The organism is Acidocella aquatica, assembly GCF_030160635.1.
In the GTDB taxonomy this organism is placed as follows: Bacteria; Pseudomonadota; Alphaproteobacteria; order Acetobacterales; family Acetobacteraceae; genus Acidocella; species Acidocella aquatica.
In genome coordinates, this window is sequence record NZ_BSOS01000007.1 from 1 (window position 1) to 56055 (window position 56055).

The window sequence follows — 56055 nt, forward strand, 5'->3', positions numbered from 1 at the left end:
CTTCCCCGGCCGAGGCCAGCGGTGGTATTCCAGCGCAGCCTTGCGTAAATCATCATCCATGACTTTCTCCCATTTCCCCCGCCTGCATACCCAGTTTCGGGCACCAGCCGAATATGTCAGACAGCGGGTCTGCCATAACCGTTCGGGGGTTGAGAAGAAAGATGGTGCGGTCGAGAAGACTCGAACTTCCAAGGGGTTTCCCCCACAAGCACCTCAAGCTTGCGCGTCTACCATTTCGCCACGACCGCATCGTACGAACACACCAAGCCATAGCCTGGCGCCCGGAGCCTATAGACCATGGATAAATTGACGGCAACAGTGCGGATTGAATCAGGCCTCACCCCCTATGAGACGGCCATTTCCCTCATGCGCGAGCGCATCGCTTCCATCCGCGAGGGCACCCAGGGTGAATTTTTATGGTTCGTGGAGCACCCGCCGCTCTACACGGCCGGCACGTCCGCTGCCGAGTCCGGCCTGAAAGACCCCTCCCGCTTCCCCACCTACAGCGCCGGGCGCGGCGGGCAATGGACGTATCACGGCCCCGGCCAGCGCGTGGTTTATGCCATGCTTGACCTGAACGAGCCGCATGGCAGCATCCCCGCGCGCGATATCCGCTGCTACGTGGCGGGGCTGGAGCGCTGGGTGATCGAGACTCTGAAGGATTTCGGCATCAAGGGCGAGACTCGCCAGGGCCGCGTCGGCATCTGGGTGGTCAATGGCGCCGTTGAGGAGAAAATCGGCGCCATCGGCGTGCGGGTGAGCCGCTGGGTGAGCTGGCATGGGCTGGCGCTCAACGTGAACCCGGATTTGTCACATTTCACCGGCATCATCCCCTGCGGGATCAGCGAACACGGGGTCACCAGCCTGGCGGCGCTGGGGGTGAACGTAACCATGGCGGAGGTGGACGCCGCCCTGCTCAAAAATTTCACGAAGGTATTCGGCGCATGAAAATCTCGGTCCTCGACCAATCCCCCACCCGCAGCGGCTTCAGCCCCGATGTCTCCATCCGCGAGACCCTGGAGCTGGCCAAGGCCTGCGAGGAATACGGCTATCACCGCTACTGGCTCTCCGAGCACCACAGCTCCGAGGCGGTGGCAGGCAGCGCGCCGGAAATCCTGATGGCCGCCATCGCCGCCACGACCTCGCGCATCAGGGTCGGCAGTGCCGGCATCATGCTGCCGCATTATTCGGCGTTCAAGGTGGCGGAGCAGTTCCGCGTGCTGGAGGCTATCGCGCCGGGGCGGATCGACATGGGGGTAGGCCGCGCGCCGGGCACCGACGGGCGCACCGCCATGGCCCTTAACCCCAACGTGGGCGGCATGGCGGAGAATTTTCCCGCCCAGGTGCGCGATCTTTACGCCTGGGCCTCCGGCGGGCCGCTGCCCGAATCCCATCCCTTCCGCAGCGTGCGCGCCGAACCCTCCGGCCCCTTCGCCCCGGAGCTGTGGATTCTGGGCAGCTCCAACTACGGCGCCCAGCTGGCGGCGCATTTCGGCCTGCCCTATTGCTACGCCTATTTCTTCACCGACGGCCAGGGCGCGCAGGAAGCCCTGGACATCTACCGGGAAAACTTCAAACCCTCCGAGCTTCTCTCCGCCCCGCACGCAGCCATCACCGTCTGGGCCTTCGCGGCGGACACGCAGGAAGCGGCGGATTATTTCTATCAGTCGCGCGCCGTCTTCAGCGTGTTGCGCGACCAGGGCCGGTTCACCGCCCAGCTCTCGCCGGAAGAGTCGGCGGCGTTTCCCTTCACCGATGAGCAGCGGGCCAGAGCCGCCCGGCGCAAGGAGCGGGCCTTCACCGGCACGGCGCCCGATGTCGCCGCCCGGCTGCGCGCGCTGGCGGCAGAAAGCGGCATCGCCGAGCTGGTCATCACCACCACCGCCTACGACCCGGCGGCGCGGCGGCGCTCCTATGAGTTGCTGGCGCGCGAGATGAAGATTTAGAATAAATTCGCATTGAGCCAAGAGCGCCACCCTGATCGAATCAATAACTCCCATAACTCTGCTGGGTGTTCGTTCCCACCATAACAAAACCTTGCAAATAGTTAACTAATAAGAATTCTCCTTGTATTTTCACTGATCCGTTTCGAGGTGTGACGTATTCGCTCATACGCCGAGCGCATGGAAACAGGAGTCAATTGCGATGCTGAAGTCTCTTCGTCTTTCGGCGACCCTCACGATATTGATCGGCATGGCTCCGCTTTTGAGCGCTTGCCACACTACGGCAGGTGTCGGTCAGGATATTTCACAAGGCGGTCATGCTTTGTCGAACAGCGCCAATGCGAATGCACCAACGTCGCCCTCGCCGTAATTTCTCGTCTTAAAATCGATCGTTTTTGTTTGGCACGGGTACGAAACCGAATGCAACACTGTGAAAGTGACTTTAAAAATGGATAAAGATCGCATCGAAGGCTCCCTGAAACAGGCTAAAGGAGCCGTGAAAGAAGTCGCCGGAAAAATTATTGGGGACGCCAAATTACAAGCGGACGGCAAGGCTGATAAGGCCACCGGCAAGCTGCAAAATGCCGTTGGCGGTTTAAAAGACCAGTTCAAAAAGTGATGTTTGGTTGAAGCGCGAACAAAACGGCGGGGTTTTATCCCGCTGTTTTTGTTGGGCCGCCGCCGCGCGGCATTGCCATACACTCAGGCTCTAAAGCCGGATGACATTACATTAAACTCACTCGCAAAGCGAGCGGATCTAATGTCATCGCACTCTAATACCGTGCGAGATACGCGGCCCCCGCCAGCATGGCCGCCGGAAAAACCGCGCCGGCCAGCCCCGGCACCGGGCCATGCAAGGCCAGCACCGCCAAAAACACCGCCCCCGCCGCCACCGCGATGGTGCGCGCGCTGCCGAACAGCGTCTTGAACAGCGCCTTCATGCCGCCACGCCTACCCGGCGCCGCAACAGCGCGATCAGCCCCAGCCCGCCCAGCAGATAAAACGCCGCCAGCGCCGGGAGCGCGCCATCGCCCAACGGCCATACGTAACCCAGCGCCTGCAACATCCAAAAACTGCCAAAAGCCAGCAGCGCGCCGCCGACGATGAACTTCAGCGCATTTTCCGGCACCCGCGCCAGCGGCTTGTGCAGCAGCGCCCCCACGGCAATAACCGTGAGCAACGCCGCAATGGCCGCGCCTGCCACCGGCAGCGCATGGTGCGACTGCACGCCAAGCGCCACCACAATCAACCAGACCTCCAAGCCTTCCAGCAAAGTCCCGTTGAAGGCGATCAGCCAGGCGGCGTGGTGGTCGCTCAGCCCCTTGTTGGCGCGCACGGCGTTGAATTGCGCCACCTCATCATGCAGCGGTTTCAGCCCCGCCCCGCGCGCGATGGCCTTGGCCAGCCAGCGCAGGCCGAACAGGATAAGAAACGCCGCGATAATCCCCTGCACCCAGGCGAAATCAGGTATATAGGCGAGCAGCGCCGTGCCGGTGAGCGTCATGCCCGCCAGCACCAGCAGCGCCGCCCCGGCGGCTGTGGCGGCGCTGGCCCAGCCGATGGAGAGCGCCACCGCCAGAACAATGGTGAACGCCTCCACCCATTCCACGCAGGCGCCCAGGTAGGTGGCCAGAATGATCCCCAAATGCGGCATATCTAATCCTTCATCGCGTCCAGCGCCGCCTGCAAGATGGCGGCGGCGGCGGCCTTGTCGATAATCTCGCCCCGGCGCGCGCGGCTCAACCCTGCCTCAATCATACGCTCATGCGCGTCCGCGGTGGTGAAACTCTCATCCACCAGCGCAACCGGCAGCCCGGTGGCGGCGCTCATGGCATGCGCCCAGTCGCGCGCCGCCTGCGCCCGTGGCCCCAGCTTCTGTTCGCCATCCAGCGGCAGGCCGACGATCAAGCCCCCCACCCCCTCGCGCGCCGCAATCGCCATCACCTCCGCCGCGTTCTGCTTCAGCTTGGCGCGCAGCAGCGTGCCGTAAGGGCTGGCGATCCGCCGCCCTACATCCGAGAGCGCCACGCCGATGCGCGCCGCACCAGGGTCCAGCCCCAGCAGCCTTGCGCCGGGGGGGATCTGAGCGAAAAATTCCGTGAGGTTGAAGAGCGCCATGCGCGCGGTTATGGTCCGGCCAGAGTTTAAACCCAAGGGATTATTGATGTCGCTCGATAGCGCAACGGTACGCCGGATTGCGAAACTGGCCAGAATTCGCGTCGATGACGCGGAAGTTGGCGTGTTGCAGACCGAATTGAACGCGATTCTGGGCTATGTGGACCAGTTGAACGAAGTCAACGTCGAGGGCGTGGCCCCGCTCTCGGGCGGCGCGCAAATGGCCATGCGCCTGCGCGAAGACCTCGTGACCGACGGCGAGCAAGCCGAAAACATCCTGGCCAATGCGCCCGACCGAGTCGGGCAGTTCTTCGCCGTACCGAAAGTTGTGGAATGAGCCTTCTTAATCTAACAATCGCGCAGGCCAGTGCCGCCCTGGCCGCGAAAAAATTCTCCGCCGTGGAGCTGACCGCCGCGCATAACGCCGCCATCGCGGCGCTGAACCCGCGCCTGAACGCCTACATCACCACAACCCCCGAGCTGGCCCTGGCCCAGGCCCAGGCGGCCGACGCGCGCATCGCCGCAGGCACCGCAACCCCCCTCACCGGCATTCCGCTGGCCATCAAAGACCTCTTCTGCACCGCCGGTGTGCGCACCACCGCGGCCAGCAAAATCCTGGAACCCTTCATCCCGCCCTATGAGAGCACGGTAACGCGCCAACTCCTGGAAGCCGGAACCATCTGCCTCGGCAAAGCGAATCTGGACGAATTCGCCATGGGTTCCTCCAACATCACCTCCGGCTACGGCCCGGTGGAAAACCCCTGGAAGCGCAACGGCTCGGATGCCAAGCTCGTCCCCGGCGGCTCCTCGGGCGGCTCGGCGGCGGCGGTTGCCGCGCGGCTCGCCCTGGGCGCCACCGGCACTGACACCGGCGGCTCCATCCGCCAGCCTGCTTCATTTACGGGGCTGGCAGGCATCAAACCCACCTATGGCCGCTGCTCGCGCTACGGCATCGTCGCCTTCGCCTCCTCGCTTGACCAGGCGGGGCCGATGGCCCGCACGGTGGAAGATTGCGCCATCCTGCTCGGCGCCATGGCCGGGTTCGATCCGCATGATTCCACCAGCGCCGAACGCGCGGTGCCCGATTTCACCGCCGCAACAGGCCGTGGCGTGAAGGGATTGCGCATCGGCATCCCCGCCGAATACCGCATGGACGGCATGAGCGGCGAGATTTCAGCGCTCTGGGAAAAAGGCGTTGCCTGGCTGCGCGAACAGGGCGCCGAAATCGTCGATATTTCCTTGCCCCACACCAAATACGGCCTCGCGGTGTATTACATCGTCGCCCCGGCGGAAGCGTCCTCCAACCTCGCGCGCTATGACGGCGTGCGCTTCGGCAAGCGGGTTGATGGCGAGGATTTGATCGACATGTACGAGCGCACCCGCGCCGCCGGTTTCGGACCTGAGGTGAAACGCCGGATCATGATCGGCACCTATGTGCTGAGCCATGGCTATTACGATGCCTATTATCTGAAGGCGCAGAAGGTCCGCAACCTGATCCTGCGTGACTTCAACAACGCCTTTGAGAAAGTGGACGCCATCCTCACCCCCACGGCGCCCTCCGCCGCCTTCGGCCTGGGCGAGAAAATGGATGATCCCGTCACGATGTATCTCAACGACGTGTTCACCGTGCCCGCCTCGCTCGCCGGTGTTCCCGCCATGAGCATCCCGGCGGGCCTGAGCGCCGAGGGCCTGCCCCTGGGCCTGCAGGTGATCGGCAAACATTTCGATGAAGAGACGGTCTTCGCGGTCTCGGCGGCGCTGGAGCGCGCGGCCGGATTCACCGCCTTGCCAAGCGTGAGGGCAGAATAATGGCTTACAGCCTCGAAGGAAAAACCGGAACCTGGGAAGTCGTGTGCGGGCTGGAAATCCACGCGCAGGTCATCTCGGAATCAAAACTCTTCTCCGGCGCCTCCGCCACCTACGGCGGCGCGCCCAACGCGCATGTCAGCTTCGTGGATGCGGGCTTCCCCGGCATGCTGCCGGTCATCAACCGTGAATGCGTGGCCCAGGCGGTGCGCACCGGGCTTGGCTTGAAGGCGCAGATCAACCTGGTCTCGCGCTTTGACCGCAAAAATTATTTCTACGCCGATCTGCCCAACGGCTACCAGATCAGCCAGTTCGACCACCCGATCGTGGGCACTGGCGATGTCGAGATCGAGCTGCAGGACGGCACGATCAAGCATATCGGCATCACCCGGCTGCATCTGGAGCAGGATGCCGGTAAATCGATGCACGACCAGCACGCCTCGAAATCAGTGATCGACCTCAACCGCGCCGGCGTGGCGCTGATGGAAATCGTCTCCGAGCCGGACATCCGCTCGCCCGAGGAAGCCGGCGCCTACCTGCGCAAAATCCGCCAGATATTGCGCTACCTCGGCACCTGCGACGGTAATATGGAAGAAGGCTCCATGCGCGCGGATGTGAATGTCTCCGTGCGCAAGGCGGGCGAGGACTTCCGCACCCGCTGCGAGATCAAGAACGTCAACTCCGTGCGCTTCGTGATGCACGCGGTGGAGGCCGAGGCGCTGCGCCAGATCGAGGTGTGGGAATCCGGCGGCGAGGTCCGCCAGGAAACCCGGCTCTACGACCCCGCGCGCGGCGAGACGCGCTCCATGCGCTCCAAGGAAGACGCGCATGACTACCGATACTTCCCCGAACCGGACCTGCTGCCCCTGGTGCTGGAGGAAGAATTCGTCGCCAGGCTGAAGGCAAAACTCCCCGAGCTGCCCGACGAGAAACGCCGCCGCTTCTGCGATGAATACGCCATTCCCTTCTACGACGCCGGTGTGCTGGTGGCCGAACAAGCCACGGCGGATTTCTACGAGAGCGTCGCCAAGGGCCGCGACGCCCGCCTCGTCGCCAACTGGATTTCCGGCGATTTTTTCGCGGCCATGAACCGCACCGGCCGCTCGATTGAAAACCCGCCGGTCTCGGGCGCGGCCCTGGGGGAGTTGATCGACCTGATCTCGGATAAAACCATCAACGGGCGCATCGCCAAGGATGTGTTCGAGGAGATGGTGGAAACCGGCGCCATGCCGGGCGCCATCGTCGAAGCAAAAGGTCTGCGCCAGGTGACAGACACCAGCGCGATCGACGCGGCGGTGACCCAGGTGTTGGCGGCGAACCCTGACAAGGTGGCGGAATATAAATCCGGCAAGGATAAATTATTCGGCTTCTTCGTCGGCCAGGTGATGAAGGCCATGCAGGGCAAGGGCAACCCGGCACTGGTCAACGAGGCGGTGAAGGCCCAGCTGGGCTAGAGTGCGATCGTTTGAGGTTCGCTCGCCTGAGCGAGCCGAAAGCGTGAATCGCCCTCAGAAAAATAGCTGGAGCCTGATCGCGCTTAAAGCGATCAGGCTCCAACCCCCGCGCCCCGGGCATGGCCCGGGGCCGCCACCGGCCTTGTCACCTAAATGTCAGCGCTTGGCACGGTGAGCCACGCGATATTGCCCCTTGATGTACCCGGCCCCGGCATCACTTGATGAGAATGACCATGGCTTACATCAACCGCATCGGCACCGCCCTACCACCGCATGACGTGCATGCGGCCTTTCTCCGTTTCATCCCGCCTGCCCTGCCCGAAGGCAAGACGCGCAGTGTGTTCGAGCGCATGGCCCAGCGCTCGGGCATCGCGCATCGCTACTCGGTTCTGGCGCAAGAGGGTATGGTGGAGGCCAGCGCCGCGCGCGATGGGTTCTACCGCCGTGGCGCCTACCCCAGCACAGCCGCGCGCATGCGGCTTTACGAACAATATGCGCCAGCCCTGGCCGAGCAGGCGGTGCACGCTCTCGGCCTGCAGGGCCAGGGGCAAAATATCACGCATCTTATCGTGGCCTCCTGCACCGGCTTTGTTGCCCCTGGGCTAGACCAGCTGCTCGCCGCCCGGCTGGGTCTGCGGCCCGATCTACAACGCGTGCTGATCGGTTTCATGGGCTGCTCCGCCGCCGTACCCGCCTTGCGCATCGCCCAGTCCACCGTGCTGGCCGACCCCGCGGCGCGCGTGCTTGTCGTCAACCTTGAGCTTTGCACTCTGCATCTACAGGAGACGGACGATCTCGAAATCGCCTTGTCCTTCATGCTCTTCGCCGATGGCTGCACGGCGGCTCTGGTCAGCGCCGATGAGCATGGCCTTGCCCTTGGTGATTTCCGCACGGCCCTTATCCCCAATACTGAGGATCACATCACCTGGCATATCGGCGATCAGGGCTTCATCATGCATCTCTCGAGCCGGGTACCCGCCAAAATCACCGAAGCCCTGCGCGGCAACACGGATTTCTTTTTGCGCGGCGAAGGCACCCAGGCCACCGATCTGTGGGCCGTGCACGGCGGCGGCCGCACGGTGCTTGATGCCGTACAGTTGGGCCTTGCGCTGGGAGAACAGGCGCTGGCGCCTTCGCGGGCCATACTGGCGGACCACGGCAACATGTCCTCCGCCACGATCATGTTCGTCCTCGCGGGTATGCTGAAATCCGCGCGCGCGGGCCAGCGCGGCCTCGCTATGGCGTTCGGCCCCGGCATGGCCGCTGAAACCTTCCGCTTCACCGTAAACTGATGGACCTTTCCAAGCGCGCCGGCCTCGCCGAGCTGATGGACGCCCCCGATCTCGACCCGCAAACATACCAGCGCTGCCTGCGAGACCTCGCCGCCGTCAACCGCGTCACCTTCACCCATCACCCCACCCTGCGCTGGCTCGTCCACGCAACGCTCCACCTGCCGCCCGGCGCGAAAATTTCGGTTCTCGATGTCGCCTACGGCCAGGGTGACCTGCTGCGCCTCATCGCGCGCTGGGCCGGCAAGCGCGGCTTGCAGGTGGAGCTGAGCGGGATCGACCTGAACCCGCGAAGCCAGCTCGCCGCCCGCGCCGCGACACCGCCCGGCACCAGCATCGACTATCGCACCGGCGACGTTTTTGCTTTCGCGCCAGCCGCGCCGTTTGACTATATCGTGACCTCGCAATTCACCCATCACCTGACAAACCCCGAAATCATCAGGCTGCTGCGCTGGCTCGAGGCAAACGCCGCAACCGGCTGGCATATCAACGACCTGCACCGTCACCCCTTCGCCTATCACGGCTTCCCGCTGCTCGCGCGCCTGCTGCGCTGGCACCCTATCGTGCGCCATGACGGCGCGGTCTCCATCGCGCGCGCCTTCATCCGGCGCGATTGGGAGGCTTTGCTCCAACAAGCGGGCATAAGCGCCAAAACCACCTGGCATTTTCCCTTCCGCTTCAGCGCCGCCCGGCTGAAATGAGCGTGAAATGAGCGCCATCGTCATCGCGGGCGGCGGTCTGGCCGGTGCCGCCACCGCCACATTACTCGCCCAGGCCGGACGCGAGGTGACCCTGATCGAGCGCGAATCCGCCCCCGCCCATAAAATCTGCGGCGAGTTTATGAGCACCGAGGCGCAGGTCTGTCTGCGCCAGCTCGGCCTTGACTGCGGCGCCCTTGGCGGCGCGCGGATCACCCATGTGCGGCTGATCCGGGGCAAGCGGAGCATCACCGCCAAACTGCCGTTCGAGGGCCTGGGCCTTACCCGCAAAACCCTGGATGAAACCCTCCTCAACCACGCCGCCCAGGCGGGCGTCTCGCTCCAGCGCGGCCATGCCATCCGGCGCATCTCCTTTAGCGGCGGCATCCAGGTGGAGATCGACCGCTCACCGCCGCTCACCCCGCGAACGCTCTTTCTCGCCACCGGCAAGCATGACACCCGCGGCGCCCCGCGCGCCGGGAGAGCCAGCCCCCTGATCGGCTTCAAGACCTATTTCCGCCTGAACCCCGCCCAGCACGCGGCTCTCGCCGGTCACGTCGAGCTCTATCTCTTTCCCGGCGGCTATGCCGGAATGCAGCTGGTTGAAAACGGCGAGGCCAATTTCTGCCTCCTCGTGGAGCCCGCCCTGTTCGCCCACTCCGGGGGCAAATTTCCGGCACTGCTGGAGCATCTACAAACCATCAGCCCACCGCTCGCGGCCCGGCTCGCCGGCGCGCAAACATTGTTGCCCACCCCGCTCACGATCGCCCGCGTGCCCTATGGCTTTGTTCACCGCCCGCATGCGCAAGACCCGGCCAACATGTTCCGCCTTGGCGACCAGGCGGCGGTCATCGCCTCTTTCACCGGCGACGGCATGGCCATCGCCTTGCACAGCGCCGCCCTCGCCGCGGGCCATTTTCTTCGTGGCGAGACCAGCCAAACCTACCACCGCCGCCTCGCCCGCGACGTCAGCGGCCAGATCCGCCGCGCCACGGCCCTGCACGCGGCATTATCGGCCCCGCTGCTCGGCCCCGCACTCTTCGCGGCGGCCAGAATTTTTCCTCAGGCGCTGGCCATCAGCGCCGCGTTCACGCGGGTCCCGGAATACGCACGCCTATAGCCTGATCGCTCTAAGTACGATCAGGCTATAGGCCATTTTTCTGAGGGCAATTCACGCTTTCGGCTCGCTCGGTTGAGCGAACCTCAAACGATCGCGCCCTAACTGGCTGACACCGGCATATTCATCTAAAGACCCACGCTCAAATAAACCCCAACCACACCGGCCACCGAGGACTTAATGATTCGCCTGGACAACATCAGCAAGCAGAACGGCAGCCGCCTGGTCTTTATCGAGGCCTCCGCGGCGCTGCAAAAGGGCGAGAAAATCGGCCTCGTCGGCCCCAACGGCGCCGGCAAGACCACGCTGTTCCGCATGATCACCGGGCAGGAGGAGCCCGACGAGGGCCTCATCCTGGTCGATCGCGGGGTGACTATCGGCTTTTTCAGCCAGGATGTCGGCGAAATGTCCGGCCGCAGCGCGGTGGCCGAAGTCATGGAGGGGGCGGGAGCGGTCAGCGAGGTTGCGGCCGAGCTGGCGAAACTCGAAGCCGCGATGGCCGACCCGGACCAGATGGACCAGCTTGACGCCATCATCGAGCGCTTCGGCGAGGTGCAGTCGCGCTTCGAGGAGCTGGGCGGCTACGCGCTGGAGGGCAAGGCGCGCGAGGTGCTGGACGGCCTGGGCTTCAGCCAGGAGATGATGGACGGCGATGTCGGCAAGCTCTCCGGCGGCTGGAAGATGCGCGTGGCGCTGGGCCGCATCCTGCTCATGCGCCCCGATGTCATGCTGCTGGACGAACCAAGCAACCATCTCGACCTTGAGAGCCTGATCTGGCTGGAGACCTTCCTCGGCGGCTATGACGGCGCCTTGCTGATGACCTCGCACGACCGCGAATTCATGAACCGCATCATCAACAAGGTGATCGAGATCGACGGCGGCAGCCTGACCAGCTTTTCCGGTGATTATGAATTCTACGCCCGCCAGAGTGCGCTCAACGAGAAACAGCAACAGGCGCAGTTCGAGCGGCAGCAGGCGATGCTGGCGAAGGAGGTCGCCTTCATCGAGCGCTTCAAGGCGCGCGCCTCGCATGCCGCCCAGGTGCAGAGCCGGGTGAAGAAGCTGGAAAAGATTGACCGCGTCGAGCCGCCCAAGCGCCGCCAGAGCGTATCGTTCGACTTCCGCCCCGCGCCGCGCTCGGGCGAGGATGTGGCGAATTTTCGCGGCGTGCATAAGCGCTACGGCAACAAGGTGATCTACGAAGGGCTGGACCTGCTGGTGCGGCGCAAGGAGCGCTGTTGCGTGCTGGGCGTGAATGGTGCGGGCAAATCCACCTTGTTGAAGCTGGTGGCGGGCACGGCCGAACCCGATGCAGGCTCGGTGACCCTGGGGGGCAGCGTGAAAATGGGCTATTTCGCCCAGCACGCCATGGACCTTCTGGACGGCGAAAGCACCGTGTTCGAAACGCTGGACGCGGCCTTCCCCCATGCCGGCCAGGGTGCCCTGCGCTCGCTCGCGGGCGCCTTCGGCTTCTCCGGCGATGAAGTCGAGAAACGCTGCCGCCTGCTCTCGGGCGGCGAAAAGGCCCGGCTGGTGATGGCGCTGATGCTCTACGACCCGCCGAATTTTCTGGTGCTGGACGAACCCACCAACCATCTCGACCTGGCCACCAAGGAAATGCTCATCACCGCCCTCGCGAATTATGAAGGCACCATGCTTTTCGTCTCGCATGACCGCCACTTCCTCGCAGCACTTTCCAACCGTGTCCTGGAACTCACCCCCGAGGGCATCCACCAATATGACGGCGGCTATAGCGAATACGTCGCGCGCACCGGCCACGAGGCACCGGGGCTGCACGCATAAGCCACCTATATCTAGCCATCACCCCTCCGGGCACATTTCAACCTTGGCCCGGTAATTGCTGACCTCTGCCGCATGATGGCGGTAGTCCCATGAAAATATTGGTGGCCGATTGCGATGGCAACCACGCCAGGGAGCTTTCTGCCCAGCTGAAGGCGCAGGATGATGCTTTTTCGATCATCCTCGCCGGCCCGGGCGAGAACCTGCTGGACGCCGTGCGCCGCGCCTGCCCGGATGTCGTCATCGTCGACATGGCCCGCCCGGACCGCGACGGGCTCGATTCAGTGCGCGCGCTGAACGCGCAGCAAATGGTGCCGGTGCTGATGTTCATTGACGATGACGACCCGCAGTTCATGGAGGAAGCCATCGCCGCCGGGGTCAGCTCCTACCATGTCGGCGGCGTCACCCTGCCCGCCATCAAGCCCATTTTGCGCACCGCCATGGCCGTGTTTCAGCGTATGCGCGGTCTGCAGAACCAGCTTGCCGAAGCGCAGGAGCAGATCGAGGCGCGCCAGACAATCGACGCCGCCAAGCGCCTGCTGATGGCCCAGGATAAAATGAGCGAGCCCGCCGCGCACCGCTTCCTGCAACGCCGCGCCATGGACCAGCAGAAAAAAATCACGGACATCGCGGCGGCACTGCTGCGCGGCCGCAAAACGGAGACATCATGATGGCTGAGACAATCCGGCTGGGACTGCTGCGGCTCTGCGATGCCGCGCCGGTGATTTTGGCGGACCATGAGGAGATGTTCGCGATCAACAGCGTGCGCGTCAGCCTCTCGGTCGAACCCTCATGGGCGAACATCGCCGATAAATTAAGCTACGGGCTGCTGGATGGCGCGGTCATGCTGCCGCCGCTCGCCATGGCCTGCGCGGCGGGCCTGCGCGGGCGAAAAACCGGGCTGGTGGTGCCGATGAACCTGAGCACCAACGGCAACGCGGTCACGCTCGCATCCCCCCTGCGCGATGATTTTTTAAGCAACGGCATCGCGGGGGTGATCTCCGGCAGGCGCGTGCGCCTCGCGGTGGTGCATGGTTTTTCCACGCATGACCTGCTGTTGCGCTACTGGCTGGCGGCGGCGGGCGTGAACCCTGAGCAGGATGTGGAAATCACCGTGCTGCCGCCAGCCGAAATGGTCAGCAGCCTGGCCGCGGGCGCGATCGACGGGTTTTGCGCGGGGGCGCCCTGGGGGCAGGTTGCGGCCCATGCCGGGCTTGGCTTCATGGCCGTGCAATCGCGCGATATCTGGCGGGACCACCCGGAAAAATGCCTGGCCCTGCGGGCGGATCTGGTGGCGCGCGACCCCGCCGGGGTTAATGCCATGCTCAAAACCCTGCGCAAGGCCGGTGCCCTCTGCGCCGCGGCCGATAAACGCGGCGCCCTGGCGGCTTTGCTGGCGCAACCTGAATACCTCAACCTGCCGGCCGCGTTGATCGCCACCGCCCTCAACCCGGAAACCGGCGGCCCGCTGTTCACCCAGCAATACCCTGACGCGGCCCCGGCCAGCTGGTTCGCGCAACAGATGCTGCGCTGGCAAAAGGCCCCGCCCGGCAGCCTGGACGGCGCCCTGAACCTATACAGGCCAGACCTGTTTCTGGCGGCCGGCGGCACAGCGCCAGCGGCAGCACGGGAAAACGTAACCACCACACCGGACACGGCAACGAAACAGGCGAACAACGCCTAATTTTTAGATAGTCTCGCTTCATTTATATGCACATATCAAAACACAAAAAATATTTGCCCTTTTTTATCCCCAAAAACCAAATTGGCACGCAAATTGCTACATTGCACCTAGGCGGCTGAGGCCGTTCGCGGAGCAATCAATGGCGATGGCTCATGCCAAACGGGGGCAACCCCAGTATCTTCTTCGCGGGCCAAGGGACGGTTCGCAGATGGCGGCGCTTGAAGCGTGCGTCGCGGAGTTGTCGTCATGTCCCTTCCGGTTGAAAAAAGCTTTCTGAAGTCCGGCCATTTTCCAACACTTTTCGCCGCGTTCACGTATTTTGATTTCAGTTTCATGTGCTGGGTGCTGCTGGGGCCGCTTGGCATCCAGATCTCCAAGGCCCTCGCGCTGGACCCCGCGCATAAGGGGCTGATGGTGGCAACCCCGGTATTGGCCGGTGCGTTTCTGCGCATTTTCAACGGCGTGCTGGTTGACCATTTCGGCGCCAAAAAATCCGCCATTTTCGCCCAGATCGTGGTCATCCTCGGTCTCGCAGCCGCCTGGCTCCTGGGTGTTCCAAGTTTCGCCGCCGTGTTGCTGCTTGGCGTGGTGCTGGGCATGGCCGGCGCCTCCTTCGCCATCGCGCTGCCGATGGCCTCGCGCTGGTATCCGCCGGAGCACCAGGGCAAGGCGCTGGGCCTGGCCGGTGCGGGCAATTTCGGCACCGTCATCGCCGCCCTCGCAGCCCCTGCGCTTGGCCTGCATTTCGGCTGGGTGAATGTCTTCGGCATGTCGGCGCTGCTGATGACCGCCGTGCTCGCGCTGTTCATCGTGCTGGCCAAGGATGCCCCGGTGCAGCCCCCCCGCCAGACGCTTGGCGGATACCTGAAAGTGCTGGCGATCGCCGATACGTGGTGGTTCATGCTCTTCTACGCTGTCACCTTCGGCGGCTTTGTCGGCCTTGCCTCCTCGCTCAGCATTTATTTCCACACGCAATACGGTCTGGCGCCGGTCCAGGCGGGCTATGCGGTGGCGGGCTGCGTGTTCACAGGCTCGATGTTCCGCCCCGCCGGCGGCTGGGTGGCCGACAAATTCGGCGGCATCACCGCGCTCTCCGTTCTCTACCTCGTTGCCGCCGCCATGCTGATGCTGGTGAGCATTGGCCTGCCGACCCTCACCATGGCGCTTGCCGCCTTCGTCGTGGCGATGCTGGCGCTGGGCCTGGGCAATGGCGCGGTGTTCCAGCTTGTGCCGGTACGTTTCGGCCGCGAAATCGGCGTGATGACCGGGCTGGTCGGCTGCGCGGGCGGCATCGGCGGCTTCTACCTAGCCTCCTCGCTTGGCTACTCCAAGCAATGGACCGGCTCCTACCAGGACGGCTTCCTCATCTTCGCCGGTCTCGCGCTGGTGGCCTTCATCGGCATCAACGCCGTGAAAAAAGAATGGCGCGCCAGCTTCTCGCGCGGCGTCGCGGAAATGGACCGGGTGAAAATCTAGGCCGTCCTGATCCTTTCAATCTCATTTCTCACATCAAGGAGTTGCGACGATGAACATGATGTCCGCCGCACGTAGAAAACTGGTTGTTATCGGCAACGGCATGGCCGGAATGCGCACCGTGGAGGAAATTCTGCACCGCGCGCCGGGGATGTTCGAGATCACGGTGTTCGGCGCCGAAGCGCAGCCGAATTATGACCGGATCATGCTCTCGCCCTTGCTGGCGGGCGATAAAAATTTCGAGCAGATCGTGCTGAACAGCCTGGAATGGTACGCCGAACATAATATCAGGCTGATCGCGGGCGAAGCCGTCACCACGATCGACCGCGCCCATCACACCGTCACCGGTGAACACGGCACGGTTGTGAAATATGATTATCTGCTGCTGGCAACAGGATCAAACCCATTCGTACTGCCGCTCCCCGGCGTTGAGCGCCCCGGCGTGATGACCTTCCGCTCGGTCTCCGATGTCGAAAAAATGCTCAGCATCGCCGCACCGGGCAAATCCGCCGTGGTTATCGGCGGCGGGCTGCTCGGGCTGGAGGCCGCGCATGGCCTGAACCTGCGCGGCATGGAGGTGAGCGTGGTGCATCTCATGCCCACGCTGATGGAACGCCAGTTGGACGCCTCGGCCGCGCATCTGCTGGAACGCGCGCTCACCGCCCGCGGCATGACGATCTACACCGGCGCGAACACAGAGTCTTTCGACGGCGAGGGTGAACATGGCGCCGTGCACTCCGTCACGCTGAAAGACGGCCGGCGCATCCCGGCTGATCTTGTGGTGATGGCCGTGGGCATCCGCCCGAACGCCAATCTGGCCAAAGCTTCCGGCATCGCCACCGACCGCGGCGTGCTGGTGGACGATGCGATGCGCACCTCCGACCCGGCGATTTTCGCCATCGGCGAATGCGTGGAACACAACAAACAATGCTACGGCCTGGTCGCGCCGATCTGGGACATGGCGAAGGTCGCCGCCGATCACATCTGCGGCGCCGCGCAAAGCGGCTTCATGCCCGTTGCCTCCGGCACGCGGCTGAAAGTCTCGGGGATCGAGATGTTCTCAGCCGGAGCCTTCATGGGCGACAAATCCACCGAGGATGTTATTTTGCGTGATGCCGCGCGCGGCATTTATAAACGCCTGGTGCTGCGCGATGACAGGCTGGTCGGCATCGTCTGTTTTGGCGATGCGCGCGATGCCGGATGGTATTTTCAGCTCCTCAAGGATGAAGCGCCGCTCGGCGATTTACGCGACACGATGATCTTCGGCCCCGTGATGGCCGCGGGCGACCCGCACGAGGCACTGGCGCAAATGCCGGACAACGCCGAAATATGCGGCTGCAACGGCGTGAAAAAATCCACCATCTGCAACGCCATTGCCGCGCATGAGCTGTGCACGGTGGAGGATGTGCGCGCGCGCACCAAAGCCTCCGCCTCCTGCGGCTCCTGCACCGGGCTGGTGGAAGGGCTGCTGAAACTCTCGCTGGGTGAAAACTACACGCCTGACGCCGTGAAGCCGATGTGCAAATGCACCAGCCACGGGCATGATGAAGTCCGCCGCCGCATCAAGGGCGGCGCGCTGAAAACCATTCCCGCCGTGATGCAGGCGCTGGAATGGACCACCCCCAACGGCTGCGCCTCCTGCCGCCCGGCGTTGAATTTTTATCTCCTCGCTGCCTGGCCCGGCGAATATGTGGATGATGCGCAGTCGCGCTTCGTGAACGAGCGCATGCATGCGAACATCCAGAAGGACGGCACATATTCGGTGATTCCACGCATGTGGGGCGGCACCACCACGGCGGGCGAGCTGCGCGCCATCGCCGATGTGGTGGATAAATTCAACATCCCGGCGGTGAAAGTGACCGGCGGCCAGCGCATTGACATGCTGGGCGTGAAAAAGGAAGACCTGTGCGCCGTCTGGCAGGATTTGAACGAGGCCGGGCTGGTCTCCGGCCATGCCTACGGTAAATCATTGCGCACGGTGAAAACCTGCGTCGGGTCTGAATGGTGCCGCTTCGGCGTGCAAGATTCCACCGCCATGGGCGTCGCGCTGGAGAAGGCCACCTGGGGCTCCTGGCATCCGCACAAGGTGAAACTCGCGGTCTCCGGCTGTCCGCGCAACTGCGCCGAGGCGACCATAAAAGACTTCGGCGTGGTCGCGACCGAAGCCGGGTGGGATCTGCATGTCGGCGGCAACGGCGGCATCAAGGTTCGCGCCACCGAGCTTTTGTGCAAGGTAACCACCGAGGAAGAGGTGATGGAATATGCCTGCGCCTTCCTGCAACTCTACCGTATGGAGGCGCGCTACCTGGAGCGCACCGCGCCGTGGATCGAGCGTGCCGGCCTCAAATATGTGCAGGAGAGAATCGTGGACAACGCCGAGCTGCGGCGCTCCCTGTTCGAGGATTTTCTCCACGCGCAAAAATTCGCGCAGACCGACCCCTGGGCGCAAGAAGCCACAAGCCCGGCACTGGGTAAAAAATTCAACGCAATGGCGGAGCTGGTATAATGGACGGGATGCGGATCGCACGCGACTTTGTGGATATCGGCGCGCTGGCGGAAATTCCCCGCCTGGGGGCAAGAACCGTGACAACCGGGATGGGCGACATCGCGATTTTCCGCACGGCGGATGACCGGGTGTTTGCGCTGCGCGACCAGTGCCCGCACAAGCAAGGCCCGTTGAGCCAGGGCATCGTGCATGGCGCCTCGGTCACCTGTCCGCTGCATAACTGGGTCATCTCCCTGGAATCAGGCCAGGCGCAAGGGCTTGATAAAGGCTGCGCGCCGCATTTCGCGGTGAAGGTGGAGGACGGCCGGGTGCTTTTGGCCCTGGGTGTGCCTGCATGAAAACCACATGCCCCTATTGCGGCGTGGGGTGCGGCGTTGAGGTGAACGCCGGCGTGGTCAGCGGCGACGCGGCGCACCCCGCCAATGCCGGGCGGCTCTGCATCAAAGGCTCCACCCTGGCGGCAACGCTGGATGACAGCAACCGCCTGCTGGTGCCAACCTCGGGCGGGCGGCAGGTGAGCTGGGATGAGGCGCTGGATGAAGCCGCGGCGAAATTTTCCGCCGTGATCGCGCAACATGGGCCCGATGCCGTCGCTTTTTACGGCTCCGGGCAGTTTCTCACCGAAGATTATTACGCTGCCAACAAGCTTATGAAAGGCTTCATCGGCAGCGCCAATATCGACACCAATTCGCGCCTGTGCATGGCCTCCACCGTCGCCGGACACATCCGCGCCTTTGGCGAAGACATTGTGCCCGGCTGCTATGATGACATCGAGGAGGCTGACCTGCTCGTCCTCGCCGGCTCCAACACCGCCTGGTGCCACCCGGTATTATTCGAACGCGCCCTGGCGGCCCGAGCCGCGCGCGGCACAAAAATCGTGGTCATCGACCCACGGCGCACGGCAACGGCGGCACTGGCGGATCTGCATCTGCCGATCCGCCCGGATGGCGATACCGCGCTGTTTCTGCGCCTGCTCACCGCGCTCAACCAGCAGGACAAAATTGACGCCTCCTATGTCCGCTGCCACACCAAAGGCTTCGCAAAAGCCCTGGCGGCGGCAGAGGAAAACCATATATCCGCCGCGTCGCTCGGCATCGCGGATGCCGACCTCGATACGTTCCTGCACTGGTTCTGCGAAACTCCGCGCACCGTCACATTATTCAGCCAGGGGGTTAACCAGTCCAGCAACGGCACTGACAAAGTCAACGCCATTCTCAACGTGCATCTCGCCTCCGGGCGCATCGGCAAACCGGGCATGGGCCCCTTCTCGCTCACCGGCCAGCCGAATGCCATGGGCGGGCGCGAGGTGGGCGGCCTGGCCAACCAGCTCGCGGCACATCTGCGTTTTGAGAACGCCGAGGACCGGGCGATGCTGCAATCCTTCTGGAACGCCCCGCGCCTGCCGAAAAAACCCGGGCTGAAGGCGCTGGACATGTTCGATGCCGTGCTGGCCGGGCGCGTCAAGGCCATATGGATCGCGGCGACCAACCCGGCGGAAAGCCTGCCCCGCTCGGCGCGGGTGCGCGCAGCGCTCGAGGCCTGCCCGTTTGTCGTCGCCGCCGACTGCTGGCCGACGGAGACCACGCGCCTGGCCAACATCGTCCTCCCCGCCGCCGGCTGGGGCGAGAAAGACGGCACCGTAACAAACTCCGAACGCACCATCTCCCGCCAGCGCCCCTTCCGCGCCGCTCCCGGCGAGGCAAAACCCGATTGGTGGATGTTCACACAACTGGCCCGGCGCATGGGCTTCGCGGCCCAGTTCGCCTACACCAAACCGGCGGATATTTTCCGCGAACATGCCGCCCTCTCGGGCTGCGGCAATGAGGGGGCGCGCCTGTTCGACATTTCAGGCCGCGCGAAATTGAGCGACGCCGCCTATGATGACATGGCTCCCTTCACCTGGGGCGGCAAACGCCTCTTCGCCCGCGGCGGCTTCTCCACACCCGACAGGCTGGCGCGTTTCCTCCCGGTGGCGCTGCCCGCCCCCCAAAAGCGCGATCAGGCGTTTCCCTTCATCCTCAACACCGGGCGCCTGCGCGACCAATGGCACACGATGACCCGCACCGGCTTCGTCCCCGCGCTGATGGAAAGCGCCGCCGAGCCAAGCTTCTCGCTTTCCCCCGAGGATGCCAAGGCCCAGAACATCACCCAGGGGGACCTGCTGCGCGTCACCACGCGCCACGGCAGCGCCGTGTTGCCTGCGGAAATCTCGCAAAATCAGCGCGCCGGTGAAATCTTTGCCGCCATGCACTGGACTGGCGCGCACAGCACCACCGGCACCATCAACCAGCTCATCGGCCCCGAGCACGACCCGATATCGGGCCAGCCCGCCTCCAAATTTGAGCCCGCCTCGGTGCAACGGCTGCAAACTGACTGGCACGCCATCGTCCAGACCCGCGCCCAGCCCCGCCCCGCCGGGCAGTTTTGTGCCGCGCGGGTGCCGCTCGCGGGTGGCATGCACCGTTTCGTTCTGGCCGGATGGAAGCCGCTGCAATTCGGCGCGGAACTCTCCGACTGGGCGGCGCGGCTCTGCGGCGCCGATGCCGATGCGGAGCGCATCGAGGTTATGGACGCCGGGCGCGGCATCTACCGCCTCGGTATCCTGCGCCGCAACACGCTGCTGGCCTGCCTGTTCATCGCCCCCCGGCGCGAGCTGCTGCCCGGCCCGGCAACCCTGGCCGAGCTGTTCAGCGTGACCAATTGGCAGGGGAGCCGGGCGGGCATCCTGATGGCCAATGCCAAGCCCGGCGGCGCGACCGGCCGCATGGTCTGCATCTGCCACCGCGTCAGCGAGCCTGACATCCGCGCCGCCATCCGGGATGGCAGCCTGCGCGATGTCGCGGCGATCGGCCGCGCCTGCAAGGCCGGCACCAATTGCGGCTCCTGCAAGGGCGAACTGGCCGCCATCCTGCAATCCACAACAGCCTTGGAGTTGGTGACATGACCCATGTGTTTCTGGTAGGCGCCGGCCCCGGCGACCCCGAACTGCTCACGCTCAAAGCCGCGCGCCTGCTGCGGGCGGCCAGTGTGGTCCTCTATGACAGCCTGGCCGACCCCAGGATCATCGCCATGGCGGGCCCGGCGGCGCGGCTGATCGATGTTGGCAAGCGCTGCGGCAAACACGCCGCATCACAGGCGCAAATCTGCCGCCTGCTGGTGGAGGAAGCCCGCGGCGGCCACAATGTGGTGCGCCTCAAGGGCGGCGACCCGATGGTGTTCGGCCGCGCGAGCGAGGAGATGGATGCCTTGCGCGCGCACGGCATCACCTTCGAGGTGGTGCCCGGCATCACCGCCGCCACCGCCGCCGCCGCCGCGCTCAACCTCTCCCTCACCCGGCGCGGCGTGGCCCGCTCGCTGCATTTTCTCACTGGCCACGGCGCGCAAGGCGGCCTGCCCGCGCATGATTTCGTCTCGCTGACAAAATCCGGCGGAACCCTCGTGGTCTACATGGGCGGCGAAACACTGCCCGGCCTGGCTGCCCATTTCATCGAGGCCGGGATGCCGCCGGACATGCCGGCCATCCTCATCGAAAACGCCAGCCTGGCTGATCAGCGCAGCGTACCCGCGACCATCGCCACCTTGCCCCGCCTCCATGCGGCGCAGGCGGCGGCGGGGCCGGTGCTGATTTTAATCGGTGAAGCCCTGCGCGATGCCAACGAGATTGCGGCCTTGGAAAGTCAGGCCGTTAGCGAGATGGAACGGACCATGGCGGACGCATCATGTGGATGATGAAATAACTTAATATCAATGAGTTATTGGCGGAAGAGGTGGGATTCGAACCCACGGTACGCTTTCACGCACGGCGGTTTTCAAGACCGCTGCCTTAAACCACTCGGCCACCCTTCCGGCTCGGCCCGCTTCCTGCTCTGTCTGCGCCAAATAATCAAGCCAGCCGCCAGCGCCTACCGGCTTCTGGTCTGGTAATAGCCAATGCGCCGGCTCAGCGCCGCCTGGCGTTCTTGCGCGCCCATATGTGCCGTCCCCTCCGGCAGGTGCGCCGCCAGCTCCGCCTGCTTCACCTTGCGCACCTCCGGTTTGGGGTAGCTGTCAGCATAGCTCCACCGCCACAGCAGCCCGCCCGCTTTCCACCCGCCGGTATCCAGCCAGTTCGCCACCCCCGGGTCGCTGCCACACACCACCAGCCGCGCCCGGCCGTCCACATCGGCGCGCACATTCGCCCCGTTCAACGAGCTTTGCCGGAACACGTAATCAATCCCGGAAAAATGCGCGTCATAAAGCTGCACACTCCAATACCGCACCTCGCGCGGCAGCTGCGTCTCCAAAATCAGTGCCTCATCGGGTGCCAGTTCAAACAGATGCATCAGCGTGCGCTGGTTGGTTACCGAGCCATAGCCGGACTGGTCATCAAAAATAAACCCCTCCGCCCCGCCGCGCGCCCGCACCCCGTTCAGATACCCCAGCACCAGCTCGTTCTGCCGCGCCGCGTAGCTGGCCAGCATCGCAATTTTATGCGCGCTTTCCTCCGCCCCCAACATCGCCGCACCCGGCCGCCGGTCCAGCCGCTCAATCGTGCATACCGGATCAGACTGCCCCGGCCCGCTGGTGCGGCTGCGATACAATAACGACTCCGTCTGCGGGTGCATTTCATACCAGGCCCCCGCATAGCCTTCCGGGCGCGCGGCACTCAGCATGAATTCATACCGCCCGTGCGCATCGGCCGCCACGGTGGTCAGGTCAATCTCCCCCAGCGTGCGCCCGTTAATCTGCCCCAGATGCGCCCCGCCCTTGCGCATGGTGATCAGCGCCACCGGCGCCGTGCCTTTCACCCCTGAAAATCTGTAACTCCCCCCGGCATCCATCGGCGCAAAGCGGTAAATATCGTCCGGGTTAGGCGACCCCCACGGAAAATAAAAAGAAATATGCGGCGCCCAGTCCGGTGCCTCCACACTCGTGCCAAACACCTCCCCATACGCCAGCGCCAGCAGCATCAGCACCTGCTTGTCATACGCCGCGCCAAGCGCCGGATCATCGTAGCCAAGCCGCGCCGCCGTGGCCCGCGCCTGCGCCAGATACGTAACAACCGGCGCAAACGCCGGATCGTTTTGGCTGTTTTCCATCCCTGCCACTTCCCCTCTCGCGCAATTTGACGCTGCGCGGGCACAAATGTAACCTAGATTACAATAATCAGGTTGGAAACCTCAAAATGATACCGCAGGCCAAACTCGACCTCGCCGAAATCATCCAATCGGCCACCGGCGGGCAGCCCGGCGTCTCGCCGGACATGCTGGAAGCCCTGCGCATCCTCACCGGATCCTGGAACCAGGACGGCCATCTGACCCCCGCCGGCGCCGCCGGAAAACGCGCCGGCCTCATCCGCGCCATCACCAACCGCCTGCGCCTGGAAGACACGCTGACCCGCCACCCGGAAATCATCCGTGAGCCCATCGCCGGCCCCATCGTCATCATCGGCCTGCCCCGCTCGGGCACCACCAAGCTGCACCGCATCATCGCCGCCGGCCCCGGCATGCAAAAGCTCCTACTCTGGCAATTGCTCAACCCAGTGCCTCTGCCCAACACCCCGCCCAACGGGCCGGACCCGCGCATCGCCCTGGCCGAGGCCTACACCCAGGCCCTGCGCGCCAACGCACCCGAACTCTACGCCGCCCACCCCATGGCAGCCAACGAGCCGGACGAAGACATTTTCGCCCTCGAGGTCACCGGCTACAACTACATCAACTGCTCCACCGTCCCAGCGCCTGCGTATAAAGCCTGGCTGGACCAGCAATCCTTTACGCCTGTCTATCGCTGGCTGAAACTCATCCTCCAGGTGCAACAATTTTTTGGCCACGGGCGAGGCCAGCCATGGGTGCTCAAGGCGCCGCAGCATATGGGGTTTTTACCTGAGCTGTTCAGCACCTTCCCCAACGCCACGATCGTTCATTGCCACCGCGACCCAAAAATCACCGTCGCCTCCTACATCGCCATGATCGCGGCGGCGCGGCGCGCCAGTTGCACCATCGCCAATGCCGCCGATGTCGGCCGCTACGCCCTCGAATTCTGGGGCGAACACACCCGCCGCTACCTCGCCGCCCGCGCCGTCCTCGCCACAAACCATAGCTTTGTGGACCTCGCCTACAATTCCATTGTCGCGGACAGCCTCGCCTGCGCCGAACGCATCCACGCCGCCGCCGGCCTTCCGCTCCCCGCCGCCAGCCGCGCCGCCATGCTCGCCTGGGAACAATCCAACACCCAGCACAAACATGGCAAACACAGCTACAACCTGGCTGACGCGGGCCTCACCCCGGATGACATCGCCCGCGCGTTCGCCCAATACACCAACCAGTTCGGAGGCTATTTCTAACCCCGCGGTATCAACCCGCTCGCCTCGGCAACCGCGCGGCTCCGCGCGATCGCCTCGCTCACCGCCAGCGCCGCCGCCAGCGCCCGCGCGCCCGCCTGCGCATCCACCAAAACCGGCGCCCCATCCAGCACCGAGGCAAAAAACGCCTCATGCTCGGCCAGCAGCGCGTCATGGTCCTGCCACCCCGCCTGCTCCACGCCAAACTCCTCGAACCCCGGCAGCTTCATCCCTATCCCGCGGCCCACCAAGGTCAGCTTGCGCGCCGCGAAATCCACCGTCAGATACCCCGTCTGCGAAAATATCCGCATCTTGCGCTCGGTCTTCAACGAAATCCGGCTCGCGGTGATCGTCGCCACCGCGCCGTTCTCAAAACGTATCCGCGCATTGGCGATATCATCATGCTCGCTGGCCACCGGGGCGCCAACGGCGTCCACGCTCGCCACCGGCGAATCGGTCAGCGCCAGAATCAAATCAAGGTCATGGATCATCAGGTCGAGAATCACCGAAACATCGGTCCCGCGCGGCTTGAACGGCGCAATGCGCACCGCCTCGATATAGAGCGGCTTGCCCATCCGCGCCGAGAGCGCCCCATGCGCCGCCGAGAACCGCTCCAGATGCCCCACCTGCAACACCAGCCCCGCCGCGCGCGCCAGTTCCGCCAGCTCAGCCGCCTGCTCCAGTGTCGCCGCAATCGGCTTCTCGACCAGCACATGCTTGCCCGCACGGAGTGCTTTTGCTGCAAGATCAAAGTGATACTCGGCAGGCGCGGCAATAATCACCGCCTGCGCCAGTTCCAGAATTTCATCCACGGTCTTCACCGGGCAGCCCGCTTCCCAGGCCACGGTCTTCGCCCGCTCCGGGTCGGCATCCGCCAGCCCCACGAGTTTGGCCCGCTTCGCGCCGGCCAGTTTCAACGCATGGTAGCGGCCAAAATGCCCCGCCCCGATCAGACCAACATTCAAGCGCTCACTCATGTAAAACGTGGTATCGCCCGCCGGGGTTGCGCGCAACCGGGAGCAACGTCATACCGCCTGCGATAAAAGGATTTTCGGATCACAAATGCTGTATTTTACCCGCGCCAAGACTTATGGAATCATGCTCCTCTGCGTGCTCGGCGTCTTGCTGGGCCTGCCCAACATCGGCCCCCGCCCTGCCTTCCTGCCCGGATTCGTGCCCTGGAGCCAGGTCCACCTGGGGCTGGACCTGCGCGGCGGCAGCTATCTGCTCCTCCAGATCGACTTCGCGGCGGTCGAAAAACAGGACCTCAACGGCCTGGTCGATCAAGTCCGCCAGACCATGCGCACCGCAGGCCTCGGCTACACCGGCCTGCATGCCGACATCCCCAATCATCAGGTCGTACTCCACCTGCTCAATGCCTCCGATGCCCCGGCCGTCACGGCGGCGTTGCGCAAGCTCGTCACCTACGCCCCCAATGCCAGCTCGCCCAATATTTCCATCGCCCAGGCGCCGGATGGCAGCATCAACATCTCCATCCCGCATCAGACCCTCATCGCCCGCGAGGCCCAGGCGGTTGATCAGTCCATCACCATCATCCAGCGCCGGATCGACGGCTCCGGCGTGCTCAACCCCACCATCGCCCGCCAGGGCACGGACCAGATCGTCGTCCAGCTTCCCGGCATCTCCGACCCCAGCCGCGTGAAAACCCTCATCGGCACCACCGCGCACATGACCTTCCAGATGGTCGACTCCAACGCGCAGCCCGGCCCCATCGCCCCCCTGGGCGACACCCAGCTCCCCATGGCCGACAACCCGCAACAAAGCATGGACGTGTTCTCCAACGTCGCTGTTGACGGCGCCGATCTCGACAACGCCCAGGCCTCCACCGACCCGCAAAGCGGCCAATGGGTGGTCAACTTCTCGCTCAACTCCGTCGGCGCGCGAGAGTTCGCAGATGTCACCACCGCCAACGTCGGCAAGCTCTTCGCCATCATCCTTGACGGCAAGATCATCGAGGCCCCGGTCATCCGCGAGCCCATCACCGGCGGCTCCGGCCAGATATCGGGCAATTTCACCGCGCAATCAGCCACCGACCTCGCCCTTTTGCTGCGCGCCGGCGCCCTGCCCGCCCCGCTCAACATCGTCGAGGAACAAAGCGTCGGCCCCGACCTCGGCGCTGACGCCATCCGCGCCGGGGCCCTCTCGCTCACCGCCGGCTTCATCTTCGTGCTCGCCTTCATGGCCGTGTTCTACGGCCTGTTCGGCTGGTTCGCGAACGCGGCGCTGGTGATGAACCTCGTCATCATGCTGGCCATCCTCTCCTTCATGGGCGCCACACTCACCCTCCCCGGCATGGCGGGCATTTTGCTCACGCTCGGCATGGCGGTGGACGCCAACGTACTCATCAACGAGCGCGTGCGCGAGGAGGTGAAAGCCGGCCGCAAACCCCTGGCCGCGCTGGAGGCCGGTTACAAACGCGCCTACGGCACCATCATTGACAGTAACGTGACCACATTGCTTGCCCACGTCACCCTGTTCATCTTCGGCTCGCCCCCGGTGCGCGGCTTCGCCGTCACCATCTGCGTTGGCATCGTCACCACCATGTTCACCGCCACCGTGCTGGTGCGCCTCATCACCTCGCGCTGGTACATCTCGCGCCGCCCCGCCTCGTTGCCCGTCTGAGGAACCGCAAAATGTTTATGAAACCCATGCTCCGCTTCGTTCCGGACGGCACCAAAATCCGATTCATGAACGGCCGCTTCGCCGGTCTCATCGTCTCGGCCGTGCTCAGCACCGCCTCGGCCATCCTCTTCTTCTACCCTGGCCTTAATCTGGGGCTGGATTTCAAGGGCGGCGTGGTCCTCCAGGTGGAAACCCCGCAAACCGCCAACTTCCCCGCCATCCGCGCCGCCCTGGCCCAGGCCGGGCTGGCTGACGCATCGCTGCAAAGCTTCGGCGCGGCGGGCACCGGCGTGCTCATCAGCCTGGAGAGCAAGGCCAGCGCCGCCGCCACCCAGACCTCCATCACCGAGGCGCAGACCGCCCTGGCCAGCGCTGCGCCGGGCGCCAAAATCCTCAGCACCCAGGCCATCGGCGCCTCCGTCTCGCAGCAGCTCTTCGCCCAGGGGCTGGAGGCGCTGGGCCTCAGCTTCGTGATGATCCTGGCCTACATCTGGTTCCGCTTCGAATGGCAATTCGCCGTCGGCGCGGTCACCACGCTCATCCTCGACACCACAAAAACCATCGGCTTCATGGTCATCACCCGCATTCCGTTTGACCTGGTGACAATCGCCGCCATCCTCACCATCATCGGCTACTCCACGAATGACAAAGTGGTGGTCTACGACCGGGTGCGTGAAAACCTGCGCAAATACAAAACCATGCCGCTGCGCAACCTCATCGACCAGTCAATCAACGAGACCCTGAACCGCACCCTGGGCACCTCCGGCACCGTGTTCCTCGCGGCCCTGCCATTGGCCCTGTTCGGCGGCTCCGCGCTCTCCGGCTTCGCGTGGATCATGCTGTTTGGCATCGTGGTGGGCACCTCGTCCTCCATCTTCATCGCCGCCCCCATCCTGCTCTTCCTCGGCGAACACCGCCTGCGCCGCAGCGGCAGCCTGCCCAAAACCAAATAACCCCCGCCGCCCCCCCCGCCAATCCCGTCATGCCAGCGCAAGCTGGCATCTTCCCGCCAACCCCGTCATGCCAGCGCAAGCTGGCATCTCCCCCAGCCAACCCCTTAATTACCCGGAACCAGCAAAAATTCGTTTGAATCAACTCGCATCGTTTCGTTAACTTTGCTACAAAGTTAATATTGCTCTAATTTTACTACGAATGCGATTTTTTAGACGATGCGTGACCTAACTCAAGACCAAGCCCTCATGGCGTCGATCCGCATCTTCTACCAGCCGATCATCCGGCTCGCCGATCTGCGCCCGGACTACGCCGAGGTCCTCGCCCGCACCACCGGCGCCGACGGCACAATGGGTGGCGCCGAAACCGTGGTCGAGGCCATGACCGGCGCCGAACGTTCCATGCGCCTCACCGCCTGCATCATGCAGCGCGCGCTCGATGAATACACCGAACACGGTTTCGCCGCGCAAAACCTGCGCATCGCCATCAACCTGCCGCTGGACGCGATGCTCCACCCCGATCTGGTCACCTGCATCGAGCTGATCCGCGCCAGCTCCGGCCTACCCACAAGCAACATCCGTTTCGAGCTGACAGAACGCCACCCGGTTCACGACCTCAAAGCCGCCTGCGCCGTCATCACCACTCTGCGCGCCGCCGGCTACGGCCTGGCCCTGGACGATATCACCCCGGACATGCCCTATCTCCCCGCCCTGCTCGACATGCCGATCCGCGCCATCAAGCTGGACCGCAGCGTTGTCATCAGCGATCACCCCGCCGACCAGGAATTCATCCGTGCCATGGCCGCCCAGGCCGCCGCCAAAGGTCAGGACATCATCGCCGAAGGCATCGAAACCCCCACTCTGCGCGACAGCCTGCGCGCCCGCGGCGTCACCCACGGCCAGGGCTACCTCTTCTCGCACCCGCTCCCCGCGGCCGGGTTAGGGCAATATCTCGCCGCGGGTAGAGCGTGATTGCCTCACGTCAATCACGCTCTACCTTATGTTTTACGATCAATTTCATTGGTTTAAAGCGCAGCCAGCCTGATCCCCACCTGCCGCGCCGCGATCTTGCGCCGTATCTCCGCCAACACCGGCCCGCCCAGGCACAACGGCGCGCACCCCTCCGCCTCGCGGCGCCGCTGCATCACCGCCGGCAAGGCCACCACATCATCCTCCGCATTATCAAAAATTCCGCGATGCCCCGTATCCAGATACGTCTCCACCGGCGCCGCTTCAGCAAAAATCACATCATGGCGCGCCAACTCCACGTGATAATAAATCACCCGCTCGACCGCATGGTCCTGGCGAATCGTCGTCCAGTTCAACAGCTCCTTCGCCGGCACCAGCACACCATCCAGAAACAGCGCATGGTCAGGTGAGACCACGAGCCGCCGCCCCGGCATGCCCTCGCCCAGCGCATCCGCCTCAATCACCACCGGACGCACCGTCTCAGGCCGCGCCTGCGCGGCAATCTCCACCTCCCGCCTGCCAATCCACACAATGGGCTGCTCCTCGCCGGCATGGGTAATCACCATATCCCCCACGTTCAGCGCCTCCACCGCCACCTCCCCACGCAAGGTCAAAATCCGCGTCCCGGCCGCGAAACACGGGTTGATCGCCACATTGGTGGTAAAAATCGCATCCACAAACGGCGTATTGCTGTTCGGGTTAACCCGCGTGCCAAAGCCGATATCCAAGGTCGCATGGTCCGCCGTTGCCGCCGTGCCAAACAGCGCGCCCGCCACCTCGCCGATCACCAGCTTCTGCGCCGCATCCAGCGTGAACGGGTTGGTGAACGGCAACCCGTCCACAGTCCCGCCCGGCAGCACCAGAATATGCCCGCCGCTTAGCGCCGCCTCGGTGATATCCCCCACCAGCGCATTGTAATCCGCATTCAGCGTGCCACCCACGAACAACGAGCCAAACAAATCCGCCACCGCCTGAATTGTAATCTGGTCACCCGCGATGCCAAAGCTGCCTGCTTGAAAATTCAAAATCCCGCCGCCGATATTCGCGCCGTAACCGCTGATCGTCCCGCCCGTTATCTGCGTGGTGATGTTGAACGCGCTGCCCTGCGCATTGTCAGTGAGGATCAGCACACCCCCCACCGTCCCGCCATTGTTCAGGAAATCGATGTTCGTGCCGTTGGTCAGCGGCGTGGTCAAGGTATAGGTGCCGCTCGAAGTAATGCTGACGTTCGTCATTCAATTTCCTGCCGTTACAACGCAGTATCCGGGAATGCGAGACAACCTACAATAAAAAACCCGCGCCGTCGCGCCCTAAACTTACCCTAGATTGTATTCCGTTCAGTTAATCAAACGATAAACCCGCCGCCCAGCACCCGCGACCCGTCATAAAACACCGCCGCCTGCCCTGGTGCCGCCAATGCCGGCTCATCGAGCCGCAGCATCGCCCCGTTCCCCTCCGGCAACACCCGCGCGGCATGCACAGAGTCTCGCGCCCGCATCTTCACCCCGGCCGAAACTCCGCCCTCGGGCACATCAATCAGCCAGTTCACATCGCGCAGCCGCACCTCAAGGCTCTCCACCCGGCGCGGCCCCACCACAATGCGCCGCGTCCCCGGCTCTATCTTCTTCACCACCATATGCGCCGCCGCGTTGCCCAGCCGCTTGGCTTGGCCCACGGTATAGCGCGCGATGCCCTGGTGCGTGCCCAGCACAACCCCATCCTCGCTCACAATCTCGCCCTCGCTCAGCGCGTCCGGGCGAAATTTCTCCACGATTCCAGCATAGGAGCCGGTGGGCACAAAGCAGATATCCTGGCTGTCAGCCTTCTCGGCCACCACCAGCCCCATCTCGGCCGCCACCGCGCGCACCTGCGCCTTGCTGGCATAATCGCCCAGCGGAAACCGGCAAAACTCCAGTTGCGCGCGCGTGGTCGCCGCCAGAAACCAGCTCTGGTCCCGGCTCTCGTCCACCGCCCTGTGCATCTGCGCCCCGGCCGGGCCTTCAAGCCTGCGCACATAATGCCCGGTCGCCATTGCCTCGCCGCCCAGATCGCGCGCCATCTCCAGCAGGTCGCCAAATTTCAGGTGCTGGTTGCACGCAATGCACGGCACCGGCGTCTGCCCGCTGGCATAGCTATCGGCAAACGCGGCCATCACGCTATCGCGAAACCGCGCCTCCGCATCCACCACATAATGCGCGATCCCCAGTGTATCGGCCACGCGCTTGGCGTCGCGAATATCCTGCCCCGCGCAGCACGCGCCTTTGCGCCCCACCGCCGCGCCATGGTCGTAGAGCTGCAACGTCACGCCGATCACCTCATGCCCGGCGCGCGCCATCAGCCCGGCCACCACCGAGCTGTCGACCCCGCCTGACATGGCGACCACGATTCTCATGCCCGTGCCTAACCCGCCGCGTTTCTGGTCGCCGAGGGCAATTTCACCACAAGTCCGTCCAGCGCCTCGGAGATCACAATCTGGCACCCCAGCCGTGAGGTCTTCTCCAGCCCGAACGCCAGGTCCAGCATGTCCTCCTCATCCTCGCTCGCCTTTTTAAGCTTCCCGGCCCAGGCAGGGTCCACGATCACATGGCAGGTCGAACAGGCCAGCGACCCCTCGCACGCGCCCTCAATATCCACGCCATGCTTATGCGCCACTTCCAGCACGGAAAGCCCCACAGGGGCTTCAACCTCACGCGCAATCCCATTGCGCTCAATAAAAGTCATTTTCGGCATCGCACAAACCTTCAGAAATTCCAGCGCCCTTCAAGCGCAACGCGCCTGACCATGCAAGGCACGCTTTGCCATGGCCTCATATGCGCCGCAGAACGCCGGCACCACCTGCGCCGCCACATTCCAAGGCAGCGAAACCCTGATCGCCTGCCCCGCCAACGCCCCCGCCCCCATTGCCCGCAACACGTGGCTTTCCGCCACCTTGCCCGATGAACACGCCGCCCCGGCGGAGACCGCGAACCCGGCCATATCCAGCGCGATCAACTGCGTCTGCGCCCGCGCCCCCGGCAGCGCCAGGCAGGTGGTGTTCACCAGCCGGTTCGCGCCCGCCCCCAGCGCCACCGCGCCAAGGCGCACGCAAAATGCTTCAATTTCATCGCGATAACCAGCGATCCGCGCCGCCTCATAGCCGCCACCCAGCGCTGCCGCCATCCCGGCTATGGCGGGCAGCGCAGGCGTCCCGCCGCGCCGCCCCAGCTCCTGCCCGCCGCCGCGCAGATCCGCCATAATCTCCCGCCCGGCGCTCACCACCAGCGCCCCGGCCCCCATCGGCCCGCCCATTTTATGGCCTGAGATGGCAATGCTCGCCGCCCCCATGCCCAGCCACTCCTCCCGGCAGCGCCCCGCCGCCTGCACCGCATCCACATGCAGCAACGCCCCATGCCGCGCGCAAAGCACCGCCACCGCCGCAATGTCGTGGCGCACGCCGGTCTCATTATTCGCCGCCATCAGGCAGACCAGCGCCCCCGGCTGCCCGGCCAGCAAGCCCTCCAGCGCTTCCATATCCACTGTGCCATCGGGCAAAACCGGTATCACCCCGGCCCCCGGCGCCGCCGCGCGCACACAATCATGCTCCGTTGCGCCATAGAACACCGCCCGGCCCGCCCCCAGCGCATGCACGGCCAGCGCATTCGCCTCAGTGGCGCCCGAGCAAAAAATCACATCCCCCGTCTTGGCGTTGAAACACCCCGCCACCGCCTCGCGGGCATCTTCCAGCACTTTGCGCGCCGCCCGCCCCGCGCCATGCACCGAGGCCGGATTGGCAAGCCCCATAGCCGCCACCGCCGCCGCCTTTGCTTCGGGCCGCAACGGCTCCGTCGCATTGGCATCCAGATACATCACCGGCTCAATTAATCCTGTCGCTCACCATGCCGGCGATACGGTGCTCCAGCTCCGTCAGCTCCCGGCGCAGCAGATCAACCTCATGCAGCAGCGGGTCCAGGCATGGATCACACGGCGTGCCATAGGCATCGAACCGCGGCTTGGCCCCCTCGCGGTCGACCGGCCGCGCCGGTATCCCCACCACGGTCGTTCCCGCAGGCACCGGCGCCACCACCACGGCGTTGGCGCCAATGCGCGCCCCCTCGCCGATCTCGATCGCGCCCAGCACCTTCGCCCCGGCGCCGATAATCACATTATTTCCTACCGTCGGATGCCGCTTGATATGCTCCGAGCTGGTGCCCCCCAGCGTTACCTGATGGTAAATATACACATCGTCACCCACCACCGCGGTCTCGCCGATCACCACGCCCATGCCATGGTCGATGATAAACCGCCGCCCCAGCTGCGCGCCGGGGTGGATCTCGATTCCGGTCAGAAACCGCCCGATATGCGAGAGAAACCGGCCGGTGGTGTAAAACCCGTGCCGCCAGAAAAAGCTCGAAACGCGATGTATCCCGGTTGCGTGCAATCCAGGATAGCAGAGCAAAACCTCAAGATTGGACCGCGCCGCCGGGTCACGCTCCCTGTAAGCCCGAACCGTCTCCGTTAAAAACATAAGGGCCATGCGAATTTCCGTGGATTATCTGACCATAAGCAGTCTATATTAGCAGACCTGAGGGGAAACCCAAACGGTAATCCGTCTGTTATGCCACCCAAAGCCTTGAGGAGCACTTAGGTATCCGGACCCCTGAGGTCAACATTCGGATGGATGAAGTACGGTCCGCAGCCGGGAAATATTCCCAGCGAAGTTGTGAAGTTACACGGTCATTATGAAAGACGAGTTAGAGAATGCCTGAAGTGATGTTTGCCGGGCCGGAAGGCCGCCTGGAAGGACGTTACCACCATGCCAAGGAACGCGGCGCCCCGCTGGCGCTCGTCCTGCACCCGCACCCGCTGCATGGCGGCACCATGAACAATCGTATCACCTACTCCATGTATCAGGTGTTCCAGCGCCTGGGCTTTTCGGTCATGCGCTTCAATTTCCGCGGCGTTGGCCGCAGCCAGAGCAAGTTTGACGGCGGCATGGGCGAGATCAACGACGCCGCCGCCGCGCTGGACTGGATGCAGGCGCTCAACCCCGGCCATGGAGGGCTGTGGATCTCCGGCTACTCCTTCGGCGCCTTCGTGGGCATGCAACTGCTCATGCGCCGCCCGGAAGTCTCCGGCTGGGTCTCCGTCGCCCCGCCCGCTGCCCATTATGACTTTGGCTTCCTCGCCCCCTGCCCGTGCAGCGGGTTGATGATCCACGGCGACTCCGACGAAATGGTGCCCGAAATCTCAGTGCGCAAACTGGTCGACAAGCTCAACCTGCAAAAAGGCGTCGCCATCGACTACCGCGTGTTCGAAGGCGCTGACCATGTGTTCGCCAACCACGCCGGCAAAATCGCCGAAGCCGTGGAAGGCTACGTCGCCCAATCCCTGGCCCGCAAACAAATGGCCCTGGCCGCCGACTAGCCCACCCCTGATGGCATGACGTTCATACCATGACGTCATGCCATCACGTCATGCCAGCGAAAGCTGGCATCTCCCCCGTTTCGTGCCCATCTTTGCCAATGCTCCCCGCGCAGCCCCTATCAGCGCGGCCGCAGCTTGCGCCCCCGCACCAGCTCGCTCACCACGCCATGCAGCGTGTTCAACTCCTGGCGGGTAATCTCCCCGCGGTTAAAAAAATGCCGCAGATTCCGTATCATCCCCGGCCGCTTCTGCTCATTCTTTAAAAACCCTGAATCATCGCACTCGCGGATCAGATGCGCCATGAAATGGTCGAGGTCCGCCTTCGTCGCTGGTACCGTCTCATTGGTCTGCAACTCGCGCATCGGCTGCTCATCCTGGCGCGCCAGCCACCATTCATAGCCAAACACCATCACCGCCTGCGCCAGATTGAGCGACATAAATCCCGGATTCAGGTCATAGCGGATCAAACTATCGGCGCAGGCAATATCATCATTATCCAGCCCCGCCCGCTCAGGGCCGAACAACACGCCACAGCGCAACCCCCGCTGCCCGATGGCCACAACCTCCGCCGCGCCGCCGCGCGCGGTGAGCACGGGCTTTATGATATGCCGCGGCCGCGGGCACGTCGCGAACACCCGGTGCAAATCCCCCACCGCCGCCGCCACGCTGTCAAAAACCACGGCTGAGTCCAATATCCGGTGCGCCCCCGCCCCCGTCCGCCAGGCGCGCTCCTGCGGCCAGCCGTCTCGCGGCGCCACAATGCGCAGATGAAACAACCCGCCATTGCCCATCGCGCGCGCCACCGAGCCGATATTCTCCGCCAGCTGCGGGCGCACCAGAATCACCACCGGCGACGGCTCAATCGGCTCCAGCTCCGCTCCGCCATCGCGCCCGGTCATTTGCGGCGCCAGACCGTGCCCTGCGGACCGTCCTCCAAAACAACCCCATCCGCCTCAAGCGCCTTGCGTATCTCATCCGCCCGCGCGAAATTTTTCGCCCCCCGTGCCGCCTTGCGCTCGGCGATCAGCGCCTCGATCTTCGCGGCATCGCCATCGCCCTGAAACCATGCCTCCGGCGCCACATTGAACAACCCCAGCACCTGCCCCGCCGCCAGCAACCACGCCGCCGCCGAAGCTTCCCCCGCCAACGCCGCGTCCGCCAGGCTGTGCAAGCCCGCAATCGCCCCCGGCGTATTCAAATCATCCAGCAGCGGCTGCAGCACGCAAGCCGGAATTTCGTCCGCCGCGCGCACACCTTCGTGCGCGGCAATCGCCCGGTAGAACCGGTCCAGCTCCCGCTTCGCCTCCACCAGCCCGGCCTGTGAGAAATCCAGCGTCGCCCGGTAATGTGTGCGCATCAACAAATACCGCACCGCCTCGCCAGGCGCACTCTGCAACACATCATGCAGCACCAGAAAATTCCCGAGCGACTTGCTCATCTTCTCGCCGTTCACCAGCAACATGCGGTTATGCACCCACACATTGGCAAAATGCGAACCCGGAAACGCGCAGCATGACTGCGCGATCTCGTTCTCATGATGCGGAAAAATCAAATCATCCCCGCCGCCGTGAATATCAAAATTCTCGCCCAGATGCTTCCAGGACATCGCGGAGCACTCAATATGCCACCCCGGCCGCCCGCGTCCCCAAGGGCTCGGCCAGCCCGGCAAATCGTCCGAGGAGGGCTTCCACAACACAAAATCCCCCGGATCACGCTTATAGGGCGCCACGTCCACCCGCGCCCCTGCGATCAAATCCTCCGGCGAGCGCCCCGAAAACTTGCCGTAATCAGCATCCGACGCCACGGCGAACAACACATGCCCCTGCGCTTCATACGCATGCCCGCTGGCAATTAAACGCTGGATGATCTCGATGATCTCGCCCAGATGCTCCGTCGCGCGCGGCTCGATATCGGGGGGGAGCGCATACAGCGCCCCCATGTCCTCATGATAATAGCGGATCGGCCCCTCGGTCACCTTTGCAATGCTCAAGCCCCGCTCACGCGCCCGGGTGTTTATCTTGTCGTCGATGTCGGTGATGTTCCTCACATACGTCACCTTCGGATACAGCCGCCGCAGCAGCCGGATCAGCACATCGAAAATCACCACATTGCGCGCGTTGCCAATATGCGCGCGGTCATACACCGTCGGCCCGCACAAATACGCCCGCACGTTGGCCGGGTCGATCGGCCTGAAGATTTCCTTGGTCCGGGTGCGGGTATTATGCAGCAAAAGTTCGGTCATACCCGCGCTCTTCGGCGAGTTTCCAACGCAAATCAAGCCGCATTGATCTTTTCTCTCCCCGCCCCCCAAATAGATGCATGAAACAGATTCTCTCCCATATTGACGCCACGCTCGAAACCTCGCTGCAACGCCTGTTTTCCCTGCTGCGCATCCCCAGCATCAGCGCCCAGCCGGCTCATGCGGCCGACTGCCGCAAGGCCGCCGAATGGGCGCGCGACACCCTGGCCGAAATGGGCTTTGCCGCCCGCCTCTCAGAAACCACCGGCCTGCCCGGCGTCATCGCCACCCACCATGAGGCAGGCCCCACCGCCCCGCATGTGCTCTTCTACGGCCATTACGACGTCCAACCCGCCGACCCGCTGAACCTCTGGCACTCCGACCCGTTCGACCCACAGCTGGTTGACGGCCCGCGCGGCAAGCGCATCGTCGCCCGCGGCGCGGTGGACGACAAAGGCCAGGTTGTCAGCTTCCTGGAGGCCTGCCGCGCGCATCTGACCATGACCGGAAAACTCCCGGTCCGCCTGACCGTCTTGCTCGAGGGCGAGGAGGAATGCGGCAGCCCCTCGCTGGCCGAGCTCCTCACCAAGGAGCGCGAGAACCTGAAGGCTGATTTCGTCCTGGTCGCCGACACCAATATGTGGGATTTCACCACCCCCGCCATCACCACCTCGCTGCGCGGCCTGGCGGCGGTGGAAGTCACCATCAAAGGCCCCTCGCGCGATCTGCATTCCGGCCTGTTCGGCGGCATCGCGCTCAACCCCATCAACGCTCTCACCCGCATCCTGGGCGATCTGCATGACGCCACCGGCCGCATCCAGATCCCCGGCTTTTACGACGGCATCGCCCCGGTGCCAGATACGCTGCTCGCCTCATGGACGCAGCTTGGCTTCAACCCGCGGGCATTCCTGGGCGAGGTCGGCCTGCACACACCCGCGGGCGAAGCTGACCAGCTCCCCCTCGCCCAACTCTGGGCGCGCCCCACCGCCGACATCAACGGCATTTCCGGCGGCTATCAGGGCGAGGGCACCAAAACCGTCATCCCCGCCCAGGCCACGGCCAAGCTCACCTTCCGCCTCGTCCCCGGCCAGAACCCGCAGCAGATCGTCAAAAATTTCGAGACTTTCATCACCTCGCGCCTGCCCCCCGACGCCAAAGCGGAATTCAAACACTTTGGCGCCGCACCGGGCTTCTCCATGGATCTGAATGCCCCCTTCATGCACGCCGCCCGTGAGGCTCTGGCCGCCGAGTTCGGCAAACCCGCCGCGCTGGTCGGCTGCGGCGCCTCAATCCCGGTGGTGGAAGCCTTCAAGACCCATCTTGGACTGGAAACCCTGCTCGCCGGTTTCGGCCTGGATGACGACTGCATCCATTCCCCGAACGAAAAATTCGAGCTGGCCTGCTTCCATCGCGGCACCCGCGCACACGCCCGCCTGCTCGCCGCCTTCGCAAGTTAGAGTCTGATCGCTTTAAGTGCGATCAGGCTCTGGCCATTTTTCTGAGGGCGATTCACGCTTTCGGCTCGCTCGCTTGAGCGAACCTCAAACGATCACGCTCTAATTAATTATAGCGAATGGCATCCTCAATGTGCGACACGCCGCCCGGATACACCAGCGCGACATCGAAACGGGTACAGGGCCGCTCCCAACCCTCATGTGTGGCCAGGGCTACACCGGCGGCCTCCAGCAGCCGCGCCTGCTGCCGGGGCGAAACGGCGTAAGCCGCCTGCGCCATGGTTCTGCGGGCCTTCACCTCGACGAACACCAGCACCTCCGCATTGGCCACCACAAGGTCGATTTCCCCAGCGCCGGTGCGCAGCCGTTGCGCCAGAATGCCAAACCCTTTGTTCTGCCAGTGCAGCGCCACCTCATCCTCGGCGACCCGGCCGAGGCTTTCAGCCGCGCGGCGTTTCATCAGGGAATTTGTTTGCCGCAATGAAGTTTGCTGATCCATTCCTTCACTACGCCATAAATTAGTTAATTTTTAACTAATTTCCCCTATCACGACTGCCGCCAGGCGCCGCGCGACTGCCCGGCGAATTCTTCCGCCACGGCCAGCCCCAGCGCCAGCAGCACCGGCCCCAGGAAAATACCCAGCGCACCAAAAGCAATCGCGCCACCGAGCACGCCGATCAGGGTCAGCGCATAGGGCAGCGATGCCCCCTTGGAGATCAGCCAGGGCCTGACAATTGAATCCGCCCCGCCCACGACGACAAAGCAATACGCCCCCAGCATAATCGCGATAACCGGATGGCCCTGGGCCAGAAGATACAGGCAGAGCGGCACATAAACGATCACCGCGCCAGCGGGGACGATGGAGACCAACCCGGCAAGACTGGCCAGCAGCAACCCCTGCGGGGCGTGCGCAACCTCAAAGCCGATGGCGTACAGAATACCCTGCATCGCCGCCGTGCCGAGAATGCCGAACACCACGCCGCGCACCGTGCCGGCAACCAGCGCGAACAGATGCTCCACCCGATTCTCATTGATGATGCGCACCAGCAGCAGCCGGATGCGCGCGATGATCTGCTCCCCGGCCAGGAAAAAGAAATACGCGATAAACAGCGCGACCACCGTACCGATCAGCCCGTGCGCGATCTCGCTCAACAGCCGGAAACCGGAATGCGCCACCGAGCCCAGAACCGGCTGCATCGAAGCCGCCGCGCCGCCCAGGTCATCGGCCGAGTTATTCCAGAAATCGGCCAGCAGCCCGCCCATCAGTGGGATTTTCGCCAAAAATGCCGGCGCCGGCGGCAGGCCGTTCAGGATTACATCCTGGACCCAACTGCGGCCGGCGCGCGCTTCCTTGGCGACGACGAGGGCCAGATGCACCAGGGGGATCAGCACGATCCCGGCCACCGTGAGGGTTATGAGAAACGCTGAGATGGAAGGCCGGACGTAACGGTTGAAACCAACATAAACCGGCCAAAGGCAGTAGACCAAAATGGCCGCCCAGAGCATGGCCGGCAGAAACGGCAGAAGAATCAGGAAACACCCCAGGCCCAGGGCGACCGCCAGCACGAGCAGCAGAATTCGTTCAGATTTCATGGCCGCGTTGATGCACGAAAATTCACCCCGCACCAAGCGCATGCCGTTATCACCCGGTCATAAAATTCTCATGGAAACTAGTATTTTTTGTATTTTTCGACAGTTCATGTATTAGTGACTCTCGTGTCATTTTCATTTCATCTCAAAATGAGACGACACGATCATGCCGCCGGACGGTAACGGATTGCTGGAACAAGGGGGACACTAAAATGCGTTTCAATGAAATCGGCCAGCAGTTGCGCGCTTACCGGATGGAATCCGGGTTAAAGGCGGAGGAAATTTCCGCCCGCCTGGGTGTCTCGCGGGCAGCGCTTTACCGCTACGAGAAGGGCGAGGTCATCAAGCTCGACACCGTGAACCGCCTCGCGGAGCTGCTGAAAATCTCGCCGCTGACCCTTTTGGGCATTGGTGTCGAGTATTACGCCAAGCCGGTCGGCTACATGGAGCGCATCCGCCAGATCGAGGAGACATCCGACCAGATTTTGCAGGTATTCGGCCCGGTTTGTTACCTGATCTCGTCCGACCAGTACGATTCGACCCTGGCGCAGATGTTCGAGGAGCAGGCCGAAATGCAGGGCGCCGATCGCGCCATTGCGCGCGCCGCCGCCGAACAGCTGTTGAGCGTGATGGTCGCGCGCAAGCGCATGTATGCGGCGCGCAAGCCCTCGATCATCGGGATTCTGCCCCCCGCCTCAATTGAAAAATTCCTCGCCGAGGGGGTCGCTGGCAACATGCAGGTGAGCGAACGGCTGCGCCAGGCCGCGCGCGAGACCGCCGCGCGCGAGATGGAGCAGGTAGCCAATCTGATGGAGAGCGAGCCGATCGGCCTGCAGCTTGGGCTGATGGCGAATGGCGAACCGAACGGGCCGTTCACGCTGCTGCGCTCGCGTGAGCGCGCGACACTCGCAATCAATCCCTTTCCGGCCGATGCGCCGCCGGGCCTGCAATCGGGCGTGGCGATGATCACCGGTGCTGAGGATGCCGTGGCCGCGCACCAGCGCGTGGCCGAGGTTGCCTGGCGTGAGGCTGTGAAGGGTGCGGCCGCCGCCGAGCGGGTGCGCGCCCTTATCGCCGCCGCGCGCGGCTGATGCCGCCGCTGGTCACGGCGGCCTGGCTGGCGGGCGCGCTGGGCAAGCCCGGCGTGCGGGTGCTGGATGCGACCTATTACCTGCCCAATGAGAACAAGGACGCACGCGCGCTGTTCCTGAGCGGGCATATTCCCGGCGCGCGGTTTTTTGACCTTGATGAAGTCTGCGACCATTCCACGCCGCTGCCGCACATGCTGCCGGCACCTGCCGCCTTCGCCGCCGCCATGGCGGGGTTGGGCGTAAGCAGCGCTGACCATGTGGTGGTCTACGATCAACGCGGGCTGTTTTCCGCCGCGCGGCTGTGGTGGATGCTGCGCGTGTTCGGGCATGACAATGTTGCGGTGCTCGATGGCGGGCTGCCCGGCTGGGTGGCTGCGGGCCACCCCGTGGAAACCGGCGAGCCGGCCGCCGCCGCGCCCAGCAATCTTGGCGCCGCCGCGCCGGGTAATTTTGGCGCCACCTACCGGGGCCACATGGTGCGCGGGCTGGATGACATGCGGCGCAACCTGGAAACCAACGAGGCCCTGGTGCTGGATGCCCGCCCCGCCGGGCGCTTTGATGCCTCGGTGCCCGAGCCGCGCCCCGGCATGCGCGGCGGGCATATTCCGGGCGCGAAGTCACTTCCCCTCGCCGCCTTGCTGGAGAACGGATACATGCCGCCGCCCCAGCGCCTGCGCGAGATTTTCGCCGCCGCCGGGGTGGGGCCTGGGCAGGCGGTCATCACCAGCTGCGGCTCGGGCATCACCGCCGCCGTTCTCACCCTGGGGCTGGTGGTTGCGGGCCTGCCGGAAGGCGCGCTTTATGATGGTTCGTGGTCTGAATGGGGCGCACGCGATGACACGCCGGTCGAGGTTTAAATGACGAAGAAAATTGAGACGGCGCTGGTGCATGACGGGCGCAATCCAACCCGCTCCTATGGCTTCGTGAACCCCAAGCTGGTGCGCGGCTCGACAGTGCTCTACCCCGACATGGCAACCAAGCTCGAGACCGGCCGCCATATTCTGGAGCCGGTGGATATTTACGGCCTGTGCGGCAATGAGACGCATTTTGCCCTGGAGAGCATGATCGCGCGGATCGAGGGTGGCACGCATTGCCAGGTCGTCGGCTCGGGGCTGGCCGCCATCACCGTGCCGCTGCTGGCTTATCTGAATGCCGGGGATCATATTTTGGTGCCCGATTCCGTATATGGCCCGACGCGCACCTTCTGCGAGCGCGTGCTGCGGCGCTACGGCGTCAGCACCAGCTATTACGACCCGATGGTTGACGAGGCGGCGGCGCGGGCCATGTTCCAGCCCAATACCCGCGTGCTGTTCACCGAAAGCCCGGGCAGCCACACTTTCGAGGTGCAGGATATTCCAATGCTGGCCCGCGTGGCGCACGCCGCAGGGGCCAAGGTGTTTCTCGACAACACCTGGGGCCTGCACCATTTCCAGCCGTTCACCCATGGGGTGGATGTCTCCATCCAGGCGCTGACTAAATATGCCGGCGGGCATTCGGATATCATCCTCGGCGCGGTGAGCGTGAACACCGATGAAGACTGGCACTGGCTGCGCCTGGGCGCGCTCGAGCTTGGCTCCTACGCCTCGCCCGATGATTGCTGGCTGGCGCTGCGCGGGTTGCGCACGCTGCATGTGCGCCTCAAGGCGCAGGAGGCGGCGGGCCTGCGCGTGGCGCACTGGTTCGCGGCCAGGCCCGAGGTGGCGCGCGTGCTGCACCCCGCCCTGCCCGGCTGCCCGGGGCATGCGTTTTTCAAACGCGATTTCTCCGGCGCCTGCGGGCTGTTCGGCGTGGTGTTCCAGCCCGCCTATTCCGCCGAAGCGGTGGTGGCGATGATCGACGGGTTAAAACTGTTCGGCATCGGCGCAAGCTGGGGCGGGTATGAGAGCCTGGTGCTGCCGACCACGGGGACCATCAAGCGGACCGAGGGAACCGGCAATTTCGAGGGCAAAATGGCGCGCTTCCAGATCGGCCTGGAGAACGTGGATGACCTGATCGAAGATTTGGAGCAGGGGCTGGCGGCGTTGCGGGCCGCATGAGCGGCTTTATTCCGCCGCTGCTCGGCGGGTTTCTGGGCACCATCGCGCTCGCGTTTCTTATAGGGCTGGAGCTGCATGCCTACCGGCGGCGCGGCGAAGGGCTGGCGGCGCCGGTGGCCCTGGGGTTTGGCACCACACGCACCATCACTTTGCTGGCGGCGTTTGGCTATGTGCTGTGGGTGGTGGCGCCGGTGGTGCCCTTCTGCGCCGGGCTGGTGGTGGCGGGCGGGCTGCTGATGCTCGAATACTGGAAGCGCGTGCAGGCGGGCGACCCGGCATTGCTGCCCACGGTGATCGCGCTGCTGGCCTATGCGCTGGGCCCCTTCGTGCTGGTGGCGCCGCTGGCGGTGGCCGCTGTGCTGGTGATCGTGATGTTGCTGGCGCTGGGCGAACAAACCGAGATTCGCAAGCTCTCCGATGCCTTCCCCGCCGAGGAAGGTGTGACGCTGGCGAAGTTCTTCATACTCGCCGGGCTGATATTGCCGCTGCTGCCGCAGGCGGTGATCCCCGGCCTGCCGGGCATTACCTATACCAAGGTGTGGACGGCGGTTCTGGTGATCTCGGGTATCTCCTACCTCGGGTATCTGGCGCATCGTTACATGTTCCCCCGCGCGGGCACGCTGCTCACCGGGCTGCTGGGGGGCATGTATTCCTCCACCGCCGCCACCGTGGTACTGGCACGCGCGGCCCAGGCCGAGCCCGCGCAGGCGGCACTGGCCCCGGCGGCCGTGTTGATCGCCACCGCGATGATGTATGTCCGCCTGATGGTGATAATCCTGCTGCTGGGCCATGCCGATGCCGCCCGCGCCCTGGCCCCGCCGTTTGCCGCACTGTTTGTGCTCTCGCTGGCGATCGCCGGGCTGCTGGCCCGCAGCGCCAAGAACACCCCGGCGCCCGAACACACCGTTATGAGCGCGAACCCGCTGGACCTGCCGGTGGCCTTTCTGTTTGCCCTGCTGTTCGTGGTGTTCGCCGCGGTGACTGATTTCGTGACGCGCAATTTTGGCGTGAACGGGCTGCATGTGCTCAGCTTCGCGGTCGGGTTCTCCGATATCGATCCGTTTATTTTCTCGCTGCTGGATGGAAAATTTCAGGTCAGCCGCGCCGCGATCGTCAGCGCGGTGCTGATCGCCAGCGGCAGCAACAATCTGTTGAAAGCGGGCTACGCGATCGGCTTCTCGCGCAGCAGAAAAATGCTGCCAGCGGCGGCCTGGCTGGCCGGGTCGATGGTTTTATCGCTGGCCTACACGGTGTTTTTGTAGCTCTGGCCATTTTTCTGAGGGCGATTCACGCTTTCGGCTCGCTCGGTCGAACGAACCTCAAACGATCGCGCTCTACACCTTCAGTGATTTCGCGATCAGCCCGATGTGCAGCAGATGCATGGCGATGAAGCTCAGCGAGAGGACCAGCACCGGCAACGGGCCCAGCCCGATGTTACCCAGCAAGGCCGCGGCTGGCAGCAGGACAAATACCGCCAAAATGGGGGTGAGTGAAAGCGCCAGAGCGCGCGGGGCGGTCCAGCCGGGGCTGCCGTCGAGCTGAATCTTCATCGGCAGGCGGTCAACATCACGAAAGCGCTGGTTGGCCAGCAGCGAAATGAAGGCCAGTAGCGCCAGGGTGGCCAGAACGGCGGAGAAGGATTGCAGCATGATCGCTCCGGCGCTTCAGGATGCCTCGCGGTTATAGGCGATGATGGATAGATAGCTGATCGGCTGCGTCAGCAGTTTCTCCGGCCCGTGCGGGGCGGCGGAGTCGAACAGCAGGGCATCTCCGGGGGTGAGATGATACGCCTGGTCGCCGTGGCGGTAGACCACCTCGCCGGTCAGCATATAGATGAACTCCGTGCCCTCGTGCTGAAAAGCCGTGTAGGATGCGGCATCCTTGTGCAGGGTGATGAGATAGGGCTCGACCATCAGCGTGCCGCCCAGCGCAGCGCCGAGCAGGCTGTATTGATGCCCCGCCTTGGTGCCGCGCCGCTCGATGACCACGCCGGTGCCGGCTTTGACAAACGAGCAGTCGCGCTTTTCCTCAAAGGAAGAGAAGAATGTGGTGATCGGCACGTTCAGCGCCGAGGCCAGCGCCTGCAACGTGGCGAGCGAGGGCGAAATCTGCCCGTTCTCGATTTTTGAGAGCATGCCCCCCGAAAGACCGGATGCCGTGGCAAGCTCGGCGACGGTGATGCCTATTCGCCGGCGCAACAGGCGCACCTGCACGCCAATGGCCTGCTCCAGGGTTTTCTCCGACACCGCGGCGGCGGCGGAGCCGGTGGCATAAGTCTCGGCAACCGCAGTTTCCGCGCCGAGCGCTTTTGCCTTGGAGGAGACCGATTCGGAGGGAGCTGCCTTGTGCTTCATGCCCGGGTCTTATGACGTGGAAGTTGAAATTGCCAGCATTCTTTACACTTCAGAGACAAGCGTCGCGCGCGACTCGATACGTTTTGCCGCGGTCAGAGTGTTTCGCAACAGGCAGGCGATGGTCATGGGCCCGACCCCGCCGGGAACGGGGGTGATAATACCCGCAACACCTGCCGCCTCGGCGAAGGCGACATCTCCAACCAGTTTGGTTTTGCCCGGCGCGGCGGCGGGGACGCGGTTGATGCCGACATCGATGACAGTGGCGCCAGGTTTGATCCAATCGCCTTTGATCATCTCAGGCCGGCCGACGGCGGCGATGAGAATATCCGCGCCACGGCAAAGTGTTGGCAGGTCGCGGGTTTTTGAATGCGCGATGGTGACTGTGCAGTTCTGTTGCAGCAAAAGCTGCGCAATGGGCTTGCCTACAAGGTTGGAGCGCCCGATGACCACGGCGTTCAGCCCGGTCATGCCGCCTAGCCGGTCGTGCAGCAGCAGGATGCAGCCGAGCGGCGTGCAGGGCACCAGCCCCGGCAGACCGTTCGCCAGCAGCCCGGCGTTGGTCACGGTCAGGCCATCAACATCCTTGGCGGGAGAAATGGCGGCGATGATCGCATCAGCGTCCAGATGCCTTGGCAGCGGCAGTTGCACGAGAATGCCATGCACGGCGGCATCGGCATTAAGGCTTTGCACCAGCGCTAGAAGCGTTGCCTGGGTGGTCTCCGCGGGCAGGCGGTGCTCGAACGAGCGCATGCCCACTTCCACCGTCTGACGGGCCTTGTTGGCGACATAGACCTTTGAGGCCGGATCATCGCCCACCAGCACCACGGCGAGGCCGGGTTGAAACGAAAGTGCCGCGACTTCGGCCGCAATGCTCGCCCGCAGCGAGGCCGCAAAAGCCTTGCCGTCGATAATATCAGCCAAAATCACGCCTCCTCATCACGCGCCGCGCTCATACTCCCGCAGCCGCGCCCGAGGCAAACCGGCGCTGGATCACCGGCCAGCCGGTAACATCAAGCCCGCTCAGTTGTGCGAACGCCCGCACGTCATCGCCCAGCAGCCCGGCGATGTAGTCCAGATCGGCGGCGTCCGGCTTAAAGGGCGGCGGCGTGAACGCAAGCGGCTGTTCGCGCTTTGGCCCGGTATCCACGAAGGGGCCGATGCCGAGAAAACCGGCGATTTTGCGCAATGTGCCAACATGGTCAAGCAGCAAATCCCGCGAGCGCAGAAACAACACCTGTTCACGCGGAAAATGGCGCAGCGCCCGCCGCACCTGCCCGGCGTAGCAGCCGCGCTCAATGTAGGTGTAGATCCGCTGTTCGCGCGCCAGCGGCGGCAGCTCCGCCAGCCGCGCGCGGCCCGCGCGAATCGCCTCGGAAAACGGCAACGTCTCAAAACCGCGCGCATATTCCATGCACCATTGCGACCATGCGCGCTCGAAGGGGTCACGAAACAGATAAATCAGCCGGGCTTGCGGGTTGTAGGCGTGGATGCGCGCGATGGCGGGCGGCCAGAAGCCGTAGATGGGCGTGATGTCAAACCGCAGCCGCGCGCCGTCACTGGCGGGGAAGAGAGCCTCCAGCGCCGCATAATCGGGCGCGGCCCAATCGCGGGATTCATCGTCGAAGAAATGCAGTTCCTTCTGCACGGGGGCTGAGAGTTCAGGATGTTCGCAGAGGTGGGCATACAGGCTGGTGGTGCCGCCCTTCTGCACGCCGCAGCCAAAGATCGAGACCTTGCCCGGCAAAAATCAGCCGTCGCGGTTGGCGGCGGGCGCCCAGAGGACATCTCCGGCACCCTGACCGTTCTCCACGCGCGAGAGCACGAACAGCAGGTCCGACAGGCGGTTGAGATAGACCAGCACCAGCCGGTTCACGGCCTCATGCGGGCTGGCGAGCAGGTGAACCGTGGCGCGCTCGGCGCGGCGGACCACGGTGCGGGCCTGATGCAAAAACGCCGCCGCGGGCGTGCCGCCGGGCAGGATGAAGGAGTTGAGCGGCGCCAGATCGGCGTTCAGCCGGTCCATCTGGGCTTCCAGCCAGTCCACCTGCGCCTGGGTGATGCGCAGCGGCGGATATTTAGGAGCCTCCTCGATCGGCACGCACAGATCGGCGCCGAGGTCGAACAGATCGTTCTGGATGCGCGCGAGCAGCGTATCGCTCGCCGGGGTGGCGTGCAGCCGGGCGAGGCCGAGCACGGCGTTGGCCTCGTCCACCTCGCCATAAGCGGTGACGCGCAGTGATGATTTGGCCACGCGGGTGCCGTCGCCGAGCGAGGTCTCCCCAGTGTCGCCGCCGCGGGTGTAGATTTTATCGAGTTTGACCATGGCGCCATTCAGCCACGGCCGGGCGGGCCGCGCAACCCGCGTTACGCAACCGGGCTGCCGCGCCGGGGGGCGGCCTCGGCGTGGCGCGCCGGGCGGTAGCAAGGTTGCGGATTGGCCGTGCTCAGCCGGTCCCAGTTGCGCAGGATCAGGTCAATTTTGCTGAATACCACGGCGAGGTCAGCGAATTCGCGTTGCAGCCGCGCCGCCTGGGCCAGGCCACGGTGCGAGGGCTCGCCCGAGAGCAGCCGCGCCCCGGCGGAAACCCGCAACGCGCCCTGCGGCTCCGCGCAGCCGGGCTGCGGCAGCGGCACCGGCTGGCCGATATGGCAGATGCGCGCGGCGATTTTTTGCGCCGCCGGGAACAAGGGGGAAAGGTCGGTGTTCAGCCAGAGATACACATTGCGCGCCTCGGCCGGGGTGAGGCAGCGGCCCGGCGCGTGCGGGGCGCGCAGGGAGAAGGTGAAAATACTGGGCAGAGGCTCCCACGGCTCGGCCTGCGGGCCACGGCAGATTTCCGGGGCGCCGAGCAGGCTGAGCGCGGGCTGGGCGGCCACCGCCGCCTGAACGATCTGGCCAAAGCCCTCCAGAATTTCGGCGCGGCGCGCCGGGGGCACGCGCAGCAGCGCCTGCATCTCAGCCAGGGCCGCGTGCCAGCGCAGGGCAAGCCCATAATTGCCGACCGGGGGCAGGTTGGCGGCGGCGGGGGCGCGCGGGGGGAAGTCGTCACGGCCGAAATAGGCGTCCAGCCCGGCGGGGAGGCGCGCGCTGGCCAGCCGCGCGGCAATGGCCGCTGGCAGCAAGGCGGCGCCGGCGAAGGGAGGGCCTGTGAAGAATTTGGAGCCGGTGATGAGCACCACCGCGCCCAGCGCCAGATAGGCACGCACCGAGGCGGGCGAGAGCCGGGCCTGGCAGGCGTCCACCACAATGTCGAACGCATCGCCATACAGCGCGCGCATCCGCGCCAAAAACGCGGGGCGCGGGGCGAGCAGCCCGGTTTTGGAGAGGTCCAGCACATGCAGGATCACCCGTTGCCCCTGCGCCATGGCGGTTGCCATCACCGCGGCCGTCTCGGCCTCCACCGTCTCCGCCGCGCGCAGGGCGCCGTCAGCCTCGCGCAGGGGGATGTTGGCCAGCGCCGTATCCGCGCGGAAACCGGTGACGGGGGATTGGAAGGTGACATCGTGCCCCAGGGCGGTATCCACCGCGAAATGCAGCCCGCGCGCGGCCATCGGCACCCCGCGCCCGGTTTCCTCCGGCGCGATGAGGATGTTGAGAATCGGCTGCTCAGCGCCCGCCAGATGGGTCAGCGCCAGGGCGAGCAACTCGGTGTCGGTGCCCGAGGCGGCGAGGATGATCTGCTCGGCCGGGTTAAGCCCGAAGACCTGTGAGATGCCGCGGCGCACCGTGCCCAGCGATTGGCGCACCGCGTTGCGGCTGGCGGTGCCGCGCAAGAGCGCCAGGGTGGCGCGCAGGCGGGCGCGGTCAGCCGCGGTGTAGCCGCGCTCGGAGGAGGAGGAGGCGGTGGAAGAGGCGAAGGTGATCGCCCAGGGGCGCGGCCGGTGGCTGCAGCCGTAGCCGTTGAGGGCGCTGCGCGGGTCGCGCGCCAGGCGGATGTCGCCGCCGGTCTCCATCAGCCCCTCGGCGGTGCCAAGCAGCGGCCAGACGCGGCGGATGAGGGCGATCTGCGCCTCGGTGGCAGGGAAATGCGCGGCCAGCACCTCAGCGCCGGGGGCCACATCGCCCGCCATGGGCTGCACCCAGGCGGGCAGCGCGGCGCGCTCGGCGGGAGCCAGCGCCTCGGCCTCGGCCATAATGAACTGAGCAGCGGCGCGGGCGGCGGCGAGCGAGGCCAGGACCGGGGCGATGCCGCGCGCGGTGAACCAGGCACACTCCAGCGCATGGCGCAGATAAAAGCCTGAAAGCCCGGGGTGTTCAGCGGCCTGCGGCGGCAGCGGGATGTTAATTCCCTTGAAAACGTTAAATTCCGGTTGCTGGCGGATCACCCCTGCAAGAAGATCACGCTCAATTTCCAAAAACGCCGCAGCTTGCATTTTCTCACCCGCTCCTGAACAGAGAGGGATTTAGCGTAAAGGCGGCGGAAAAGCCAATTTCATCCTCCAGCCCCCATTTTCAGGCCGGAATCGAGGGATATCCTCTCCGCGCAACGGGCTGGAATGCCCAAAAGAACGCTTAACATTTGCCCCCGTCCCCTCTAAGTCACGGCCAACGATTTCACTAGGAGCAGTATATTGGCGACGATGTATTCCGAGACGGTGCTCACCGTCCGGCACTGGACTGACACGCTCTTCAGCTTCACCGCGACGCGTGACCCCGGCTTTCGCTTCATCAGCGGGCAGTTCACCATGATCGGCCTGAAGATAAACGGCCGCCCGCTGCTGCGCGCCTACTCGATGTGCAACGCCAACCATGAGGAACAGCTTGAATTCTTCTCGATCAAGGTGGCCGACGGCCCGTTGACCTCGCATTTGCAGAAACTCGCCGTCGGCGATGAGGTTCTGGTGGGCGGCAAGCCGACCGGCACGCTGATCCAGGACAATCTGCGCCCCGGCAAAACCCTCTATCTGCTGGGCACCGGCACCGGGCTGGCGCCGTTCGTCAGCATCATCAAAGACCCCGACACCTATGAGCGCTATGAACATGTGGTGCTGGTGCATGGCTGCCGCACCATTCCCGAACTCGGCTACGGCGAGCTGATCGTCAACAATCTGCGCGAACATGAGTTCTTCGGCGAGCTGGTGGCGGACAAGCTGCTCTATTACCCAACCGTGACGCGCGAGCCATTCCGCAACATGGGGCGCATCACCACGCTGCTGGAAACCGGCAAGCTGGAAGCCGACCTCGGCCTGCCGCGCCTGAACAAGGAGACCGACCGCGTGATGCTGTGCGGCAGCCCGCATATGCTGAACGACCTGCACCAGTTCCTGCTGGGCCAGGGCTTCCACGAGGGCAGCCACCACGGCGCGGGCGAATTCGTCATCGAAAAGGCGTTCGTGGAGAAATAGCGCGTCGAGAAATAACGCCAAATGGGCCTGGCTACCGCAAGCCAGGCCCGCGCGCTACACTGCCCCCTGCCTATGCAATGAACACACGCGAAAGGGGCCGGGCATGCGGGTTTTGCTGGTTGAGGACGACCAGATGATCGGCGCCGCGGTCTCGCAGGCCCTGCGGGACGCAGCCTACGCGGTTGACTGGGTGCGCGATGGCGACACCGCCCTGAGCAGCCTGCAAAGCCAGGAATACGGCGTGGTGCTGCTCGATCTGGGCCTGCCCGGCAAGGACGGAACGCAGGTGTTGCGTTCAATCCGCGCGCGGCACAACCCGGTTCCCATTCTCATCGTGACCGCGCGCGACGCCGTGGAAGAGCGTGTCGGCGGCCTTGATGACGGCGCCGACGACTATGTGCTGAAACCATTCGAGATGGCCGAGCTGCTGGCGCGCATGCGCGCGGTCATAAGGCGCAAGGGCGGCGCCGGCGGGCCATTGCTCTCCAACGGCAATTTGGCGCTGAACCCGGCGACACGCGAAATCACCCATGAGGGCATCGCCACGCGCCTCTCCGGCCGCGAATTCGCCCTCATGGAAGCCCTTTTGCTCCGCCCCGGCGCGATCCTCTCGCGCGGCGCGCTGGAGGACCGGCTATATGGCTGGGGCGAGGAGGTGGAGAGCAACGCGGTGGAGTTCCTGATCCACGCGCTGCGCAAAAAGCTGGGCCGCGACGCGATCAAGAACATAAGAGGCGTGGGATGGATGGTCTCCCGGGAAAAATGACGCACTCGCTGCAATTTAGGCTTTCGGCCTCGCTGTCGCTGCTGATTGTTGTGGTCGGGCTCGTCTCTGGTGTCCTCTCCTTCGTTCTGGCGTTTCAGGACGCCATCGAACTGCAGGACGATCAATTGCGCGAGGTCGCGGCGCTGATCTTCCGGCAAAACCTGTCCCAGGCGCTTGTGGCGTCAAACCAGGGGGTGGCGGATATCGACCCCGAAGCGCGGATTATCGTGGAATTGCTGCAAAAATCCGCCCCGCCCGGGGCAAAAGGCCCGCTCGCCGGCCTGCCCGCTGATCTGCCGGACGGGATGCAGACGGCCATTGAGCAGGGCGTTGACTGGCGGGTCTATGTCAGGACATTGGCGTCAGGCACGCGCATCGCCGTCGCGCAGCAAACCGTTGTGCGCGACGAGATCGCCATGGGCAGCGCCATGCGCGGCATCATCCCGTTTCTGGCGCTGATCCCCATCCTCGTGTTCACGCTGGTGGTGCTGATCCAGAAGATGCTGAAGCCGCTCAAAAAGCTCGCGGTGGAGCTGGACCAGCGGGGCGAGGACGATTTGCGGCAAATCCCCGATACGCCGATGCCCTCGGAAATCCGCCCGTTTGCGGTGGCGATAAACCGCCTGCTGGGCCGCGTCGCGCAATCGGTCGCGGTGCAACGCCGCTTCGTGGCGGATGCCGCGCATGAGCTGCGCTCCCCGCTCACCGCTTTATCGCTGCAGGCGGAACAACTGGAGGCAACGGAGCTACCGCCGCCGGCCCGGGAGCGGCTGGCGGCACTTCGCGGCGGCATCATGCGCGCGCGCAACCTGCTGGAGCAGTTGCTCAGCTTCGCCCGCGTGCAGGAGGTCGCCATGACCGCGCCGCAGCCGGTGGCGTTGCTGCCGGTGTTCACCGAGGTTCTGGAAGAGCTGATGCCGCTCGCCGAAACCAAGGCGCTTGACCTCGGCGTTAGCGATGTGCCCGGCAGCCGCGTGCTGGCCGCCAGGCCCGAGTTGAAGACATTGTTCAAAAATCTCGTGGAAAATGCGATTCAACATTCCCCCGTGAACGGGCGGATCGACATTCTGGTCCGCCGGGACCAAGCCCGGACGGTGGTGCGCATTGATGATGAGGGGCCGGGGATCGCGCCGGAATATCATGAGCGGGTATTCGATCCATTCTACCGGGTGCCGGGGAATCAGGCGCTGGGCTCTGGCCTGGGTTTATCCATCGTGAAAACAATCATCAACCGCATCGGCGCGGAGATCACGCTGGCTTATGCCGATCCTGAAACGAAATCCGGCCTGCGCGTCGAGGTGTCTTTCCCGGCGTGAACGGCCCTGCCCCCTTCCTACGGCTGCTTTTTCAGGAACGCGGCGAAGGCTCGCAGGGTGGCGGGGGAAATATGGTGTTCCAACCCCTCGGCATCCTGCTCCGCCGCTTCCGGCGGCACACCGATGGCGGTGAGAACAGCGACCACGAGGCGGTGGCGCGCGCGCGATTTGTTGGCCAGGGTTTCACCTGCGGGCGTGAGGAAGACGCCGCGATAGGGGAGCGAGGTGGCCAGGCCCTCGCGCTTGAGGCGGCCGATGGTTTTAACGACAGTGGCATGGCTGACACCGAGGCGGCGCGCGATGTCAGTCGCGCGGGCCTCGCCGGTGGCGGTGAGCAAATCGTCGATCAGCTCCACATAATCCTCGAGCAAGGCATAGCTCTGCGCCGCGCGGGCCTTGCTGAAACGGCGCGCCTGGGTGGGCTCTGCGGGCATGGGCGGCGGGGTGGAAGATTTCAGCAAGGCGGGCGGTCTCCAGATGGCGCATTGAAGGATGACACGTTGCAGGCAAGCTTGCAAAAAGTGTAGCCAAGGCTACATATTGGAGCAAGATGAACACCAAGACCGAAGCAACCGATCTTTCGCTCTCGGATGTGCATGGCAGCGTGCGCGCGCCCGTTGGCGCGGGTAAATGGCGGCGGTTCATGGCCGCGTTCGGGCCGGGGTATATCATCGCGGTGGGGTATATGGACCCCGGCAACTGGGCGACCGACCTCGCCGCCGGGTCGGCCTATGGCTACGCGCTGCTGGCGGTGGTGCTGCTGGCGAGCGTGATGGCGATGGTGTTGCAGGCGCTGGCGGCGTGGCTGGGGCTGGCGACGGGGCGCGATCTGGCGCAGTTGACGCGCGCGGCCGTTAACCCGTTCTGGGGCGTGGTGATGTGGGTGGCGGCGCAGAGCGCGATCATCGCCTGCGATGTGGCGGAGGTGATCGGCGGGGCCATCGCGCTCAACCTGCTGTTTCATATTCCGCTGCTGCTGGGCGCGGTTTTGACCATCGGCGATGCGTTTGTGGTGCTGATGCTGCTGCGCTCGGGGATGCGGCTGCTGGAGGCGGCGGTGATCGGGCTATGTACGGTGATCGCGGTGGCGCTGTTTACGGAAATTTTATTGGCGCATGCGGCGCTGACGCCCATTCTGGCGGGGCTGGCGCCGCATATGGCGCTGCTGAGCAATCCGGGGATGCTCTATATCGGCGTGGGGATCATCGGCGCCACGGTGATGCCGCATAATTTATATCTGCATTCGGCGCTGGTGCAGACGCGCCATGTGCATGAGGGCGAAAAGGCGCGGCGCAGCGCGATTTTTTGGGCACTGGTGGATAGCTGCGCGGCCCTGGTGTTCGCGTTTCTGGTGAACGCGGCGATTTTGGTGATGGCCGGCAGCGTGTTCCACGCGCATGGGGAAACCAATGTGCAGGATTTGGGGCGGGCGTTCGCGCTGCTCTCGCCGATTTTGGGCAACCGGGCGGCGGCGATTATTTTCGCGGTCGCGCTGCTGGGTTCGGGGATTAACGCCACGGTGACCGGCACGCTGGCCGGGCAAGTGGTGATGGAAGGGTTTTTGCGCATGCGCATGCCCGTGGCGGTGCGCCGGTTGCTCACGCGCGGGCTGGCAGTGGTGCCCGTGGTTGGGGTGCTGGTGCTGGCCGGGCCGGCGGCGGTGAACCGTCTGCTGGTGCTGAGTCAGGTTATTCTCTCATTGCAGCTGCCGTTTGCGATGCTGCCGCTGATGTTTTTCGCGGTGCGGCTAAAAGTGCTCCGCCCGCCGGTATGGCTGCGCGGGGCGGGATGGGTGGTGACCGGGCTGATCCTGCTGTTCAACTTTGCGTTGCTATGGAGCCTCATTTAAGGGCAGCATGCCCCCTTGCGCCGGTTGCCGCGGCGCACAATTTGGATATAGTCGAAACAGCCGGTGCCGCGCGCCACGCAGGTACCGGTAAACTTTATGCTTTTAGGATAACCCGACTCAATCATCGTCCGCAGGACGACAAAAACAAAGGATAACCGACGTGGCCAACGATAAGTCTCAGAACGTACAGGACGTGTTCCTCAATCATGTCCGCAAGAGCAAGACACCCGTAACGGTGTTTCTTGTGAATGGCGTTAAATTACAGGGTGTTATCACCTGGTTTGATAATTTCTCCGTGCTGCTGCGCCGCGATGGGCATACCCAGCTTGTGTATAAGCACGCGATCAGCACCGTGATGCCGGGTGCGCCGATCATGCTCTTTGACGCCTCCAAGGCCGAGGGCGCGGCGCCGCCGGTTGATACCACGGGAACGCTGAAGCTGAACCGCGCGGCCGAACCGCAGTACGACCCGGACATGGACAACTGACCTCGCGCGAAGATGGCGGGACACCCGCCCGGCAGATGAAAGAGACGGCGCCGCCTCCCAAACGGGCGGCCATACTCCTCCCCTGGGATAAATCCGTTGCCCGGTTGAGCGCGGCCTCGCGCTCGGCGGAGGCGCGTCTGGCCGAGGCCGTGGGGCTGGCGGCGAGCATCGGCCTCGTGGTGGTGCATGAACATGTGTTCGTCACCCGCAGCGTTACGCCCGCAACCTTGTTCGGCAAGGGGCAGGTGGAAATGGCCCGCGCCGCCTTGGCGGAGGCGCAGGTTGACGTGGCGGTGGTGGATGCCAGCCTGACCCCGGTGCAGCAGCGCAACCTGGAGACCGCCTGGGGCGTGAAGGTGATCGACCGGACGGGGCTGATCCTGGATATTTTTGGCGCCCGGGCGCGCACCCGTGAGGGCGCGTTGCAGGTGGAGCTGGCGCATCTGGAGTATCAGCGCTCGCGGCTGGTGCGTTCGTGGACCCATCTGGAGCGCCAGCGCGGCGGCTTTGGGTTTTTAGGCGGGCCGGGGGAGACGCAGATCGAGGCGGACCGGCGCTTGATCGGCGATAGGATCACGCGGCTGCGGCTGGAGCTTGAGGATGTGCGCCGCACGCGCGGGCTGCACCGGGGGGCGCGCAAGAAGGTGCCCTACCCTGTGGTCGCGCTGGTGGGCTATACCAATGCCGGAAAATCAACGCTTTTTAATGCGCTGACCGGAGCTGAGGTGATGGCGGAGGACCAGCTTTTCGCCACGCTCGACCCAACGATGCGCGGGGTTGCGCTGCCCTCCGGCCGGCAGATCATTCTCTCCGATACCGTGGGCTTCATCTCCGACCTGCCGACCGAGCTGGTGGCGGCGTTCCGCGCCACGCTGGAGGAGGTGGCGGAAGCCGATGTGTTGCTGCATGTGCGCGACGTGGCGCACCCCGACGCGGCGGCGCAGGCGGCGGATGTGCGCGCGGTGCTCAACCGCATGGCCAAGGATGGCACGCTGGATGAGAATTGGCAGGACCGCACGCTGGAAGTTCTGAACAAGGCGGATCTGCTGGGTGGCGTGGAGCGTGTGATCCAGGGCGAGGGCATCGCGGTCTCGGCCCTCACCGGCGAAGGGCTGGAGCGCCTGCGCGCTGAGATCGACGCGCGGCTGGCGGCACGGATGGAGGTGCTGGTGGCGGAAATTCCGGTTGCCGACGGCGCGAAAATTGCCTGGCTGTATCGCAACGGCGAGGTGCTGGCGCGTGAGGACGGCGAGGAAATGGTGAAGCTGCGTGTGCGCATGACCGCCACCGGCAAAGCGCGGTTCGAGCGGCTGTGATCGAGGAGGTGATCCGCCTGCTGCGCGAGGTGTCGCGCACTG

General features: G+C 64.4%; 56 protein-coding genes and 2 tRNA genes (1 of these 58 only partly in view). 35 read left to right on the top strand and 23 right to left on the bottom strand.

Annotated elements, in window-relative coordinates; translation table 11 throughout:
* Nucleotides 1–162: 162 nt before the first annotated feature.
* Nucleotides 163–248: transfer RNA gene (locus tag QQJ84_RS02080), tRNA-Leu, on the bottom strand.
* Between the two features lie 49 nt (nt 249–297).
* Between QQJ84_RS02080 and lipB the strand changes: the two genes are divergently transcribed.
* From lipB to QQJ84_RS02100, 4 genes are all read left to right on the top strand, one after another.
* Entirely contained in the window at nt 298–948 is a 651-nt protein-coding gene (lipB, locus tag QQJ84_RS02085) for a lipoyl(octanoyl) transferase LipB (protein ID WP_284256271.1), read from the top strand.
* Nucleotides 945–1946, top strand: a complete 1002-nt coding sequence (locus tag QQJ84_RS02090; RefSeq protein ID WP_284256272.1) for an LLM class flavin-dependent oxidoreductase — start codon at nt 945–947, stop codon at nt 1944–1946. Before lipB ends, QQJ84_RS02090 begins: the two co-directional genes overlap by 4 nt.
* 247 nt (nt 1947–2193) lie before the next feature.
* The gene (locus QQJ84_RS02095; RefSeq protein ID WP_284256597.1) at nt 2194–2313 is read left to right on the top strand and encodes an entericidin A/B family lipoprotein; all 120 of its coding nucleotides are present in this window, start codon (nt 2194–2196) and stop codon (nt 2311–2313) included.
* Nucleotides 2314–2391: 78 nt separating this feature from the next.
* Nucleotides 2392–2562, top strand: a complete 171-nt coding sequence (locus QQJ84_RS02100) for a CsbD family protein (protein ID WP_284256273.1) — start codon at nt 2392–2394, stop codon at nt 2560–2562.
* A 154-nt stretch (nt 2563–2716) separates the two neighbouring features.
* Here the strand turns inward: QQJ84_RS02100 and QQJ84_RS02105 are convergent, their stop codons facing one another.
* Genes QQJ84_RS02105 through ruvX form a run of 3 tightly spaced genes read right to left on the bottom strand, consistent with a single transcriptional unit; the run spans nt 2717 to nt 4061 of the window.
* A complete protein-coding gene (locus QQJ84_RS02105) occupies nt 2717–2884 on the bottom strand; it encodes a hypothetical protein (protein WP_284256274.1) in 168 nt (55 codons plus the stop codon).
* Nucleotides 2881–3597: a hypothetical protein gene (locus tag QQJ84_RS02110; protein ID WP_284256275.1), complete on the bottom strand. Its 717-nt coding sequence runs from the start codon at nt 3595–3597 to the stop codon at nt 2881–2883. Before QQJ84_RS02110 ends, QQJ84_RS02105 begins: the two co-directional genes overlap by 4 nt.
* Nucleotides 3598–3599: 2 nt before the next feature.
* Nucleotides 3600–4061: a Holliday junction resolvase RuvX gene (gene ruvX, locus QQJ84_RS02115; RefSeq protein WP_284256276.1), complete on the bottom strand. Its 462-nt coding sequence runs from the start codon at nt 4059–4061 to the stop codon at nt 3600–3602.
* A 46-nt stretch (nt 4062–4107) separates the two neighbouring features.
* Between ruvX and gatC the strand changes: the two genes are divergently transcribed.
* From gatC to cobA, 14 genes are all read left to right on the top strand, one after another.
* Entirely contained in the window at nt 4108–4395 is a 288-nt protein-coding gene (gene gatC / locus QQJ84_RS02120) for an Asp-tRNA(Asn)/Glu-tRNA(Gln) amidotransferase subunit GatC (RefSeq protein WP_284256277.1), read from the top strand.
* Entirely contained in the window at nt 4392–5867 is a 1476-nt protein-coding gene (gene gatA, locus QQJ84_RS02125) for an Asp-tRNA(Asn)/Glu-tRNA(Gln) amidotransferase subunit GatA (protein ID WP_284256278.1), read from the top strand. Before gatC ends, gatA begins: the two co-directional genes overlap by 4 nt.
* A complete protein-coding gene (gene gatB / locus QQJ84_RS02130) occupies nt 5867–7318 on the top strand; it encodes an Asp-tRNA(Asn)/Glu-tRNA(Gln) amidotransferase subunit GatB (RefSeq protein WP_284256279.1) in 1452 nt (483 codons plus the stop codon). Before gatA ends, gatB begins: the two co-directional genes overlap by 1 nt.
* Before the next feature lie 233 nt (nt 7319–7551).
* Nucleotides 7552–8610 carry a type III polyketide synthase gene (locus QQJ84_RS02135; protein WP_284256280.1) on the top strand — a complete coding sequence of 353 codons (1059 nt, stop codon included), beginning with the start codon at nt 7552–7554 and terminating at the stop codon, nt 8608–8610.
* Nucleotides 8610–9308 (top strand): methyltransferase domain-containing protein, encoded by a 699-nt coding sequence (locus QQJ84_RS02140; protein ID WP_284256281.1) that lies wholly within the window; start codon nt 8610–8612, stop codon nt 9306–9308. The genes QQJ84_RS02135 and QQJ84_RS02140 overlap by 1 nt, the downstream gene beginning before the upstream one ends.
* 7 nt (nt 9309–9315) lie before the next feature.
* A complete protein-coding gene (locus QQJ84_RS02145; protein WP_284256282.1) occupies nt 9316–10425 on the top strand; it encodes an NAD(P)/FAD-dependent oxidoreductase in 1110 nt (369 codons plus the stop codon).
* 177 nt (nt 10426–10602) lie between these two features.
* Nucleotides 10603–12225 (top strand): ABC-F family ATP-binding cassette domain-containing protein, encoded by a 1623-nt coding sequence (locus QQJ84_RS02150; protein ID WP_284256283.1) that lies wholly within the window; start codon nt 10603–10605, stop codon nt 12223–12225.
* An 89-nt stretch (nt 12226–12314) separates the two neighbouring features.
* Entirely contained in the window at nt 12315–12893 is a 579-nt protein-coding gene (locus QQJ84_RS02155) for an ANTAR domain-containing response regulator (RefSeq protein WP_284256284.1), read from the top strand.
* The gene (locus QQJ84_RS02160) at nt 12890–13906 is read left to right on the top strand and encodes a CmpA/NrtA family ABC transporter substrate-binding protein (protein ID WP_284256285.1); all 1017 of its coding nucleotides are present in this window, start codon (nt 12890–12892) and stop codon (nt 13904–13906) included. The genes QQJ84_RS02155 and QQJ84_RS02160 overlap by 4 nt, the downstream gene beginning before the upstream one ends.
* Nucleotides 13907–14152: 246 nt before the next feature.
* On the top strand, nt 14153–15382 hold the full coding sequence (locus QQJ84_RS02165; RefSeq protein ID WP_284256286.1) for a nitrate/nitrite transporter: 1230 nt from the start codon (nt 14153–14155) through the stop codon (nt 15380–15382).
* A 49-nt stretch (nt 15383–15431) separates the two neighbouring features.
* A complete protein-coding gene (gene nirB / locus QQJ84_RS02170) occupies nt 15432–17885 on the top strand; it encodes a nitrite reductase large subunit NirB (protein ID WP_284256287.1) in 2454 nt (817 codons plus the stop codon).
* Nucleotides 17885–18223: a nitrite reductase small subunit NirD gene (nirD, locus tag QQJ84_RS02175; protein ID WP_284256288.1), complete on the top strand. Its 339-nt coding sequence runs from the start codon at nt 17885–17887 to the stop codon at nt 18221–18223. Before nirB ends, nirD begins: the two co-directional genes overlap by 1 nt.
* Nucleotides 18220–20829, top strand: coding sequence for a nitrate reductase (locus tag QQJ84_RS02180; protein WP_284256289.1), 2610 nt, complete (start codon nt 18220–18222; stop codon nt 20827–20829). The genes nirD and QQJ84_RS02180 overlap by 4 nt, the downstream gene beginning before the upstream one ends.
* A complete protein-coding gene (cobA, locus tag QQJ84_RS02185; RefSeq protein WP_284256290.1) occupies nt 20826–21614 on the top strand; it encodes a uroporphyrinogen-III C-methyltransferase in 789 nt (262 codons plus the stop codon). The genes QQJ84_RS02180 and cobA overlap by 4 nt, the downstream gene beginning before the upstream one ends.
* Nucleotides 21615–21641: 27 nt before the next feature.
* Here cobA and QQJ84_RS02190 read toward each other — a convergent pair.
* Nucleotides 21642–21731, bottom strand: a tRNA-Ser gene (locus tag QQJ84_RS02190).
* Between the two features lie 56 nt (nt 21732–21787).
* Nucleotides 21788–22963 (bottom strand): DUF1214 domain-containing protein, encoded by a 1176-nt coding sequence (locus QQJ84_RS02195; RefSeq protein ID WP_284256291.1) that lies wholly within the window; start codon nt 22961–22963, stop codon nt 21788–21790.
* Between the two features lie 86 nt (nt 22964–23049).
* Between QQJ84_RS02195 and QQJ84_RS02200 the strand changes: the two genes are divergently transcribed.
* Nucleotides 23050–24207, top strand: a complete 1158-nt coding sequence (locus tag QQJ84_RS02200) for a sulfotransferase family protein (RefSeq protein ID WP_284256292.1) — start codon at nt 23050–23052, stop codon at nt 24205–24207.
* Here the strand turns inward: QQJ84_RS02200 and QQJ84_RS02205 are convergent.
* Nucleotides 24204–25181, bottom strand: a complete 978-nt coding sequence (locus QQJ84_RS02205; protein ID WP_284256293.1) for a Gfo/Idh/MocA family protein — start codon at nt 25179–25181, stop codon at nt 24204–24206. The genes QQJ84_RS02200 and QQJ84_RS02205 overlap by 4 nt on opposite strands.
* 85 nt (nt 25182–25266) lie before the next feature.
* On the opposite strand from QQJ84_RS02205, the gene secD reads away from it, so the two are divergent.
* The 3 genes from secD (at nt 25267) to QQJ84_RS02220 (ending at nt 28769) form a co-directional block, all read left to right on the top strand.
* Entirely contained in the window at nt 25267–26847 is a 1581-nt protein-coding gene (gene secD, locus QQJ84_RS02210) for a protein translocase subunit SecD (protein WP_284256294.1), read from the top strand.
* Nucleotides 26848–26858: 11 nt separating this feature from the next.
* Complete coding sequence (gene secF / locus QQJ84_RS02215) at nt 26859–27800, top strand: protein translocase subunit SecF (protein ID WP_284256295.1); 942 nt, start codon at nt 26859–26861, stop codon at nt 27798–27800.
* Between the two features lie 246 nt (nt 27801–28046).
* Nucleotides 28047–28769, top strand: a complete 723-nt coding sequence (locus QQJ84_RS02220) for an EAL domain-containing protein (protein WP_284256296.1) — start codon at nt 28047–28049, stop codon at nt 28767–28769.
* Nucleotides 28770–28822: 53 nt separating this feature from the next.
* Here QQJ84_RS02220 and QQJ84_RS02225 read toward each other — a convergent pair whose 3' ends face one another.
* From QQJ84_RS02225 to cysE, 5 genes are all read right to left on the bottom strand, one after another.
* Nucleotides 28823–30001 carry a Hint domain-containing protein gene (locus QQJ84_RS02225; RefSeq protein WP_284256297.1) on the bottom strand — a complete coding sequence of 393 codons (1179 nt, stop codon included), beginning with the start codon at nt 29999–30001 and terminating at the stop codon, nt 28823–28825.
* A 110-nt stretch (nt 30002–30111) separates the two neighbouring features.
* Entirely contained in the window at nt 30112–31158 is a 1047-nt protein-coding gene (mnmA, locus tag QQJ84_RS02230; protein WP_284256299.1) for a tRNA 2-thiouridine(34) synthase MnmA, read from the bottom strand.
* An 8-nt stretch (nt 31159–31166) separates the two neighbouring features.
* A complete protein-coding gene (locus QQJ84_RS02235; RefSeq protein WP_284256300.1) occupies nt 31167–31496 on the bottom strand; it encodes a ferredoxin family 2Fe-2S iron-sulfur cluster binding protein in 330 nt (109 codons plus the stop codon).
* 30 nt (nt 31497–31526) lie between these two features.
* Nucleotides 31527–32612, bottom strand: coding sequence for a cysteine desulfurase family protein (locus tag QQJ84_RS02240; protein WP_284256598.1), 1086 nt, complete (start codon nt 32610–32612; stop codon nt 31527–31529).
* Nucleotides 32613–32619: 7 nt separating this feature from the next.
* Complete coding sequence (gene cysE / locus QQJ84_RS02245) at nt 32620–33279, bottom strand: serine O-acetyltransferase (protein ID WP_284256302.1); 660 nt, start codon at nt 33277–33279, stop codon at nt 32620–32622.
* Between the two features lie 224 nt (nt 33280–33503).
* Between cysE and QQJ84_RS02250 the strand changes: the two genes are divergently transcribed.
* Entirely contained in the window at nt 33504–34169 is a 666-nt protein-coding gene (locus QQJ84_RS02250) for an alpha/beta hydrolase (RefSeq protein WP_284256303.1), read from the top strand.
* Nucleotides 34170–34288: 119 nt separating this feature from the next.
* Here QQJ84_RS02250 and QQJ84_RS02255 read toward each other — a convergent pair whose 3' ends face one another.
* Both QQJ84_RS02255 and cysS read right to left on the bottom strand, forming a co-directional pair.
* Nucleotides 34289–35068 carry an RNA methyltransferase gene (locus tag QQJ84_RS02255; RefSeq protein ID WP_284256304.1) on the bottom strand — a complete coding sequence of 260 codons (780 nt, stop codon included), beginning with the start codon at nt 35066–35068 and terminating at the stop codon, nt 34289–34291.
* Complete coding sequence (gene cysS / locus QQJ84_RS02260) at nt 35065–36411, bottom strand: cysteine--tRNA ligase (protein WP_284256306.1); 1347 nt, start codon at nt 36409–36411, stop codon at nt 35065–35067. Before cysS ends, QQJ84_RS02255 begins: the two co-directional genes overlap by 4 nt.
* Nucleotides 36412–36488: 77 nt before the next feature.
* On the opposite strand from cysS, the gene QQJ84_RS02265 reads away from it, so the two are divergent.
* Nucleotides 36489–37865, top strand: coding sequence for a M20/M25/M40 family metallo-hydrolase (locus QQJ84_RS02265; protein WP_284256307.1), 1377 nt, complete (start codon nt 36489–36491; stop codon nt 37863–37865).
* 103 nt (nt 37866–37968) lie between these two features.
* Here QQJ84_RS02265 and QQJ84_RS02270 read toward each other — a convergent pair whose 3' ends face one another.
* A complete protein-coding gene (locus tag QQJ84_RS02270) occupies nt 37969–38322 on the bottom strand; it encodes a YraN family protein (protein ID WP_284256308.1) in 354 nt (117 codons plus the stop codon).
* 86 nt (nt 38323–38408) lie between these two features.
* Nucleotides 38409–39455 carry an AI-2E family transporter gene (locus QQJ84_RS02275; protein ID WP_284256309.1) on the bottom strand — a complete coding sequence of 349 codons (1047 nt, stop codon included), beginning with the start codon at nt 39453–39455 and terminating at the stop codon, nt 38409–38411.
* A gap of 209 nt (nt 39456–39664) precedes the next feature.
* On the opposite strand from QQJ84_RS02275, the gene QQJ84_RS02280 reads away from it, so the two are divergent.
* Genes QQJ84_RS02280 through QQJ84_RS02295 form a run of 4 tightly spaced genes read left to right on the top strand, consistent with a single transcriptional unit; the run spans nt 39665 to nt 43841 of the window.
* Nucleotides 39665–40543, top strand: coding sequence for a helix-turn-helix domain-containing protein (locus QQJ84_RS02280; RefSeq protein WP_284256311.1), 879 nt, complete (start codon nt 39665–39667; stop codon nt 40541–40543).
* Nucleotides 40543–41400 carry a 3-mercaptopyruvate sulfurtransferase gene (sseA, locus tag QQJ84_RS02285; protein WP_284256313.1) on the top strand — a complete coding sequence of 286 codons (858 nt, stop codon included), beginning with the start codon at nt 40543–40545 and terminating at the stop codon, nt 41398–41400. The genes QQJ84_RS02280 and sseA overlap by 1 nt, the downstream gene beginning before the upstream one ends.
* On the top strand, nt 41401–42579 hold the full coding sequence (gene metC, locus QQJ84_RS02290) for a cystathionine beta-lyase (RefSeq protein ID WP_284256315.1): 1179 nt from the start codon (nt 41401–41403) through the stop codon (nt 42577–42579). It abuts the gene before it with no gap.
* Nucleotides 42576–43841 (top strand): MgtC/SapB family protein, encoded by a 1266-nt coding sequence (locus QQJ84_RS02295; protein WP_284256316.1) that lies wholly within the window; start codon nt 42576–42578, stop codon nt 43839–43841. Before metC ends, QQJ84_RS02295 begins: the two co-directional genes overlap by 4 nt.
* A 72-nt stretch (nt 43842–43913) precedes the next feature.
* Here the strand turns inward: QQJ84_RS02295 and QQJ84_RS02300 are convergent, their stop codons facing one another.
* The 6 genes from QQJ84_RS02300 to QQJ84_RS02325 are packed head-to-tail and all read right to left on the bottom strand — an operon-like array spanning nt 43914 to nt 49307.
* Nucleotides 43914–44228, bottom strand: coding sequence for a hypothetical protein (locus QQJ84_RS02300; protein WP_284256318.1), 315 nt, complete (start codon nt 44226–44228; stop codon nt 43914–43916).
* 15 nt (nt 44229–44243) lie between these two features.
* Nucleotides 44244–44933 carry a helix-turn-helix domain-containing protein gene (locus QQJ84_RS02305; RefSeq protein WP_284256320.1) on the bottom strand — a complete coding sequence of 230 codons (690 nt, stop codon included), beginning with the start codon at nt 44931–44933 and terminating at the stop codon, nt 44244–44246.
* Between the two features lie 42 nt (nt 44934–44975).
* Nucleotides 44976–45854 carry a bifunctional methylenetetrahydrofolate dehydrogenase/methenyltetrahydrofolate cyclohydrolase FolD gene (gene folD, locus QQJ84_RS02310; RefSeq protein ID WP_284256321.1) on the bottom strand — a complete coding sequence of 293 codons (879 nt, stop codon included), beginning with the start codon at nt 45852–45854 and terminating at the stop codon, nt 44976–44978.
* Between the two features lie 28 nt (nt 45855–45882).
* A complete protein-coding gene (locus QQJ84_RS02315) occupies nt 45883–46677 on the bottom strand; it encodes a sulfotransferase family protein (RefSeq protein WP_284256322.1) in 795 nt (264 codons plus the stop codon).
* A gap of 3 nt (nt 46678–46680) precedes the next feature.
* Nucleotides 46681–47256, bottom strand: a complete 576-nt coding sequence (locus QQJ84_RS02320; protein WP_284256324.1) for a cob(I)yrinic acid a,c-diamide adenosyltransferase — start codon at nt 47254–47256, stop codon at nt 46681–46683.
* Nucleotides 47257–47297: 41 nt separating this feature from the next.
* A complete protein-coding gene (locus QQJ84_RS02325; protein WP_284256325.1) occupies nt 47298–49307 on the bottom strand; it encodes a hypothetical protein in 2010 nt (669 codons plus the stop codon).
* 207 nt (nt 49308–49514) lie between these two features.
* On the opposite strand from QQJ84_RS02325, the gene QQJ84_RS02330 reads away from it, so the two are divergent.
* From QQJ84_RS02330 to QQJ84_RS02340, 3 genes are all read left to right on the top strand, one after another.
* Nucleotides 49515–50279, top strand: coding sequence for a ferredoxin--NADP reductase (locus QQJ84_RS02330; protein ID WP_408861716.1), 765 nt, complete (start codon nt 49515–49517; stop codon nt 50277–50279).
* A 103-nt stretch (nt 50280–50382) separates the two neighbouring features.
* On the top strand, nt 50383–51045 hold the full coding sequence (locus QQJ84_RS02335; RefSeq protein ID WP_284256327.1) for a response regulator: 663 nt from the start codon (nt 50383–50385) through the stop codon (nt 51043–51045).
* Complete coding sequence (locus tag QQJ84_RS02340; protein WP_284256328.1) at nt 51042–52361, top strand: ATP-binding protein; 1320 nt, start codon at nt 51042–51044, stop codon at nt 52359–52361. The genes QQJ84_RS02335 and QQJ84_RS02340 overlap by 4 nt, the downstream gene beginning before the upstream one ends.
* A 17-nt stretch (nt 52362–52378) precedes the next feature.
* Here QQJ84_RS02340 and mntR read toward each other — a convergent pair whose 3' ends face one another.
* Nucleotides 52379–52795: a manganese-binding transcriptional regulator MntR gene (gene mntR / locus QQJ84_RS02345; RefSeq protein ID WP_284256599.1), complete on the bottom strand. Its 417-nt coding sequence runs from the start codon at nt 52793–52795 to the stop codon at nt 52379–52381.
* A 116-nt stretch (nt 52796–52911) separates the two neighbouring features.
* Here mntR and QQJ84_RS02350 point away from each other — a divergent pair, with 116 nt between their 5' ends.
* The 4 genes from QQJ84_RS02350 to QQJ84_RS02365 all read left to right on the top strand — a co-directional run.
* On the top strand, nt 52912–54210 hold the full coding sequence (locus QQJ84_RS02350; protein WP_284256329.1) for an Nramp family divalent metal transporter: 1299 nt from the start codon (nt 52912–52914) through the stop codon (nt 54208–54210).
* 160 nt (nt 54211–54370) lie between these two features.
* Entirely contained in the window at nt 54371–54697 is a 327-nt protein-coding gene (gene hfq, locus QQJ84_RS02355; protein WP_284256330.1) for an RNA chaperone Hfq, read from the top strand.
* Nucleotides 54698–54732: 35 nt separating this feature from the next.
* Nucleotides 54733–56013, top strand: coding sequence for a GTPase HflX (gene hflX, locus QQJ84_RS02360; protein WP_284256331.1), 1281 nt, complete (start codon nt 54733–54735; stop codon nt 56011–56013).
* A protein-coding gene (locus tag QQJ84_RS02365; RefSeq protein ID WP_408861671.1) for an inositol monophosphatase family protein crosses the window boundary here: on the top strand, nt 56010–56055 show its 5' portion. The gene runs 761 nt beyond the window's last position; only the first 46 of its 807 coding nucleotides appear in the window; its start codon is at nt 56010–56012; its stop codon lies beyond the right edge, outside the window. Before hflX ends, QQJ84_RS02365 begins: the two co-directional genes overlap by 4 nt.

Coding starts and splice junctions, on each gene's coding strand:
- lipB (WP_284256271.1), top strand. CDS start 298: ATGGATAAATTGACGGCAACAGTGCGGATTGAATCAGGCCTCACCCCC.
- QQJ84_RS02090 (WP_284256272.1), top strand. CDS start 945: ATGAAAATCTCGGTCCTCGACCAATCCCCCACCCGCAGCGGCTTCAGC.
- QQJ84_RS02095 (WP_284256597.1), top strand. CDS start 2,194: ATGGCTCCGCTTTTGAGCGCTTGCCACACTACGGCAGGTGTCGGTCAG.
- QQJ84_RS02100 (WP_284256273.1), top strand. CDS start 2,392: ATGGATAAAGATCGCATCGAAGGCTCCCTGAAACAGGCTAAAGGAGCC.
- QQJ84_RS02105 (WP_284256274.1), bottom strand. CDS start 2,884: ATGAAGGCGCTGTTCAAGACGCTGTTCGGCAGCGCGCGCACCATCGCG.
- QQJ84_RS02110 (WP_284256275.1), bottom strand. CDS start 3,597: ATGCCGCATTTGGGGATCATTCTGGCCACCTACCTGGGCGCCTGCGTG.
- ruvX (WP_284256276.1), bottom strand. CDS start 4,061: ATGGCGCTCTTCAACCTCACGGAATTTTTCGCTCAGATCCCCCCCGGC.
- gatC (WP_284256277.1), top strand. CDS start 4,108: ATGTCGCTCGATAGCGCAACGGTACGCCGGATTGCGAAACTGGCCAGA.
- gatA (WP_284256278.1), top strand. CDS start 4,392: ATGAGCCTTCTTAATCTAACAATCGCGCAGGCCAGTGCCGCCCTGGCC.
- gatB (WP_284256279.1), top strand. CDS start 5,867: ATGGCTTACAGCCTCGAAGGAAAAACCGGAACCTGGGAAGTCGTGTGC.
- QQJ84_RS02135 (WP_284256280.1), top strand. CDS start 7,552: ATGGCTTACATCAACCGCATCGGCACCGCCCTACCACCGCATGACGTG.
- QQJ84_RS02140 (WP_284256281.1), top strand. CDS start 8,610: ATGGACCTTTCCAAGCGCGCCGGCCTCGCCGAGCTGATGGACGCCCCC.
- QQJ84_RS02145 (WP_284256282.1), top strand. CDS start 9,316: ATGAGCGCCATCGTCATCGCGGGCGGCGGTCTGGCCGGTGCCGCCACC.
- QQJ84_RS02150 (WP_284256283.1), top strand. CDS start 10,603: ATGATTCGCCTGGACAACATCAGCAAGCAGAACGGCAGCCGCCTGGTC.
- QQJ84_RS02155 (WP_284256284.1), top strand. CDS start 12,315: ATGAAAATATTGGTGGCCGATTGCGATGGCAACCACGCCAGGGAGCTT.
- QQJ84_RS02160 (WP_284256285.1), top strand. CDS start 12,890: ATGATGGCTGAGACAATCCGGCTGGGACTGCTGCGGCTCTGCGATGCC.
- QQJ84_RS02165 (WP_284256286.1), top strand. CDS start 14,153: ATGTCCCTTCCGGTTGAAAAAAGCTTTCTGAAGTCCGGCCATTTTCCA.
- nirB (WP_284256287.1), top strand. CDS start 15,432: ATGAACATGATGTCCGCCGCACGTAGAAAACTGGTTGTTATCGGCAAC.
- nirD (WP_284256288.1), top strand. CDS start 17,885: ATGGACGGGATGCGGATCGCACGCGACTTTGTGGATATCGGCGCGCTG.
- QQJ84_RS02180 (WP_284256289.1), top strand. CDS start 18,220: ATGAAAACCACATGCCCCTATTGCGGCGTGGGGTGCGGCGTTGAGGTG.
- cobA (WP_284256290.1), top strand. CDS start 20,826: ATGACCCATGTGTTTCTGGTAGGCGCCGGCCCCGGCGACCCCGAACTG.
- QQJ84_RS02195 (WP_284256291.1), bottom strand. CDS start 22,963: ATGGAAAACAGCCAAAACGATCCGGCGTTTGCGCCGGTTGTTACGTAT.
- QQJ84_RS02200 (WP_284256292.1), top strand. CDS start 23,050: ATGATACCGCAGGCCAAACTCGACCTCGCCGAAATCATCCAATCGGCC.
- QQJ84_RS02205 (WP_284256293.1), bottom strand. CDS start 25,181: ATGAGTGAGCGCTTGAATGTTGGTCTGATCGGGGCGGGGCATTTTGGC.
- secD (WP_284256294.1), top strand. CDS start 25,267: ATGCTGTATTTTACCCGCGCCAAGACTTATGGAATCATGCTCCTCTGC.
- secF (WP_284256295.1), top strand. CDS start 26,859: ATGTTTATGAAACCCATGCTCCGCTTCGTTCCGGACGGCACCAAAATC.
- QQJ84_RS02220 (WP_284256296.1), top strand. CDS start 28,047: ATGGCGTCGATCCGCATCTTCTACCAGCCGATCATCCGGCTCGCCGAT.
- QQJ84_RS02225 (WP_284256297.1), bottom strand. CDS start 30,001: ATGACGAACGTCAGCATTACTTCGAGCGGCACCTATACCTTGACCACG.
- mnmA (WP_284256299.1), bottom strand. CDS start 31,158: ATGAGAATCGTGGTCGCCATGTCAGGCGGGGTCGACAGCTCGGTGGTG.
- QQJ84_RS02235 (WP_284256300.1), bottom strand. CDS start 31,496: ATGCCGAAAATGACTTTTATTGAGCGCAATGGGATTGCGCGTGAGGTT.
- QQJ84_RS02240 (WP_284256598.1), bottom strand. CDS start 32,612: ATGTATCTGGATGCCAATGCGACGGAGCCGTTGCGGCCCGAAGCAAAG.
- cysE (WP_284256302.1), bottom strand. CDS start 33,279: ATGGCCCTTATGTTTTTAACGGAGACGGTTCGGGCTTACAGGGAGCGT.
- QQJ84_RS02250 (WP_284256303.1), top strand. CDS start 33,504: ATGCCTGAAGTGATGTTTGCCGGGCCGGAAGGCCGCCTGGAAGGACGT.
- QQJ84_RS02255 (WP_284256304.1), bottom strand. CDS start 35,068: ATGACCGGGCGCGATGGCGGAGCGGAGCTGGAGCCGATTGAGCCGTCG.
- cysS (WP_284256306.1), bottom strand. CDS start 36,411: ATGACCGAACTTTTGCTGCATAATACCCGCACCCGGACCAAGGAAATC.
- QQJ84_RS02265 (WP_284256307.1), top strand. CDS start 36,489: ATGAAACAGATTCTCTCCCATATTGACGCCACGCTCGAAACCTCGCTG.
- QQJ84_RS02270 (WP_284256308.1), bottom strand. CDS start 38,322: ATGAAACGCCGCGCGGCTGAAAGCCTCGGCCGGGTCGCCGAGGATGAG.
- QQJ84_RS02275 (WP_284256309.1), bottom strand. CDS start 39,455: ATGAAATCTGAACGAATTCTGCTGCTCGTGCTGGCGGTCGCCCTGGGC.
- QQJ84_RS02280 (WP_284256311.1), top strand. CDS start 39,665: ATGCGTTTCAATGAAATCGGCCAGCAGTTGCGCGCTTACCGGATGGAA.
- sseA (WP_284256313.1), top strand. CDS start 40,543: ATGCCGCCGCTGGTCACGGCGGCCTGGCTGGCGGGCGCGCTGGGCAAG.
- metC (WP_284256315.1), top strand. CDS start 41,401: ATGACGAAGAAAATTGAGACGGCGCTGGTGCATGACGGGCGCAATCCA.
- QQJ84_RS02295 (WP_284256316.1), top strand. CDS start 42,576: ATGAGCGGCTTTATTCCGCCGCTGCTCGGCGGGTTTCTGGGCACCATC.
- QQJ84_RS02300 (WP_284256318.1), bottom strand. CDS start 44,228: ATGCTGCAATCCTTCTCCGCCGTTCTGGCCACCCTGGCGCTACTGGCC.
- QQJ84_RS02305 (WP_284256320.1), bottom strand. CDS start 44,933: ATGAAGCACAAGGCAGCTCCCTCCGAATCGGTCTCCTCCAAGGCAAAA.
- QQJ84_RS02320 (WP_284256324.1), bottom strand. CDS start 47,256: ATGGTCAAACTCGATAAAATCTACACCCGCGGCGGCGACACTGGGGAG.
- QQJ84_RS02325 (WP_284256325.1), bottom strand. CDS start 49,307: ATGCAAGCTGCGGCGTTTTTGGAAATTGAGCGTGATCTTCTTGCAGGG.
- QQJ84_RS02330 (WP_408861716.1), top strand. CDS start 49,515: ATGTATTCCGAGACGGTGCTCACCGTCCGGCACTGGACTGACACGCTC.
- QQJ84_RS02335 (WP_284256327.1), top strand. CDS start 50,383: ATGCGGGTTTTGCTGGTTGAGGACGACCAGATGATCGGCGCCGCGGTC.
- QQJ84_RS02340 (WP_284256328.1), top strand. CDS start 51,042: ATGACGCACTCGCTGCAATTTAGGCTTTCGGCCTCGCTGTCGCTGCTG.
- mntR (WP_284256599.1), bottom strand. CDS start 52,795: ATGCCCGCAGAGCCCACCCAGGCGCGCCGTTTCAGCAAGGCCCGCGCG.
- QQJ84_RS02350 (WP_284256329.1), top strand. CDS start 52,912: ATGAACACCAAGACCGAAGCAACCGATCTTTCGCTCTCGGATGTGCAT.
- hflX (WP_284256331.1), top strand. CDS start 54,733: ATGAAAGAGACGGCGCCGCCTCCCAAACGGGCGGCCATACTCCTCCCC.